This window comes from Micromonospora sp. WMMD1102 (assembly GCF_029626265.1).
GTDB lineage: Bacteria > Actinomycetota > Actinomycetes > Mycobacteriales > Micromonosporaceae > Plantactinospora.
The window spans coordinates 7,555,528-7,613,198 of sequence record NZ_JARUBN010000001.1 but is presented as its reverse complement, the minus strand read 5'-3'; the positions used below and the strand labels follow the sequence as shown (position 1 = coordinate 7,613,198).

Annotated in this window: 50 protein-coding genes, 2 tRNA genes and 3 pseudogenes (2 of these 55 only partly in view); 28 read left to right on the top strand and 27 right to left on the bottom strand. The window is 71.9% G+C overall.

What is annotated here, in order from left to right; genetic code table 11:
• Nucleotides 1-1,103, top strand: partial view of a proline--tRNA ligase gene (locus O7626_RS34560; RefSeq protein WP_278065175.1) — the 3' portion only. The gene continues 661 nt to the left of window position 1, outside the view; 1,103 of the gene's 1,764 nt are visible here — the last part of the coding sequence; its start codon lies beyond the left edge, outside the window; its stop codon occupies nt 1,101-1,103.
• Here the strand turns inward: O7626_RS34560 and rfbC are convergent.
• Nucleotides 1,100-1,714: a dTDP-4-dehydrorhamnose 3,5-epimerase gene (gene rfbC / locus O7626_RS34555; RefSeq protein ID WP_278065174.1), complete on the bottom strand. Its 615-nt coding sequence runs from the start codon at nt 1,712-1,714 to the stop codon at nt 1,100-1,102. The genes O7626_RS34560 and rfbC overlap by 4 nt on opposite strands.
• Nucleotides 1,715-1,877: 163 nt before the next feature.
• On the opposite strand from rfbC, the gene O7626_RS34550 reads away from it, so the two are divergent.
• Both O7626_RS34550 and O7626_RS34545 read left to right on the top strand, forming a co-directional pair.
• Nucleotides 1,878-2,303: a CBS domain-containing protein gene (locus tag O7626_RS34550; protein WP_278065173.1), complete on the top strand. Its 426-nt coding sequence runs from the start codon at nt 1,878-1,880 to the stop codon at nt 2,301-2,303.
• 23 nt (nt 2,304-2,326) lie between these two features.
• The gene (locus tag O7626_RS34545; RefSeq protein ID WP_278065172.1) at nt 2,327-2,758 is read left to right on the top strand and encodes a SufE family protein; all 432 of its coding nucleotides are present in this window, start codon (nt 2,327-2,329) and stop codon (nt 2,756-2,758) included.
• A gap of 131 nt (nt 2,759-2,889) precedes the next feature.
• Here O7626_RS34545 and O7626_RS34540 read toward each other — a convergent pair whose 3' ends face one another.
• On the bottom strand, nt 2,890-3,972 hold the full coding sequence (locus O7626_RS34540) for a helix-turn-helix transcriptional regulator (protein WP_278065171.1): 1,083 nt from the start codon (nt 3,970-3,972) through the stop codon (nt 2,890-2,892).
• Between the two features lie 461 nt (nt 3,973-4,433).
• Between O7626_RS34540 and O7626_RS34535 the strand changes: the two genes are divergently transcribed.
• Together O7626_RS34535 and O7626_RS34530 are read left to right on the top strand one after the other, a co-directional pair.
• Nucleotides 4,434-4,682, top strand: coding sequence for a hypothetical protein (locus tag O7626_RS34535; RefSeq protein WP_278066537.1), 249 nt, complete (start codon nt 4,434-4,436; stop codon nt 4,680-4,682).
• Nucleotides 4,679-4,909: a hypothetical protein gene (locus O7626_RS34530; RefSeq protein WP_278065170.1), complete on the top strand. Its 231-nt coding sequence runs from the start codon at nt 4,679-4,681 to the stop codon at nt 4,907-4,909. The genes O7626_RS34535 and O7626_RS34530 overlap by 4 nt, the downstream gene beginning before the upstream one ends.
• Before the next feature lie 289 nt (nt 4,910-5,198).
• On the opposite strand, the gene O7626_RS34525 is transcribed toward O7626_RS34530, so the two are convergent.
• Both O7626_RS34525 and O7626_RS34520 read right to left on the bottom strand, forming a co-directional pair.
• Nucleotides 5,199-5,393 (bottom strand): hypothetical protein, encoded by a 195-nt coding sequence (locus tag O7626_RS34525; protein ID WP_278065169.1) that lies wholly within the window; start codon nt 5,391-5,393, stop codon nt 5,199-5,201.
• 319 nt (nt 5,394-5,712) lie between these two features.
• Nucleotides 5,713-6,288, bottom strand: coding sequence for an exonuclease (locus O7626_RS34520; protein ID WP_278065168.1), 576 nt, complete (start codon nt 6,286-6,288; stop codon nt 5,713-5,715).
• Nucleotides 6,289-6,398: 110 nt separating this feature from the next.
• Between O7626_RS34520 and soxR the strand changes: the two are divergent.
• A pseudogene (gene soxR, locus O7626_RS34515) lies at nt 6,399-6,833 on the top strand (redox-sensitive transcriptional activator SoxR); the annotation flags it as partial.
• Between the two features lie 397 nt (nt 6,834-7,230).
• Entirely contained in the window at nt 7,231-11,925 is a 4,695-nt protein-coding gene (locus O7626_RS34510; RefSeq protein WP_278065167.1) for a cation-translocating P-type ATPase, read from the top strand.
• Between the two features lie 126 nt (nt 11,926-12,051).
• Here the strand turns inward: O7626_RS34510 and O7626_RS34505 are convergent, their stop codons facing one another.
• On the bottom strand, nt 12,052-12,516 hold the full coding sequence (locus tag O7626_RS34505) for a MarR family transcriptional regulator (RefSeq protein ID WP_278065166.1): 465 nt from the start codon (nt 12,514-12,516) through the stop codon (nt 12,052-12,054).
• A 74-nt stretch (nt 12,517-12,590) separates the two neighbouring features.
• Between O7626_RS34505 and O7626_RS34500 the strand changes: the two genes are divergently transcribed.
• Genes O7626_RS34500 through O7626_RS34490 form a run of 3 tightly spaced genes read left to right on the top strand, consistent with a single transcriptional unit; the run spans nt 12,591 to nt 14,682 of the window.
• Entirely contained in the window at nt 12,591-13,289 is a 699-nt protein-coding gene (locus tag O7626_RS34500; protein WP_278065165.1) for a hypothetical protein, read from the top strand.
• Nucleotides 13,286-14,032, top strand: coding sequence for an SDR family NAD(P)-dependent oxidoreductase (locus O7626_RS34495; RefSeq protein ID WP_278065164.1), 747 nt, complete (start codon nt 13,286-13,288; stop codon nt 14,030-14,032). Before O7626_RS34500 ends, O7626_RS34495 begins: the two co-directional genes overlap by 4 nt.
• Nucleotides 14,033-14,067: 35 nt before the next feature.
• Nucleotides 14,068-14,682 carry a dihydrofolate reductase gene (locus tag O7626_RS34490; protein ID WP_278065163.1) on the top strand — a complete coding sequence of 205 codons (615 nt, stop codon included), beginning with the start codon at nt 14,068-14,070 and terminating at the stop codon, nt 14,680-14,682.
• A 100-nt stretch (nt 14,683-14,782) separates the two neighbouring features.
• On the opposite strand, the gene O7626_RS34485 is transcribed toward O7626_RS34490, so the two are convergent.
• Nucleotides 14,783-14,962, bottom strand: a complete 180-nt coding sequence (locus O7626_RS34485) for a hypothetical protein (protein ID WP_278065162.1) — start codon at nt 14,960-14,962, stop codon at nt 14,783-14,785.
• Between the two features lie 19 nt (nt 14,963-14,981).
• Nucleotides 14,982-15,344 (bottom strand): hypothetical protein, encoded by a 363-nt coding sequence (locus tag O7626_RS34480; RefSeq protein ID WP_278065161.1) that lies wholly within the window; start codon nt 15,342-15,344, stop codon nt 14,982-14,984.
• 21 nt (nt 15,345-15,365) lie between these two features.
• On the opposite strand from O7626_RS34480, the pseudogene O7626_RS34475 reads away from it, so the two are divergent.
• Nucleotides 15,366-16,013: pseudogene (locus O7626_RS34475) on the top strand (cation transporting ATPase C-terminal domain-containing protein); the annotation flags it as partial.
• Between the two features lie 27 nt (nt 16,014-16,040).
• On the opposite strand, the gene O7626_RS34470 reads toward O7626_RS34475, so the two are convergent.
• Entirely contained in the window at nt 16,041-17,270 is a 1,230-nt protein-coding gene (locus O7626_RS34470) for a hypothetical protein (RefSeq protein WP_278065160.1), read from the bottom strand.
• Nucleotides 17,242-17,790, bottom strand: a complete 549-nt coding sequence (locus O7626_RS34465; protein WP_278065159.1) for a SigE family RNA polymerase sigma factor — start codon at nt 17,788-17,790, stop codon at nt 17,242-17,244. Before O7626_RS34465 ends, O7626_RS34470 begins: the two co-directional genes overlap by 29 nt.
• A gap of 230 nt (nt 17,791-18,020) precedes the next feature.
• Here O7626_RS34465 and O7626_RS34460 point away from each other — a divergent pair, with 230 nt between their 5' ends.
• From O7626_RS34460 to O7626_RS34440, 5 genes and pseudogenes are all read left to right on the top strand, one after another.
• On the top strand, nt 18,021-19,895 hold the full coding sequence (locus O7626_RS34460; RefSeq protein WP_278065158.1) for a PPC domain-containing protein: 1,875 nt from the start codon (nt 18,021-18,023) through the stop codon (nt 19,893-19,895).
• 236 nt (nt 19,896-20,131) lie between these two features.
• Nucleotides 20,132-20,821, top strand: a complete 690-nt coding sequence (locus O7626_RS34455) for an isochorismatase family protein (RefSeq protein ID WP_278065157.1) — start codon at nt 20,132-20,134, stop codon at nt 20,819-20,821.
• Nucleotides 20,739-22,499: pseudogene (locus O7626_RS41630) on the top strand (aldo/keto reductase); the annotation flags it as partial. The gene O7626_RS34455 and the pseudogene O7626_RS41630, both read left to right, overlap by 83 nt.
• A 145-nt stretch (nt 22,500-22,644) precedes the next feature.
• Nucleotides 22,645-22,869, top strand: coding sequence for an aldo/keto reductase (locus tag O7626_RS41625; RefSeq protein ID WP_347404878.1), 225 nt, complete (start codon nt 22,645-22,647; stop codon nt 22,867-22,869).
• A gap of 88 nt (nt 22,870-22,957) precedes the next feature.
• Complete coding sequence (locus tag O7626_RS34440) at nt 22,958-24,715, top strand: serine/threonine protein kinase (protein ID WP_278065156.1); 1,758 nt, start codon at nt 22,958-22,960, stop codon at nt 24,713-24,715.
• A 135-nt stretch (nt 24,716-24,850) separates the two neighbouring features.
• On the opposite strand, the gene O7626_RS34435 is transcribed toward O7626_RS34440, so the two are convergent.
• From O7626_RS34435 to gyrB, 6 genes are all read right to left on the bottom strand, one after another.
• A tRNA-Ala gene (locus O7626_RS34435) sits at nt 24,851-24,926 on the bottom strand.
• Between the two features lie 46 nt (nt 24,927-24,972).
• Nucleotides 24,973-25,101, bottom strand: a complete 129-nt coding sequence (locus tag O7626_RS34430; RefSeq protein WP_278065155.1) for a DLW-39 family protein — start codon at nt 25,099-25,101, stop codon at nt 24,973-24,975.
• A 42-nt stretch (nt 25,102-25,143) separates the two neighbouring features.
• Nucleotides 25,144-25,217, bottom strand: a tRNA-Ile gene (locus tag O7626_RS34425).
• Between the two features lie 172 nt (nt 25,218-25,389).
• Nucleotides 25,390-26,490 carry a DUF3566 domain-containing protein gene (locus tag O7626_RS34420; RefSeq protein WP_278065154.1) on the bottom strand — a complete coding sequence of 367 codons (1,101 nt, stop codon included), beginning with the start codon at nt 26,488-26,490 and terminating at the stop codon, nt 25,390-25,392.
• A 3-nt stretch (nt 26,491-26,493) separates the two neighbouring features.
• The gene (gyrA, locus tag O7626_RS34415) at nt 26,494-29,022 is read right to left on the bottom strand and encodes a DNA gyrase subunit A (RefSeq protein ID WP_278065153.1); all 2,529 of its coding nucleotides are present in this window, start codon (nt 29,020-29,022) and stop codon (nt 26,494-26,496) included.
• A gap of 170 nt (nt 29,023-29,192) precedes the next feature.
• Entirely contained in the window at nt 29,193-31,142 is a 1,950-nt protein-coding gene (gyrB, locus tag O7626_RS34410) for a DNA topoisomerase (ATP-hydrolyzing) subunit B (protein WP_278065152.1), read from the bottom strand.
• Nucleotides 31,143-31,724: 582 nt separating this feature from the next.
• Between gyrB and O7626_RS34405 the strand changes: the two genes are divergently transcribed.
• Nucleotides 31,725-32,279, top strand: coding sequence for a hypothetical protein (locus O7626_RS34405; RefSeq protein ID WP_278065151.1), 555 nt, complete (start codon nt 31,725-31,727; stop codon nt 32,277-32,279).
• Between the two features lie 150 nt (nt 32,280-32,429).
• Here O7626_RS34405 and O7626_RS34400 read toward each other — a convergent pair whose 3' ends face one another.
• The 5 genes from O7626_RS34400 to dnaA all read right to left on the bottom strand — a co-directional run bounded on the left by O7626_RS34400 (nt 32,430) and on the right by dnaA (nt 39,280).
• Entirely contained in the window at nt 32,430-32,984 is a 555-nt protein-coding gene (locus O7626_RS34400) for a DciA family protein (RefSeq protein ID WP_278066449.1), read from the bottom strand.
• Nucleotides 32,985-33,195: 211 nt separating this feature from the next.
• Nucleotides 33,196-34,368: a DNA replication/repair protein RecF gene (gene recF, locus O7626_RS34395; RefSeq protein ID WP_278065150.1), complete on the bottom strand. Its 1,173-nt coding sequence runs from the start codon at nt 34,366-34,368 to the stop codon at nt 33,196-33,198.
• A 3-nt stretch (nt 34,369-34,371) separates the two neighbouring features.
• Complete coding sequence (gene gnd, locus O7626_RS34390) at nt 34,372-35,244, bottom strand: phosphogluconate dehydrogenase (NAD(+)-dependent, decarboxylating) (protein WP_278065149.1); 873 nt, start codon at nt 35,242-35,244, stop codon at nt 34,372-34,374.
• A 28-nt stretch (nt 35,245-35,272) separates the two neighbouring features.
• Nucleotides 35,273-36,406 carry a DNA polymerase III subunit beta gene (gene dnaN, locus O7626_RS34385; protein ID WP_278065148.1) on the bottom strand — a complete coding sequence of 378 codons (1,134 nt, stop codon included), beginning with the start codon at nt 36,404-36,406 and terminating at the stop codon, nt 35,273-35,275.
• Nucleotides 36,407-37,201: 795 nt separating this feature from the next.
• Entirely contained in the window at nt 37,202-39,280 is a 2,079-nt protein-coding gene (dnaA, locus tag O7626_RS34380; protein WP_347404829.1) for a chromosomal replication initiator protein DnaA, read from the bottom strand.
• Between the two features lie 685 nt (nt 39,281-39,965).
• Here dnaA and rpmH point away from each other — a divergent pair.
• From rpmH to O7626_RS34330, 10 genes are all read left to right on the top strand, one after another.
• Nucleotides 39,966-40,103 carry a 50S ribosomal protein L34 gene (gene rpmH, locus O7626_RS34375; RefSeq protein WP_278065146.1) on the top strand — a complete coding sequence of 46 codons (138 nt, stop codon included), beginning with the start codon at nt 39,966-39,968 and terminating at the stop codon, nt 40,101-40,103.
• A gap of 35 nt (nt 40,104-40,138) precedes the next feature.
• A complete protein-coding gene (rnpA, locus tag O7626_RS34370; RefSeq protein WP_278065145.1) occupies nt 40,139-40,594 on the top strand; it encodes a ribonuclease P protein component in 456 nt (151 codons plus the stop codon).
• Nucleotides 40,591-40,884: a membrane protein insertion efficiency factor YidD gene (gene yidD / locus O7626_RS34365; RefSeq protein WP_278065144.1), complete on the top strand. Its 294-nt coding sequence runs from the start codon at nt 40,591-40,593 to the stop codon at nt 40,882-40,884. The genes rnpA and yidD overlap by 4 nt, the downstream gene beginning before the upstream one ends.
• On the top strand, nt 40,881-41,936 hold the full coding sequence (gene yidC, locus O7626_RS34360; RefSeq protein ID WP_278065143.1) for a membrane protein insertase YidC: 1,056 nt from the start codon (nt 40,881-40,883) through the stop codon (nt 41,934-41,936). The genes yidD and yidC overlap by 4 nt, the downstream gene beginning before the upstream one ends.
• A gap of 219 nt (nt 41,937-42,155) precedes the next feature.
• On the top strand, nt 42,156-42,896 hold the full coding sequence (locus O7626_RS41620) for a R3H domain-containing nucleic acid-binding protein (RefSeq protein ID WP_347404828.1): 741 nt from the start codon (nt 42,156-42,158) through the stop codon (nt 42,894-42,896).
• A 7-nt stretch (nt 42,897-42,903) separates the two neighbouring features.
• Nucleotides 42,904-43,788: a 16S rRNA (guanine(527)-N(7))-methyltransferase RsmG gene (locus O7626_RS34350; protein WP_278065142.1), complete on the top strand. Its 885-nt coding sequence runs from the start codon at nt 42,904-42,906 to the stop codon at nt 43,786-43,788.
• 241 nt (nt 43,789-44,029) lie between these two features.
• The gene (locus O7626_RS34345; RefSeq protein ID WP_278065141.1) at nt 44,030-44,671 is read left to right on the top strand and encodes an HAD family phosphatase; all 642 of its coding nucleotides are present in this window, start codon (nt 44,030-44,032) and stop codon (nt 44,669-44,671) included.
• 845 nt (nt 44,672-45,516) lie between these two features.
• Nucleotides 45,517-46,764: a ParA family protein gene (locus O7626_RS34340; RefSeq protein ID WP_347404827.1), complete on the top strand. Its 1,248-nt coding sequence runs from the start codon at nt 45,517-45,519 to the stop codon at nt 46,762-46,764.
• A gap of 27 nt (nt 46,765-46,791) precedes the next feature.
• The gene (locus O7626_RS34335) at nt 46,792-47,823 is read left to right on the top strand and encodes a ParB/RepB/Spo0J family partition protein (RefSeq protein ID WP_278065140.1); all 1,032 of its coding nucleotides are present in this window, start codon (nt 46,792-46,794) and stop codon (nt 47,821-47,823) included.
• Between the two features lie 529 nt (nt 47,824-48,352).
• The gene (locus O7626_RS34330; protein ID WP_278065139.1) at nt 48,353-49,402 is read left to right on the top strand and encodes a hypothetical protein; all 1,050 of its coding nucleotides are present in this window, start codon (nt 48,353-48,355) and stop codon (nt 49,400-49,402) included.
• 90 nt (nt 49,403-49,492) lie between these two features.
• Here O7626_RS34330 and O7626_RS34325 read toward each other — a convergent pair whose 3' ends face one another.
• Both O7626_RS34325 and O7626_RS34320 read right to left on the bottom strand, forming a co-directional pair.
• On the bottom strand, nt 49,493-50,527 hold the full coding sequence (locus O7626_RS34325) for a D-alanine--D-alanine ligase (RefSeq protein ID WP_278065138.1): 1,035 nt from the start codon (nt 50,525-50,527) through the stop codon (nt 49,493-49,495).
• Between the two features lie 8 nt (nt 50,528-50,535).
• Nucleotides 50,536-51,849: a PLP-dependent aminotransferase family protein gene (locus O7626_RS34320; RefSeq protein ID WP_278065137.1), complete on the bottom strand. Its 1,314-nt coding sequence runs from the start codon at nt 51,847-51,849 to the stop codon at nt 50,536-50,538.
• A gap of 512 nt (nt 51,850-52,361) precedes the next feature.
• Here O7626_RS34320 and O7626_RS34315 point away from each other — a divergent pair.
• A complete protein-coding gene (locus tag O7626_RS34315) occupies nt 52,362-53,021 on the top strand; it encodes a GNAT family N-acetyltransferase (protein ID WP_278065136.1) in 660 nt (219 codons plus the stop codon).
• 66 nt (nt 53,022-53,087) lie between these two features.
• Here O7626_RS34315 and O7626_RS34310 read toward each other — a convergent pair whose 3' ends face one another.
• The 5 genes from O7626_RS34310 to sigM all read right to left on the bottom strand — a co-directional run.
• Nucleotides 53,088-54,257: a peptidoglycan-binding protein gene (locus O7626_RS34310; protein ID WP_278065135.1), complete on the bottom strand. Its 1,170-nt coding sequence runs from the start codon at nt 54,255-54,257 to the stop codon at nt 53,088-53,090.
• A 460-nt stretch (nt 54,258-54,717) separates the two neighbouring features.
• Complete coding sequence (trxA, locus tag O7626_RS34305; protein WP_278065134.1) at nt 54,718-55,041, bottom strand: thioredoxin; 324 nt, start codon at nt 55,039-55,041, stop codon at nt 54,718-54,720.
• A 36-nt stretch (nt 55,042-55,077) separates the two neighbouring features.
• Nucleotides 55,078-56,034, bottom strand: coding sequence for a thioredoxin-disulfide reductase (gene trxB, locus O7626_RS34300; protein WP_278065133.1), 957 nt, complete (start codon nt 56,032-56,034; stop codon nt 55,078-55,080).
• 276 nt (nt 56,035-56,310) lie between these two features.
• The gene (locus tag O7626_RS34295) at nt 56,311-57,540 is read right to left on the bottom strand and encodes a hypothetical protein (protein WP_278065132.1); all 1,230 of its coding nucleotides are present in this window, start codon (nt 57,538-57,540) and stop codon (nt 56,311-56,313) included.
• A protein-coding gene (gene sigM, locus O7626_RS34290; protein WP_347404826.1) for an RNA polymerase sigma factor SigM crosses the window boundary here: on the bottom strand, nt 57,537-57,671 show its end. It continues 771 nt past the right edge of the window; only the last 135 of its 906 coding nucleotides appear in the window; the start codon falls outside the window, past its right edge; it ends in the stop codon at nt 57,537-57,539. Before sigM ends, O7626_RS34295 begins: the two co-directional genes overlap by 4 nt.

Here is a 57,671-nt window from a genome sequence, read left to right as displayed (position 1 = left end):
ACACCTTCGTCGGCTGTACCGCCTGCGACTACGCGGCCAACACCGAGGCGGTGGCCACCCCGCCGGCACCGGCCGGCGACCCGTACGCCCACCCCTCGGCGCAGGTGCACGACACCCCGGAGACGCCGACCATCGAGTCCCTGGTCGCGCTCGCCAACGACCGCCGGCTCGGCGGCCGGACCGACTGGACCGCCGCCGACACCCTGAAGAACGTGGTCGTCGAGCTGCGCCGGCCCGGGTCGGCCGAGCCGGAGCCGCTGGTCGTCGGCGTACCCGGGGACCGTGACGTCGACCTCAAGCGGCTCGCCGCGACGCTCAGCCCGGCCACCGTGTCGATGTTCGACGGTTTCGCCGACCGGCCCGAGCTGGTCCGCGGCTACATCGGCCCGCAGGTGCTGGCCGAGCTCGGCATCCGCTACCTGGTCGATCCCCGGGTGGCGCCCGGCACCGCCTGGCTGACCGGCGCCAACGAGCCGGGTCGGCACGCCACCGACGTGGTCTGCGGCCGGGACTTCACCCCGGACGGGACGATCGAGGCGGCCGAGGTCCGGGCCGGCGACAGGTGTCCGGCCTGCCGGCCGGGGCGGCTGACGATCCGCCGGGGCATCGAGATCGGGCACGTCTTCCAGCTCGGCCGCCGCTACACCGACGCGTTCCGGGTCGACGTGCTGGGCCGGGACGGCAAGCCGGTCCGGCTCACCATGGGCTGCTACGGCATCGGGGTGTCCCGGGCGGTGGCGGCGATCGCCGAACAGCACCACGACGAGCGGGGACTGGTCTGGCCGGCGGCGGTCGCGCCGTGCGACGTACACGTGGTGGCGGCCGGCAAGGGGCCGCAGGCGGAGGCGGCGCTGGAGCTGGCCGGGCAGTTGGCCGGGGTTGGCCTGCGGGTGCTTGTCGACGACCGGGCGCACGTCTCGGCCGGGGTCAAGTTCGCCGACGCCGAGCTGATCGGCGTCCCGCGCGCCGTCGTGGTCGGCCGCCGCTGGGCCGACGGGTACGTCGAGCTGCGTGACCGCGCCACCGGTGAGCGGGCCGAGCTGCCGGCGGCCGAGCTGCCGTCCCGGCTGGCCGTCCCGTCCGGTCCCGCCTCGGCAGGCTAGAGCTGGTCTCGGCCGGAGCGGTGTGCCTGGTAGAGCCGCTGGCACTCGTCGTACCGGGGGAGCAGGTCGGCGGCGCGCAGCTCGGCGAGGCCGGGCGCCCGGGCGTCCCGCTCGGAGAGGATCGGGTCGAGGCCGGCCGGCCAGGGCAGCGCGAGTTCGGGGTCCCGGACGTGCACGATCCGCTCCCGGGCCGGGGCGTACCGGGCGGAACAGAGATAACTGACGACGCTCTCCTCCTCCAGCGCCACGAAGGCGTGCCCGACCCCCTCGGGCAGATAGACCGCCCGGTTGTCGACGGCGTCCAGCCTGGTCACCTCGTGCCGGCCGAACGTCGGCGAGCCGACCCGCAGGTCGACCACCATGTCGAGCACGGCGCCACGCGGGCAGGAGACGTACTTGGCCTGGCCGATCGGCACGTCGGCCCAGTGCACACCCCGGACCACGCCCCGCCGGGAGACGCTCTGGTTGACCTGGGCCACCACGAGTTCGAAGCCGAGCACGTCGGCGAAGACGGCCGCGTCGTACCAGACGAGAAGCCTGCCCCGGTCGTCGGAGAACTGCTGCGGGAGGAACTCCCAGGCGCCGGAGATGGGCAGCTCGGTGGCCTTCATCGCACCTCACTCAGGTCACGCGGATCGCCGGCGACTTATCCGGACCAACCGCACGCTACCGTCCAGCAACCCAAAGTGGCCGATCGGAAACCTGACATGGTGTTAGCGTGCCGGCCAGGGGGTAGCAGGTGGTATCGGTAAACCGGGGGTTCGGAGGCACGCTGTGACCGAGGTCAGAGTCCGCGACGTCATGACGAGAAACATCGTCTATCTGCCGGTGGCCACCACTCTGGACGAGGCCGCCCGCGCAATGCGCGACGCCGACATCGGCGACGTGGTGGTGACGGACGGGTCGAGCCTGTTCGGCATGGTGACCGACCGCGACATCGTGATCCGCGCCGTCGCCGAGGGCCGGGACGCCCGGCAGACCACCCTCGGCGAGGTCACCTCGCGGGAGATCGTGATGATCGAGCAGAACTCCACCGCCGCCGAGGCCGCCTCCCTGATGCGGGATCGGGCCGTACGCCGGATCCTGGTCTGCGACAGCGACCGCCAACTGGTCGGCATCGTCTCCCTGGGCGACCTGGCGATGCGCCTGGACCCGTCGTCGGCACTGAGTGAGATCAGCGAGGCCAGTCCGGGCCGCTGAACCGGCTCGGTAGCCTGGGGTCCATGCCCCAGTCGATGCCACCGAAGCTCGCCGAGATCGTGGCGGAGTTCGCCGCCGCTCCCCGGGACGTGGTCCTCGAGATGCTGCTGGAGTTCTCCGACGCCGTGCCGCCGCTGCCGGCGGAGCTGACCGGGCACGCCGGGATGGAGCAGGTCCCGGAGTGCCAGACCGCGTTCTTCCTGCGCGCCGAGGTGGCCGCCGACCGTACCGTGACGACCTGGTTCGACTGCCCGCCGGAGGCGCCGACCACCCGGGCCTTCGCCGGGATCCTGGCCGAGGGGCTGGCCGGGGCGAGCGCCGACGAGGTGCTTGCGGTGCCGGACGACCTCTACCAGCGGATGGGGCTGGCCCAGGCGATCAGCCCACTGCGGGTGCGCGGCGGCAACGCCATCCTGGCCCGCCTCAAGCGGCAGGTGAGCGAACAGCTCGGCTGAGACCGGCGGGGCACCCAGGCCGGGCCGGGGCGACGTTTCACGTGCAACAGTATCGTCGATCTTCGATGAGATCGGAGCCCGAGGGCGGAGCGGATCGGGTCGGGAGTCGGAGTCGAGGACGGGCGGGCGGGTCAGAGCACCGCGCCGGCCGCCCGTTCCACCTCGGCCAGCATCAGCCGCAGCGAGAGGCTGTGCCGCTCCGGCGGCAGCCGGTCCAGCGCCCGCCGGGCGTAGCCGAGGCCGCCGGCCGCGTCTCCGGCGGAGGCCATCAGCAGCCCCCGGTGCAGTTCGATGTGGGTGGCGAACCGGGGCAGGCTGTCCGGGCGGGTCCGGTCCGCCTCGTCCTGGGCGGCCACCGCCCTCGGATGGCCGAGCCGGGACAGCAGCATCGACTCGAAGGTGTGGAAGCGCCACTGCGGCACCGCGAAGTCCGAGACCTGTTCCGAGCTGCCGGTGGTGTCGAAGATCCGGCGGGCGTCGTCGAGCACGGCCAGCGCGGTGGCGGCGTCGCCCCGGCAGGCGGCAACGTGCGCCTGAGCGGTCAGCGCGGTCAACCGGCCCAGGGTCGGCCGGTCGGTGAGCGCCACCGCCTGCTCGGCGAAACGGGCGGCGACCGGCAGGTGCGCCCCCTCGTACGCCAGCGCCAGGGCGGCCCGGCCGCGTACCCAGACCCGGGTGGCCAGGTCGCCGGAGCGGTCCGCCGCGATCGCGGCCATCTCGTACGACCGGATCGCTCCCCGGCCGCCGTCGTTGCCGGGCAACGTCTTGCCGTGCACCGTCATCAACCGGGCGGCGACGCCCCACAGGTGCGGACTGTCCAGCTCCTGTTGCAGCACCACCAGGTCGGCGGCGAGCCGGGCCTGCAACTGCGCGGCACCGAGCGACATGTAGTCCTGCCCGTACGCCTCGGACCGGGCGACCCACTCGTCGACGTCCCGCCGGGGCGCGATGGCGGCGGCGAAACCGTGTTGGACCAGCTCCGCCACGGCGGAGGAGACGACGACGGTCGCGGCGAGCGCCAGGGCACCTCTGCGGTTCACGCTGTCTCCCAACACGCGCTCGTAGGCCAGGACCAGGTCCGGGGTGGCCGGTCGCTTGCCGAGCTCGACGTTGCACAGATGACTCTTGCTGTAGTTGGTGCGGGCCGCCATCTGGGTCAGGGTGACCTGGGCGTCCGTACGCGCCACTCTCAGCCTTGCGCCGACGTGATCCATCCGTCTACCGCCTGTGCGCTCCGGAAAACACCTGAAAACCGCGCCTACTATCGGTAGTTCTCTGATTACGGGAATGTGGGGATGTGGATCGCTTCAGTTCGGTGACGCATCGATCAATGTTTTACCGCTTCCGGGCACAGATCGTAAGCCGGGAGTGACCTCGGGATCGATGCCCGGACAGAAGTTCCACGGCCCGCGGGTATGACACGATCCGACCTCGTCGGCCTCCAGGTCGGCTCGTGATCGGTCCGCGCGGGACCGGGCGCGTACCCGCTGTCTTCCCCCTGGGAAGCGGGCGGCGCCCCATCGGGTGCGGCGGCCGTGCCGGCGGCCGCCGCACCTCCCGGGCAGCTCAGGAGGCGACTCGTGGATGCGGGTGGGCCGAGGCGCGCCCCGGGCGGGCGCCGGAGTCGCGGCGGGCGGACGTGACCGACCCGGCCGCGCGCCGAATACGCAATCGGATGCTGCTCTCCGCCCGGCTCATCGTGATCGAACACTGGCCGCGGGACGACGGCCGTTGCCCCATCTGCAAATTGCCGCACTGCCGGGCCCTGTCGACGGCACTCGCTTATTTAGAAATGGTGAACGATCCATTCGTACCCGCAGATGCGGTTGCCGATGTGGTAGACATCGACGGCCGTACCGCCCCGGCGGAGGGAGCGGCCGGCGCGGAGCCGGTCGACGGGGGCGAGGGGGAGTTTGCCGGATGAGCCAGACGACGCTGTGCCTGCCGTGCGCGCTCGCCCTACGCCCGCCGGTGACCGACCCCCCGCACTACTGCCCCGGGCAGGTACGCCTGGTCTCCGGCACCGGCCAGGTCCGGGTCGTCCTCTGCGGCTGCCCGATCTGTTGGCCGAACCGCTCCGCGGACCGCCGGTCGGACCAGCCGGCAGACCACGCACCGGACCCCCCGGCCGAACCCCCGGCCGAGGCCTGAGCCACCGGCTCAGGCGGAGCCGGGACGCCAACCGGCCTCCCGGACGAGGCGGAGGGCGTCAACCGGCCTCCCGGGCGGGCCGAGGGTTCAGCCGGCCTCCCGGGCGAGGCCAACGGTTCAGCCGGCCTCCCGGGCGAGGCCCTCGGTCACCGGCGGCGCGAGCAGGTCGTGGCGGGTGCGGGCCGGCTCCGTCTTCAGGGTTCCCATCACGCCCGTGATCCTCGCACCGGCCGTACCGCCCGGGTCGGCCGCCCACCCACGCCCGGCGGAGGTCCGTCCGGCGACCGCGTCAGCCTCCGGCGAGAAAGGCGTTGTCCGGGACCAGGGTCCGCTCCCGGAGCCGGTCCAGTTCGGGCGCCTGGGCAGCCCGTTCCCGTCGCAGCTGGACATCCTCGATCGCGTGCCGCACGGCGAACCGGACGACGCCGTAGAGGAAGACGAAGCCGCAGACGTAGAGCAAGGCGGCCAGAGCCATGTAGATCATGTGGTCGAGGATATGCGGCAGATCCGGATGTTTTTCACGTTCCGCTCACGGTCGCCCGGTCGGGTGGCGGATGGGCGAGCTGGCCGTCCGGCGAGCACCGGCGGTCGGTCGGAGGCGGGGTACGGCGGGGCGGCGTCGGGCGGCGCATCCCGAATCGGCTGGTCGACCGGTTCGCCTCGTCACCCGTACGCCGGCCCTTTTCCGCCGCGATCGCCTCCCCCGGACGGCACGCTGTTCCCCGTTCCGGCCCGATCATGCGACGGGACACCGTCCCCGGCCCCCCGATCAGTCGGACTCACCGGTCAGTGGGATCCACCGGTCAGTCGGATTCGCCGGGCGGGCGCACCGCCGGCCGCCGCAGTACGGCGTCGAAGACCTGGGCCAGCTCCGCCGCGTCCTCGCCGGCGTGGTGGGTGTGCGGGATCCCGGTCAGGCCGAGCGTGTGCTTGATCTTGCCCTTGTGCGTACCGGCCCACTCGCCGCCGGTCCTGCCCATCCAGTAGCTGCGCAGGTCCACCCCGGAGCCGGTCGCCCCGAACGGACTCCGACCGGTGAACCGGACGAAGTACCAGTGCACGAACATCCCGTCCCAGACGGCCGGCGCGGCCAGAAAGACCGGCCGCCCCTGCCGGCGCAGCCCGTTCACCCACTTCGCCGCGGCGGCCATCGCCACCTCGGCCGGCGGTGCCTCGCGGAGCAGCCGGTCCCGGTCCAGTCCGGAGACGGCGAGCGCCTGTGGCATGAACTCGTCGGAGATCGGGCGCAGCTCGGTGTAGAAGGTCAGCTCGGGCCGCCCGGCCACCGCCATGCCCAGCGAGATCATGCTGTACGGCCCGGGTATCGGGCCGTCCGCCTCGACGTCGACGGCGACGTACAGCTCCGGAAGATCGGCCACGGACTTAGCTTCCGGTCGCCGTACGGCGCCGGTCCACCGAATTCCGCCTCCGGTGCTGCCGGCTCCGGTGCACCTGAACATTAGTTGAGGTAGCCGGCTATCCTCGACCGGTGACCGAACCCGCACACACGCTCACCGTCGGGCAGCTCGCCGAACGCAGTGGCGTGGCCGTGTCGGCCCTGCACTTCTACGAGGCGAAGGGGTTGATCAGCAGTACCCGGACCAGCGGCAACCAGCGCCGCTACGGCCGTGACACCCTGCGCCGGGTGGCCTTCATCCGGTTCGCCCAACGGGTTGGCGTGCCGCTGGCCCAGATCCGGGAGGCGCTGGCCAGCCTGCCCGAGGAGCGCACACCCACCCGGGCGGACTGGGCCCGGCTCTCGGCGAACTGGCGCAGCCAACTCGACGAGCGGATCGTCGCCCTGCAACGGCTCCGCGACGACCTCTCCGAGTGCATCGGCTGTGGCTGCCTGTCCCTGGACCGGTGCGCGCTGTCCAACCCCGGTGACGCGCTGGCCAGCACCGGCCCTGGACCGCGCCATCTGCTCGCCGGCCTCACCGCGGCGATGCGCACACCGGAGACACCGGCCACGGAGACGCCGGCCCCGGCGACAACGCCCCCGGCGCCGGCCGGCACGACCGAGACTCCAGCCTCCGCCCGTGTAGCCGGGACCCCGACGGACGGGACCCCGACAGGCGAGACCCCGGTTGCGTGCTGCGGCCCGGCGGCCTTCCGCGCTTCCGAAGGTGCCGCCGACCCCGCGATGGTCCAGGCCTGACGGCAGGGAGATTTCACGCCGTACCAGGGCATAGGGCCGCGCCGACCGGGAAGGCAGGGCCGGTCCACGGCACTGGGAGGCTGATCATGCGGTACCCGAGTGCGGCCAGCGACTGCCGCCCCGCCACCGGGCGGAGCGGGCGGCCAGCCGGCGGCTCCGGTCGATGACACCACTCGGCTTGAGGATCCCGCACGTGGACCTGCGCCGTGTGCACCTGCCCGCCCTGCCCGAAGCGCTGTCGCCGCGCAGCGTGCCACAACTCGTCGCCGGAGTCGCCCAGAACGCCGAGTCGATGGTGACCCGGGCGGCCCGGGTCGCCGGACTCAGGCGCCGGGCGGTCTGGTCCCGGCCCGGCCGGCACCACATCGAGGTGCACGGGATCGCCCAGCCCGGCGGCGACCGCCTGGCGGCGCAGATCGAGCGGGCCCTGGAGGAGCTGTCCGGGGTCGAGTGGGCCCGGGTCAACGCTCCCTCCGGGCGGGTGGTGGTGGCGGTCGGTACGCCACCGCCCCGGCTGCGGGAGCTGATCGCGGTGATCGCCGCGGTGGAGCGTACCGACGGGCGGGAGCCCGACCCCGGCTGCCCGGAACCGCATCCCCCGGAGGAGGGCCCGCGGACCCGGCGCGCGATGACCAGGATCGCGACCGACGCGTTCGGGCTCGGCCTGTCGGCGGCGGTCCGGATCATGCCGTTCACCCGGGCACCCGGCGAACTCGCCGGCCTGCTCCGCGCGGTGGACCTGCATCCGAGGCTGCGCTCGCTGGCCAACCGGGGGCTGCCCGGCGACCACCGGGCGGACTCCTGGCTCCCGTTCGCCACCGTACTGGCCCAGGGACTCACCGGCGGGTGGGCCGGAATCCTGCTGGACGGCGCCCAGCGGGTCCTCCAGTGGGGCGAGGCGCGGGCCCAGCTCGCCGCCTGGGAGCAGGTCGAGCCGCTGCTCGCCGGCAGTCCGGAGCGGGCCTCGGCGGCACCGCCACCGGACGAGCGGCCGCATCCGAAGCCGGACGGCCCGGTCGAGCGGTACCTGGCCCGGGTGCTCGAATCAGGCACCGTCGCCGGCGCCACCGCGCTGGCGATGGCCGGTCGCAAGCGGGCCGCCGCGCTGGCCCTGGCCAGCATCCCGAGCGCGGCCGTCGCCGGCCGGGAGGCGTACGGCGCCCGGCTCGGCTGGCTGCTCGCCCGGCGGGGCGTGATCGCGATGGACCGTACGGTGCTGCGGGAACTCGAACGCCTCGACGTGCTGATACTCGACGCCGCCGTGCTCCGCTCCGAACGGGGGGTCCTGACCGACCTGCTGCCGCTGCCCGGCGTCGACGCCGAGGAGGTGGCCGGACGGGCCTTCGACCTCTTCGACCCGGAGACCCCGCAGCGGGTACGCGAAGCCGACGGCTGGACCCTCGGCCCGCTCGACGCACTGCGGTTGCCGGACGGGGCGGGTACGGAACAGGTCGAGCGACTCCGCCCCGACGGCGGGGTCCTGCTCGGCCTGGTCGACGGCGACCGGCTCGCCGCGGTGGTCCGGGTGGCCGCCGAACCCGCACCCGGGGTCGACGCGCTGCCAGCGGCTGCCCGGCGCGCCGGCCTGCGCCTGCTGGTCGCCGGCGACGGCAACCGCGCCAACAGCGCCAACCCCGACGAGAGTGCCAGCCCCGACGGGACCGGCAACCCCAGCCTCGACGGCACCGGGACCGGCGACGGCAACCGCGCGGGCGACCGGACCGACGACCGTGTCGACGACGGGAAGCACGACGACCGTGTCGATGACGGGGAGCACGACGACCGTGTCGATGACGGGGAGCACGAGTTCGGGGAGGACTTCGCGGACGGGTGGCTGCCCGGCGGGACGCGGCTGGCCAGCTCGATCCGGTCCCTACAGGCCGACGGGGCGACGGTCGCCCTGGTCTCCGGCGACCCTAGTGCGCTGGCAGCCGCCGACTGCGGACTCGGGATGTGGCACGCCGACGAGCCGCCGCCCTGGGGTGCTCACCTGCTCGTCGGCTCCGACCTCGGGGTGGCCGCGCTGGTGGTCGAAGCCGTCGGGCTGGCCCGCACGGTGGCCCGGCAGAGCATCGCGCTGGCGGCCGGCGGCAGCGCGCTCGGGGCGGTGTCGGCGTTCACCGCCGCGCCGGCCCAACTTCCGGCCCGGGCGATGGCGGCGGTAAACGCCGCCGCCGGGCTGGCGATCGGAAACGGCGTCTGGCGGGCCGGCCGGCTGCCGCAGCGGCGGGCGTCGACCGCCGCACCGCCGACGCCGTGGCACCTGATGCCGGTACGGACCGTGCTGGACCGGCTCGGCAGCGGCGACGCGGGCCTGTCCACCGCGGAGGTCGAGCGGCGCGGTCCGACCGCGCCGGTCGGCCCGGCCGACGCCCCCGAGCTGCCTCGGGCCTTCGTCGAGGAGTTGGCGAACCCGCTCACCCCGGTGCTGGCCGGCGGTGCCGGGCTCTCCGCCGCGGTCGGCTCGATGGCCGACGCCGCGCTGGTCGGCGGCGTGATCGGGCTGACCGCGCTGATCGGGGCCGCCCACCGGGTCAGCACCGAACGGTCCCTGGCCGAGCTGCTGTCCCGGTCGGCGGTGACCGCCCGGGTCCGGCGGGACGGCACCGAGCAGGTGGTCGCCGCCGACCGACTTGTCCAGGGCGACGTCGTGGTGTTGGAGCCCGGTGACGCGGTACCGGCGGACTGCCGGGTGGTCGAGGCGGACGGCCTGGAGACCGACGAGTCGTCGCTGACCGGGGAGTCGCTGCCGGTGTCGAAGACCAGCCAGCCGGTGGTGGCCTCGGCGGTGGCGGAACGCCGGTCGATGCTCTACGAGGGGACGTCGGTCGCCGCCGGGCGGGGCCTGGCCGTGGTGGTGGCGACCGGGGTGGACACCGAGGTGGGCCGGAGCATGGCGTTGGCCGGCGAGGCCGCACCGACCAGCGGGGTCGAGGCCCGGCTCGGCCGGCTGACCAGGATGTCGATCCCGCTCGCCGCGAGTTCGGCGGTGGCGGTCGCCGGGGCGGGGCTGCTCCGGGGCGTACCCCTGGCGGAGTCGGCCGGCACCGCCGCGAACCTCGCGGTCGCCTCCGTACCGGAGGGGTTGCCGTTCCTGGTCAGCGCCGCGCAGTTGGCGGCGGCCCGCCGGCTGGCCGAGCACGGCGCACTGGTACGCAACCCGCGCACCATCGAGGCGCTCGGCCGGGTCGACGTGCTCTGCTTCGACAAGACCGGCACGCTGACCGAGGGCGAGCTGATGCTGGCCGGTCTCGGCGACGGTGACCGGTACGCCGAACTGGACGCGATCGACAAGCCGCTGCGGGGCGTACTCGCGGCGGCGCTGCGGGCCACCCCGGCGGCCGACCGCCCCGAGGAGGTCAGCCAGCAGACCGACCGGGCGGTGCTGACCGGCGCCCGGCGGGCCGGAGTCGGCACCGGAAGCCGGGCGCACCCCTGGCACCAGACGGACACGCTGCCGTTCGAGCCGTCCCGGGGCTACCACGCCACCGTCGGCCGGTCTCGGGGGCACCACCTGCTCAGCGTCAAGGGCGCACCGGAGACGATCCTGCCCCGGTGCAGCCGGCACGGCGACCGGAACCTGGACGAGGCCGGCCGGCAGGCACTCCAGGAGACGCTGGACCGGCACGCCGGTGCGGGGCAGCGGGTACTCGCGGTTGCCGAGCGGGAACTGCCCTGCGACACGGTCAGCGAGTCCGATGTCGAAGGGCTGACCTTCATCGGCTTCCTGGCGCTCTCCGACGGGGTACGCCAGAGCGCCGCCCCGGCGGTACACCGGATCCGCCAGGCCGGAGTGCACACCATCATGATCACGGGTGACCATCCGGCCACCGCCGAGGCGATCGCCGCGATCATCAGCACCGACGGCACCGACCAGCGGGTGGTCACCGCCGCCGAACTCGACCGGCTCGACGACGACGCGCTCGCCGAACGGCTGGCCCGGACCGACGTGGTTGCCCGCTGTACTCCGACGCACAAGGTACGAATCATCCGGGCGTTACAGATGTGCGGGCGTACGGTGGCGATGACCGGGGACGGCGCCAACGACGCGCCCGCGATCCGGCTCGCCGACGTCGGCATCGCGCTCGGCCAGCGGGGTACCCCGGCGGCCCGCGCCGCCGCCGACCTGGTGGTCACCGACGACCGGCTCGAAACGATCATCGCGACCCTGGTCGAGGGGCGCGCCATGTGGTCCTCGGTACGGCACGCGCTGAGCATCCTGGTCGGCGGCAACCTCGGCGAGATCGCGTTCAGTGTGCTCACCGCCGCGCTGACAGGCCGGTCCGCACTGAACGGCCGGCAGATGCTGCTGGTCAACCTGCTTACCGACCTGGCACCGGCGATGGCGATCGCGGTCCGGGCGCCCAGGAAGGAGAGCATGGACCGCCTGCTTACCGAAGGGCCGGAGACCTCCCTTGGCGCCACCCTCACCCGGGAGATCGCGCTCCGGGCTGGTACCACGACCCTCGGTGCGACCACTGGCTGGACCCTGGCCCGCTACACCGGCACCCGGCGCCGGGCCGGCACCGTCGCGCTCGCCTCACTGGTCGGTACGCAGCTCGGCCAGACCCTGCTGGACGGCGGGACCAGCCCCAGCGTCCTGGCCTCGACCGCAGTCTCGGTGGCGGTACTCGCCGGGGTGATCCAGACGCCGGGGCTGAGCCAGTTCTTCGGCTGCACCCCACTCGGGCCGGTTGGCTGGGGTATCGCCGCCGGCAGCGCGCTGAGCGCAACCCTCACCAACACCGCCGTCGGCCGACTCGTCACACCGCCGGCCGTCGACGGCCACCCCGACGAGACGGTTCAGTCCGATGGTGGTACCGCTGCAGTCCCAGTAAGCTGGTCGAAGCATCCGTGATGCGTATCGCCGTTACGTTAGACACCGTAACGCGTGATATACACCTTTCCTTGTCGTCGGACTCGCCGCCTTGTCTCCGGCGAATGCGCTTGCGGCGCTGATGCCCTGGTTGATGTCATGGCATGGTCAGCCCCGCCCACGTGTGTCGCGATGGATGTCGCGGCTCAGCCCGCGCGATGTGGCAATGGCCTCCAGGTAGGCCGCGAGTCGATCCAGGTCTGGCTCGTCGAGGCCCTGCGTGAAGGCTGTTTCGTGGGATCCGGCGATGGAGCGCAGCGCGGCGAGGAGTCGCTCGCCCTCGGCAGTGAGATGAACCTCGTGGCTGCGACGATCGGTCGCGCTGCGGCGGCGTTCGACATGCCCTTGGCGTTCGAGCCGGTCGAGGACCGCGACAACCCGGCTCGGCCCGACACCGAGTTGCTTGCTCGCTGCCTTCTGGCTGATGCCCGGATTGTGGCCGACCAGTCGCAGCAATCCCGCTTCCGAGGCTGTGACGCCGAGCGGGGCGAGTGCCTGCTCGAACGCGACGGAGGCGTCGGCGCCCAGCTGGGCAAGCAAGAAGGCGATGCCGCGTGGGCGGCGGTTCATCATGCGGACCATCTTAGCTCACTTGCAGAATCATTCACAGCATGTACTATCGCCCACATGAACGAAAGGAGCTCCCGATGAGCACTCACACCACCGCCCCCGCTCGCGCGGCGGGTGGCCCCAACCCCGGCATCCTCGGGCTGGTGTCCCTCGGGCTACTGATCGGCAGCCTGATCTCGATGGCCATCCTCTCCGGCGGGGGAACGATCACTTCTCCGTTCGCTGACACCGACACTGTGGCCGGGTTCTTCGCCGACCACGGATTCGCGGCCCGGTTCGCGGCAATGCTGCAGCTGGGTTCGTCGATCCCGCTCGGGATCTACGCCGCCACCGTCTACGCGCGCCAGCAGCGCCTCGGCATCCGCGTGCCCGGGCCCGGCATCGGCCTGTTTGGCGGCACCGCGGCAGCGATTCTGCTCGCCGTGTCGGCGATCGTCACCTGGACACAGAGCCAGGACGTCGTCAGCGCGAACCCGGAACTCACCCACGCGCTTGCCTACGTGGCCTTCGCCGCCGGCGGGTTCGCTCATGTCCTCGGACTCGGGCTACTGGTCGCGGGCATCGCCGTCCCGACCCTGCTCCTGCGCCTGGTGCCGAGCTGGTTTGCGTGGGTCGGGCTCGTCCTCGCCGTGCTGGCTGAGCTGAGCTTCCTGACGATGGTGTTCGAGCCCCTGCAGTTCCTCATCCCGATCGGCCGGTTCGGGTCGCTGATCTGGCTCGTCGCAGCCGGGTTCCTGCTCCCCAAGACCCGCCACACCCAAGGAGACCGAGCATGAGCGGCACGCTGACGGACCGCACCGCACTGATCATGGGCGCCAATGGCGGCATCGGTGGGGCCATCGCTCACGCCCTCGGCGCGGCAGGGGCCCGCCTGGTCCTGGCCGCGCGCGATCAGACTCGGCTCGACCAGCTCCGCGCCGACCTGGAGGACCAGGGCGTCTCCTGCCGCGTCGTGGCCGCCGACATCGCGGACGACGAGTCGGTGCGCAGTCTGATCGAGGAGGCGGCAGCAGACGGCATGAGCATCGCCATCAACAACGCCGGTGCCGTCCACCGGCCGACACGGCTTGGCGACCTCGCGATCGAGGACATCGACCGCGTACTGCGGGTGACGCTCCGTGGGACGTTCCTCGCCATGCGACACGAGCTCGGGGCCCTGCCGGACGGCGGGAGCATCGTGAACGTCGTCTCCACCGCGGGGTTGACGGGAGCCCCAGGGATGGCGGCCTATGTCGCCGCCAAGCACGCCGTGGTCGGCCTGACCCGCACTGCCGCCCTCGATTACGCCGACCGTGGCGTTCGCGTCAACGCCGTGGCTCCCGGCTCCATCGAGTCGGGAGGGATCACCGCTCAACCCATCGAGGTCAAGGAGCAGATCGGCTCCTATGCCCCCCTTGGACGGCTGGGACGCGGCGAGGAGGTCGCCGCCGCGGTCGCCTGGCTCGCCTCCCCCGCCGCCTCCTACACCACCGGAACAGTCCTCAGCGTCGACGGCGGCAAAGGCGCTCGCGGCGCCTGACCCGCCGAGAACCGATACAGACAAGGAGAAACACCATGGGCACGACCTACCTACACGCGGTGGCCTCGCTCGACGGCTACATCGCCCGCGAGAACGACGACGTAGGTCCGCTGCACGACTGGTATTTCAACGGCGATCAACCGCTCGTCCCCGACGAACACGTCGACGCGCACGGTGGCGCCCCGTTCCGGGTGTCAGCCGCCTCAGCAGAGTACGTGCGGGGCATGTGGGAACGACAGAAGGTTCTCATCGTCGGACGGCACCAGTTCGACTTGACCAACGGCTGGGAAGGCCATCCGCCGGCGAGCGACCACGTCGTGGTGGTTTCGCACCGCTCGAAACCCGAGGGCTGGCACCCCGAGGCGTCCTATCACTTCGCCGGGTCGGTCGAAGATGGCGTCGCCATCGCACAACAGCTCGCGGGCAACGGTGACATCGGCATCGGTGCCGGCGGCGTCGGCGGACAGGCGCTACAACTCGGGTTCGTCGACTATGTCGCGATCGATGTGGTGCCCGTCGTGCTCGGCCGAGGCAAGCGGTACTTCGGCGCCTGCACCGACGACCAGGTCACCCTTGACGATCCCGACATCGTCATCCAGGGCCAAGGTGTGCTCCACCTGCGTTACCCGGTCCGCAAGTCGGCGACGTGACGATGCCTGCACCCGAAATCGCGTTCGCCCAGGATCTCGGCGTGCGGAAGACCGGATCGGGGCCGGCGGTGGGCACAACTCCTCGTGCGCTCGGCACGCCTCAGCGGCCCCTTCTTGGGCTGGCCAGCGATGCGAGTCCGGCGACCGCGGCGACAGCCGCGGCGAACCAGTAGCCGGGTGAGAAGGCACCGAAGCCCGGATCGAGCAACGCGGCGGCGGCGACGCTGGAGACCGCGGACACTCCGGTGGCGGCGCCGAACTCGTGGAACGTGCTGAGCACGCCAGCCGCGACCCCCGCCTCATAGGGCTGCACGCACGCCCCAACGAGGAAGGACCCACCCGGCAAGGTGGGAACCGAGGATGGACCCGACGGCGACCGGCAGGAACGACAGTCCCGTCTCCAGCGCCGTAAAGCCGTGGAGTCCCTGTAGCACGAAGGAGCCGAGGAAGAACACCGCGATCATCAGGGCCGTCGCCACGAAGATCAGGCTCAGGCCGCGGACTACCGGCCAGCGCCGAAGCATCCCCGGGTCGACGAGCGGTGGGACGGCGGTCCGGATCCGCCACGCGAACAACACATAGCCGATCAACCCGACGAGGATCGCGACCAGAGTCCGCGGGCTGACCCAGCCGTGATCTCCTGCGGTGACCAGCCCGTACACCACGGCTCCTGTGGCGATCGTGCGATGGCGATCGCGGTCCGGGCACCCCGGCCGGAGCGGACGGACGGGCTGCTCACCGAGGGACCGGAGACCTCGCTCGGCGCCACCCTCAGCCGGGAGGTCGCGCTGCGGGCCGGCACCACGACCCTCGGTGCGACCACCGGCTGGGCGCTGGCCCGCTACACCGGCACCCGGCGCCGGGCCGGCACGGTGGCGCTCGCCTCGCTGGTCGGTACCCAGCTCGGCCAGACCCTGTTGGACGGCGGGCGGAGCCGCAGCGTGCTGGCCTCGACCGCCGCCTCGGTCGCGGTGCTGGCCGGGGTGATCCAGACACCGGGGCTGAGCCACTTCTTCGGTTGTACCCCGCTCGGGCCGGTCAGCTGGGGGATCGCCGCAGGCAGCGCGCTCGGTGCCACCCTCACCAACACCGCCGTCGGCCGGCTGGTCACCCCGCCAGCCGCCGACGACCACCCTGACGGAACCGCCGACGACCTGGACACGACCGGCCACCACGACGAAACCGGCGACGTCGACCGGACAGGCCACCAGGACCGGACAGCCGATGTCGACAGGTCAGGCCACCGCGACACGACCGGCGGTACGGCACCGGCCGGTGGTGTCGCCGCGGTCCGCGGCGACACCACCGAATTCAGCCGGCCGGGCGACTGAGCCGGCCGTCCACCTCGATGGCTCCGGTCAGGAACCCCGAGGTCGGACGAACTCCACCGCCGGATCCGCCGGCAGCTCGGTGACCCGGCCGACCGCGCCGGTGGCCGGATCCAACACCTGGAGCTCGTCACCCGCTCCGTCGGAGGTGCGCAGCCGCAGCAGCACGCCCTCCGGCAGGTACCCGAGCGGCTCGGTCCACCAGTCGCGGGCAGCCGCCGGACTCGGGCCGGGCTTCGCCGGGCCCGGCCGGTCGGAGTACGCCAGGTCGATCCGGTGTGCCGCGTTGCTGGTCAGGTCGACCCGGATCAGGTCGCCACCGTGGTCGAGCCCCGGCATGCCCTGCCGCGGGTCCGCCACCTCGACCACGCTGAACAGCAACGACCGGCCGTCCGAGGAGAGCATCGGCTGCTCGCTACCCACGCTCTCCACCTGCCGCAGCTGCCGGCGCAGGTCGAGCTGGATCCGGGTGGGTTCGGCGGCGCCCACCGGGTCGACGAGCCGGAGTTCGACACTCGTCCGTCGGATCGGCTCGGCCAGCCCGCCCAGCAGCACCACCTCGCCATCCGGCAGCACCGCGACGGGGGACCAGCGCTCCCAGTCGACGCCGGGGACCGGCCGCTGCTCCCCGCTGGTGACATCGAACCGGACCGGCGGGGCGTTCTCGTCGCGATTGCCGAACAGCAACCAGCGGCTCTCCGGTGACCAGGCGATCGGGGAGAACCCGTCCGCGAGCTGGTGCCGGGTGGTCCCGGTGAGGTCCCGGACGACGTACCGGCCGTCGCGCTGCTCACCGAGCCACCTGCCGTTCGGGGACAGGGTCGGCCGGGTGTGCGAGACCAGCACGGTCGGGGTGTACGACGGGTCCGGCGCGGAGGTCGGCTCGGCGAGCCGGTGCTGCCGACCGTCCTCGGTGAGCAGCACCGGTGCGAGTTCGTCCGGTCCGCCCTCGTAGACGAGTACGCCCCGGCCGACCGGACCGGTGGCCGGCAGCGGCTCCGGTCCCGACGCCGGCAGGTCCAACCGGGACGGCAGCCAGTCGACGGTCGGCGTCACGGCGGCCAACTGCCCGACGTCCGGGTCCGGCCGCAACCCGACGACGGCGACCGCGCCGAAGGCGACCACCGCCGCCGCCGCGGCCACCGGGGCGAACCGGACGGCCATCCGGCGCCGCCGGGCGACCTGGACGGCGCGCCCGGCCACGTCGTACACCTTCGCCTGTTCGGCGACCTCACCGAGCATGTGTCTCAACCCGCTCATCTCCCACCTCCGTCGGTTCGCGCATCAGTTCGGCGAGTTCGGGAGCCAGCTCCCGCAGCCGGCCGAGGGCGTGACTGGTCTGGCTCTTCACGGTGCCGGTCGAGCAGCCCAGCACCGTGGCGGTCTCGGCGACCGACAGGTCCTCGTAGAACCGCAGCACCAGCACCGCCCGCTGTCGCCAGGTGAGCCGGGCCAGGGCACGCTCCAGCAGGAGCCGGGAGACGACGCCGTCGGCAGCGTCCCCGGCCGGCCCGATCTCGGGTACGCCCTCGGCGGGTTGCACCACCTGCCGGCGCCACCTGCGCCAGGAGAGGATCCGCTCGTTGTACATGACCCGCCGGACGTACGCCTCGGGGTCTCCGGTCGCGGCGACCCGCCGCCACCGGGCCGCGACCTTGACCAGGGCGGCCTGCACCAGGTCCTCGGCATCGTGATGCCGCCCGGTCAGCAGATAGGCCACCCGGGACAGTCGGACCAGCCGTGCCTCGACGAACTCCCGGAAGCCAACGTCGTCCTCCACGATTCCTCCCGTACTCGCTCTGCCGGTTACACGCCGGGGCGCGTCGACCGGTTGGAACCACCGGCGGGGAGGTACATAGTGAGACAGGTAAATATCTCACTACTTCTATTAATTTCCCTTCGCGATAAGTAGCGTCACGTTAGCCATCGGTGGCGGGGGCCACCGAGTGATGGCACGACGGAGGGGGACGTATGCGTCGACCTATCGCCATTCTGGCCGCCGGAACACTGGTGGCCGCAGTTCTGACACCGGCCGGGGCACAGGCCCGGCCGGGTTTCGACGACGGCGCCGGCAGCGGCGCCACCGCTGCCCGGCCGACCGGCCTCGTGCAGGTCAAGCCGAACGCCGCGAAACAGCCGGCCGGGCCGAACCCGTTCCTGGCACTGCTGCCGGATCCGGCCAAGGCGGACTACGTCGGTTGGAAGAACTGGTTGGCCAAGCAGGGCGACCAGCGGGCGCAGCTGCGGGCGCAACAGCGGTCGGTGGCCGCCGCGCCGGTGCTGGCCGACGAGGAGGAACCGGCCGGCATCAGGGGTGGCAACGACACGCCGGCCAACGCGCAACGGATCACCGGATTCGGCACGGGCGGCAAGGACACTCCGCGGCTGCGGATCCTCGGCTCGCTGTCACCGGAGCGGGTGGAGGCCACGGCGATCGCGCCGAACACCGAGGACGACGGCGCCATCCCGCTGGCCCGGGACACCGGGGTCGGGGCCACCGAGCAGGCGGTCAGCACCAGCGGTACGGTCGGGGACGGGCCGCACGGCAGTGCCGGCAGCGGCAGCGGTGACTTCGACTTCTACCAGGTCACCGGCACCGCCGGCCGGACGCTGCGGGTCGACATCGACACCCCGACCGACGAGCTGGACTCCGTCGTACTGCTCTACGACGCCGAGGGCGAGCTGATCGACCTCAACGACGACAGCCCGGAGGGCCTGGACAGCCTGCTGATCCACCAGTTCGCCGCCGACGGCGACTACTACGTGGCGGTGGTCGGCTTCCCGTCCATCCCGGAGGACCCGTTCGACTCGGGCAGCGGTGCGGGTGCCGCCAGCGAGGGGCCGTACCAGGTCACCCTGGCAACCGCCGAGCAGGACACCGACTTCTTCGCCGTACGGCTGCGGCCGGGTGACGTACTCGGCGCCTCGGTGGCGGGCTCGGCAGCGAAGATCACCGTCTACGACTCGGACGGTCGCGAGGTGCACGGCTCCGACCAGGACGCCTCCGGCATCTACCCGCCGAACAGCCCGCTCCCGGGCGGCGGCAACGCGGTCACCGAGCACGTGGCCGACAAGGCCGGCTGGCACTACGTCGGCGTCACCCTCGGCGACGGCATGTACGACATCACGGTCGAGGCGTACCGGTCGGCGCAGAAGCCCCGGCAGACGCTCTTCCTCGACTTCGACGGCGCCCGGATCAACACCGCCATCTTCGGCGGCCCGGGTGTGCGCACCCTCAGCCCGATGCGTGCCTGGCTCGGGCGCTGGGGGCTGACCGCCGCCGACGAGGACGCCGTGATCGACGGGATCATCGCCGAGGTCGAGGAGAACCTGCGGCACGACATGGTCGAGAGCGGGCTCAACCAGCGCTTCGACATCCGGATCCTGAACAGCCGGGACCACGCCGACCCGTGGGGGCAGGCGAACGTCAGCCGGGTCATCATCGGTGGCAGCATCGAGGAGTCCGGCGTGCCCACCATCGGCATCGCCCAGTACATCGATCCGGGCAACTTCGGCACCGAGGACTCCGCACTGGTGCTGCTGGACGTGCTGAGCGAGCCGGCCGGTGACGACCCGTCGCTCAACACGTACATCACGCCGGCCAGCGACAAGATCGCCTTTGTCGGCCGGGCGGTGGGCAACGTGACCGCGCACGAGGCCGGACACTTCTTCGGTGACTGGCACGTCGACCAGTTCAACGACCAGCCGAACATCATGGACCAGGGCGGGAACTTCCCGGTCATGTTCGCGGTCGGGCCGGACGGCGTCGGCGGCACCGCCGACGACACCGACGTCGACTTCGGCGAGGACGTCCTCAACCCGGGCGAGGGCTTCACCGGTGTCGAGGACACGCTCAGCCGGATCGTCTTCGGCGTCACCCGGTGACCTCGCACCAGCACTAGCACTGTCGACCGTTCACGGCGGCCCCTTCCGGTTGCACCCGACCGGGAGGGGCCGCCGGCTGTCCGGGGTACGCCGACCGCGCCCACCCGGCCCGCCGACCCACGGGCCGGGGCTCGGGGCTCGCTGGCCGGGCCGGCCGGGCGTGGTGACCGGATCGTTCCGGAGCCGGGCATGATGGTGTCTGCCGTCGCGGCTCTCGACCGGACAGGATCGGTGGCATGACATCACGCGCGCTCGTCGTCATCGACGTACAGGAGTCGTTCCGGCAACGGGAAATCTGGTCGGTCACCTCGAACCCGGAGATCGCCGAACGGGTACGCCGGCTGACCGAAGCGTTCCGGGCGGCAGGTGACCTCGTGGTCTGGGTACTGCACACCGAGCCCGGCACCGGCAACGTCTTCGACCCGGCTCTCGGCTTCGTCCGGTTGATGGACGGGCTCGAACCCGGGCCCGGCGAGCCGGTGCTGCACAAGACCTCGCACAACGCCTTCACCACCACCAACCTCCAGCAACTGCTGACCCAGGCGGGCGTGCTGGAGGTGGCGGTCTGCGGGATCCGCACCGAGCAGTGCGTGGAGACCACCGCCCGGCTCGCGAGTGACCTCGGCTACCAGGTGACGTTCGTGACCGACGCGACGGCGACGAACCCGATCGAGCACCCGGACGCCCCGCCCGGCCGTACCCTGGCCGAGATCCTCGCCGACCCGCGCACGCTCGGCGTCGACGAAATCGTCGCCCGTACCGAGTACGCGCTGGCCGGGCGGTTCGCCACCATCCGTACCGTGGCCGAGTTGACCGCCGGGCGCGCGGAGCGGGCCGCCGAGGGTGCGGGGGCGGACGGTGGACGTACCCGGCCGGAGCCGGCGGCTCCCGAGCGGGCCGCCGTGCCGGAGCCGGCCGTCGGGTGACGAACGTCGTCTTCCTGCTCGCCGCCCGGCTGCACCTGCTCGACCTGGCCGGGCCGGCGCAGGCGTTCTCCACCGCCGCCGACTTCGGCGGCGGCTACGCCCTGCACTACGTCGGCGAGCGGGAGGAGGTCGGCACCACCCAGGGCGTACCGCTGCGGGCCCGGACCGACTGGCCCGAGCTGGGGCCCGACGACCTAATCGTGGTACCCGGCTGGCGGCCGGCCGTCCGCCCGGCCCGGCCGGTATCCCGGGTTCGGCCGGCCGGGACCGGAGCCGGAGCCGGTACGCCGGTTTCGCGGACGCGACGTTGGAGCGGCTGGCCCGGCACCACCGCCGGGGCGGCACGGTCGCCAGCGTCTGCGCCGGAGCGTTCGCGCTGGCCGGTGCCGGTCTGCTGGACGGCCGGCGGTGCACCACCCACCACGACCTCCAGGACGACCTGGCCCGCCGGTACCCGCGCGCCACAGTGGTCCGGGACGTGCTGTACGTCGTGGACGACCGCGTGGTCACCTCGGCCGGCATCGCCAGCGGCATCGACCTGGCCCTGCACCTGCTCGCCGCGCGGCACGGGCCCGGCTTCGCCGCCCGGGTGGCCCGGGAGATGGTGGTCTACGCCCGGCGCAACGGCGACGAGCGGCAGGCCAGCGCGATGTTGCGGCACCGGGGTCACGTCAGCGACGTGGTGCACCGGGTGCAGGACGTCATCGACACCCGGTTCACCGAACGGCTGTCCCTGACCGACCTGGCCGCCGCCGTCGGGGTCAGCGAGCGCACCCTCACCCGGGTCTTCGTCCGGGCCGTCGGGGTGACGCCGCTGCGTTACCAGCAGCTACTGCGGGTCGAACGCGCCGAACACCTGATCGGGCACGGTGCCACCGTGGAGGCCGCGGCCAGGGCGGTCGGGTTCGGCGACGCCCGGATGCTCCGCCGGCTCCGCAGCCGGGCCGCCCCGGCGTCACCTCCGGCTTCCTCGGCCGCCGGTACGTTGCCTGGAGCCAGTGGTCGCGGCTCGCCGGCTAAGCCGACTACGACGACCACGACGACGGACGAGGCGAGGCGAGGAGTACCGATGCGGTACGTACGACTGGGCAACTCGGGACTGGAAGTGTCGCGCATCGTCCTCGGGTGCATGAGCTTCGGCGACCCGCAGCGCGGCACCCACTCCTGGTCGGTCGGCCTGGACGAGGCGCGGCCGTTCGTCCGGCAGGCGATCGAGGCCGGCATCACCACGTTCGACACCGCCAACGTCTACTCCCTCGGCAGCAGTGAGGAGATCACCGGGAAGCTGCTCGGCGAGTTCGCCCGGCGGGACGAGGTGGTCATCGCGACCAAGGTGCACGGCCGGATGGGGCCGGGGCCGAAGGGCGGCGGGCTGTCCCGGGCGGCGATCCTGACCCAGGTCGACGAGAGCCTGCGCCGACTCGGTACCGACTACATCGACCTCTACCAGATCCACCGGTACGACCCGACTGTGCCGATCGAGGAGACGATGGAGGCGCTGCACGACCTCGTACGTGCAGGCAAGGTGCGCTATCTCGGGGCCTCCTCGATGTGGACCTGGCAGTTCGTGCAGGCGCAGTACACCGCCGACCTGGGCGGGTGGACCCGGTTCGTGTCCATGCAGGACCAGTACAACCTGATAATGCGGGAGGAGGAGCGGGAGATGCTTCCGTTCTGCCTCGACCAGGGCGTCGGAGTACTTCCCTGGAGTCCGCTGGCCCGGGGCCGGCTGACCCGGGACTGGGCGGTCGGCACCGCGCGCAGCGAGACGGACGAGTTCGGCGGCACCCTCTACAGGCAGGCCGAGGAAGCCGACCGTCGGGGTGGTCGGCGCGGTAGCCGACGTTGCCGGCGAACTCGGCGTCCCCAGGGCGCAGGTCGCGCTCGCCTGGCTGCTGCACCAACCGGCGGTGACCGCCCCGATCGTCGGTGCGACAAAGCCCGAGCATCTCGGCGATGCGGTCGCCGCGGTGGACCTGGCGCTCGGCGCGGACGAGTTGCGCCGGCTCGGCGAGCACTACGTACCGCACGTCCCGGAAGGCTTCTGACCGCTGCACGGCTGCGCAGGCCGGACCAGTGTCCGGCCGATGCAGGCCATCGACCGTCCGGCCCTGTGTCGACCGGTACGGTGATCGAATGTTGTCTCCGGGAGTCGTGCTCAACGACCGCTACCTGCTCGACGACCGGGTCGCGACCGGCGGCATGGGAGACGTCTGGTCCGCCACCGACACCCTCCTGAAGCGACGCGTCGCGGTGAAGGTGCTGCTGCCGGCGCTGGTCTCGGACCTCGAGTTCATCACCCGGTTCCGGACCGAGGCCCGGCTGATGGCCGCGCTGCGGCACCCCGGCATCGTCAGCGTCTTCGACTACGGCGAGGACGCCGAACTGGACGGTCGCCGGGTCGACTACCTGGTGATGGAACTCATCGACGGGATGTCGTTGTCGAAGCGGGTCAAGCAGCTGGGCCGGCTCGGCGTCAGCGAGACCCTCTCGGTGCTGAGCCAGGCTGCCCGCGCCCTGCACGTCGCGCACCAGGCGAACATCGTGCACCGGGACGTCAAGCCGAGCAACCTGCTGGTCCAGCCGGACGGCTCCGTCGTACTCGTCGACTTCGGGGTGGCCCGGTCGGCGAACGTGACGAGCATCACCGCCAGCAACATCATGCTCGGCTCGGTGCACTACATGGCGCCGGAACAGATCGCCGGCCGTCCCGTGTCGGCGGCCACCGACGTGTACGCACTCGGCGCGGTCGCGTACTGCTGCCTGACCGGACGCCCGCCGTTCACCGGCGGCAACCCGCTGCACATCGTGACCCAGCACCTCCAGGAGGCGCCGCCGCCGTTGCCGCCGGACGTGCCGGCCCCGGTGGCGATGCTTGTCGAACGGGCGCTGGCCAAGGAGCCGGGTCATCGCTTCCTGAGTGCGGCAGCGTTCGCCGACGCCATTCGTGCCGCCGAAGAAACCCTGGCGTCGTCCTCGACCATGCGGCTGCCCGCCAGCCGTCCGACGCCGTCGTCGTCCGGACCGCACCCGCCCGGAACGCTGCTGTCCGGGCCGGCCCCGTCCGGAGCGACCCCGGCCGGGGCGCCGCCGCCCCTCCCTGCCGGATCGGGCGCACCGTTCGCGGCTGGCTCGGGCGCACCGTTCGCCACCGGCTCGGGCGCACCCTTCTCCGCCGGATCCGGGGTGGTCGGCGGTCCGAGCGTCGGAGGGCGCCGTCGACGTACCGCCCCGCTCGCCGGGTTGGCGGCGGTCGTCGTCGCGGTCGTCGGTGTGGTCGCGCTGCTGATCGTCCGTCCCGGACCGGAGCAGGTGACCGCGGATCCGGCGGACCGGGCCGGCGCGTCGACCGGTCCGGCCCCGGAGATCGGCGTCGCTACGACGACGACCGGACCAGCGGCCCGGGCGACCGCGAACGCCGGGCCGAACCCGTCCGGGAGTACCCCGGGCAGCGCCGACTGGTCGTCGGACGGGCAGTCACCGCCGACCGGCCCGGGTGGAGCCACTGCCGGCCCGCAGCCCGGCACGAGTCGTCCGGAAGAGCCTGCCGTCAAGAACCCGTACGCGCCGGAGAAGGTCTGTGGCAGCGGCTACCAGGTCATCGACCAGGCACCGGTGGCCGGGCCCGGTGGCATTCCGCTGGCCCGGGTCTACCTGCTCTACAGCGCCGCCAACGGCACCAACTGCACGGTCGCCCTCAAGGTCAGCTCGGTCGGCACCCCGACCCGGGTCTCCGCACACCTCCAGGTGCAGGGCGCCGGCCGGCAGACCGACAGCGGCGCCTACGAGTACTACGCCGGCCCGGTACGCGCCGAAGCCGCCGGAAACTGCGTCAAGTGGGGCGGTTCGGCCGACGGGGCAAGCTACACCAGTCCGTTCGAACACTGTGACTGACCGGCACCGCGCACGGCCGTCGAACGCCGTCCGAGACGACAGGTAGACCTGGCCGGCGCCGCTCCGACCCGGAAGTGGATCGCCGCCACGACGTAGCCGAACTCGCGCGCTCGTCACGCCCGTCACGGCGTTGAATGGTGGAGCCGAGGGGACTCGAACCCCTAACCCCTGCCTTGCAAAGGCAGTGCTCTGCCAGTTGAGCTACGGCCCCGAGCGGGACGGAGCCGCCAACGGGGGGTGTGATCCGGTCAGACGTCCTAGCGCAGGTCGGGCGCGGTGGTGGCCTCGTGCCAGAGGGCGCGCTCGTCGTTGGAGTCCTTGACCTTCTTGTAGACGAGGGCCGCGACGCCGACGACGCCGACGACGAGCAGGATCTTCTTCAACATGGACGTATCCTCACGCTCGACGAGCCGTCGGACGGTATGAAGTGGGGCTAGATGGAATCGAACCATCGACCTCAGAGTTATCAGCTCTGCGCTCTAACCGACTGAGCTATAGCCCCCCGTTGCGACGAGCAAGGTTACCGTACCTCCCGCGCCGGTCCCAACTTGGGGGCGGCGGTTCCGGCGCAGCGGCGGCGTACCAGCTACGACGCAGACCGTACCGGAACGGCGGACGCCGGGGCCACCGCTTTGCGGCTGCCCCGGCGTCGGCGAAGCATGCTGTCGGGTCACTCAGTCGCGCTCGGCGAGGGTCAACTCGACACCGCCGACCAGGTCGGCGCAGACGTTGTAGATGAACGCTCCCAGGGTGGCGAGCGCGGTGAACAGCACCACGTTCACCAGCCCGATCAGGCCGGAGGTGAGGATGACGCCCTTGGCGGTGATCTGGAAGGTGCTGCCGGTCTGCCCGCCACTCGCGCTGATCATGTCGGTCAGCGTGCCGTTCACGCTGTCGAAGACGCCCATCGCGTCGAGCGCCAGGTAGAGCACGGAGGTCGCGACGATCACCACGATGAACAGCACCAGCGAGACCGCGAACGAGAACTTCATCACGGACCAGGGGTCGATCCGCTTCAGGTTCAGCCGGGCCCGGCGGGGTCCGCGCGAGGCGGCGGAGCTGACGGTACTCCGCGCGGCGCGCACCGCCTCGGTCACCCGGGCCGCACCGACCGCACCGGCACCGCCGGCCGTCCCCTGGCCGACACCGCCGACCGCCCCCGGACCGACACCGCCAGGCCCGGTACCGGTCGCCGTACGCGCGGCCGGGCTGCCGAGGCCGAACCGGCTGGTGGCAGCTGTCTGGGTAGTCGGGGTGCTCCCGCCGGACCCACCCGGACGGAAGGCGCTCTGCGACGCGGCGCCGATCCGCTGGGTCGCCTCGGCCCCGGAGGTGGTGCCCGGGGAACCCGGCCGCTCGGTCCGGCCCGGAATCCGCTCGGTACGGCTTGCCGAGCCGGGCTGCTCCAGCCGGCTCGTCACGTTCGGGTCACCACTGCCCGCCTGGTCGGACCGGTTCACCCCGGAACTGCCCCGGGAAGCCGCAACGGTGGCCGCCGGAGACGTCGCGGCAGTCGCGGCTTCCGTCGTGGCGGCCGCCGGTTTCCCGTCCTCGCCAGCACCGGCCGACGGGGTGGTCGACTCCTCGGGCAGCTGGTCGGGTGGCGGCGGCATGCCCGGCGCCCGGGTGAACTTGGGCGACGGCGTGTCGGCGCTGACCATCGCGCGGCCGACGGCCGCGCGGCCGGTCGCCGAGTTTCCGCCGGCGGCGGACTCCTCGTCGACCGGGTTGGCCGAGGTCCCCGCAGCCCCCGACTTCGCCTGTGTATCCGTCATCAACTAGTCCTGTTCGTCAGGCTCGTCGGCATTGCGAGCAATCGCCACAATAGTCACGCCGTCTGGTAGGTCCATCAGTTTGACCCCCATTGTGTTCCGGTCACGCGTTCGGCGTACAGGCTTCACCGGAGTCCGGATCACACCGCCGTTGCTGGTGATGGCAAACAGCTCGTCGTCCGGGCTGATCACGACCGCGCCGACCAGACCGCCGCGGCGCTCTGTGATCTTCGCGGTCAGCACCCCTTTACCTCCCCTACCCTGCACGGGGTATTCCTCGATCGGGGTGCGTTTCGCGTAGCCCCCGTTCGTCGCCACGAGGACATCCAGGTCCATGCCCTCGCGGACCACCTCCATCGCCAACAGCACGTCGTCGTCGGTGAACCGCATCCCGATCACGCCCGAGGTCGCCCGTCCCATCGGGCGGAGCGCCTCGTCGGTGGCGTTGAACCGGATCGCCTGCGCCTTCTTGGACACCAGGAGGAGGTCGTCCCCCGGGCCCGCGAGCGCCGCTCCGACCAGCTCGTCCTCGTCGCGGAGGTTGATCGCGATGATGCCGCCGGAGCGGTTGGAATCGAACTCCTCCAACCTCGTCTTCTTCACCAGACCGTTCCTGGTGGCCAGGACCAGGTACGGCGCGACCTGGTAGTCCGGGATCTCGATCACCTGGGCGATCTGCTCGTCCGGCTGGAAGGCGAGCAGATTGGCCACGTGCTGGCCTCTGGCCACCCTACTGGCCTCCGGCAACTCGTACGCCTTGGCCCGGTAGACCCTCCCCTTATTGGTGAAGAAGAGCATCCAGTCATGCGTGGAGCAGACGAAGAAGTTGCTGACGATATCGTCCTGGCGCAGCGTGGCACCACTGACCCCCTTGCCGCCCCGGCGCTGCGAGCGGTAGAGGTCGACCTTGGTCCGCTTGGCGTACCCGGTGCGGGTGATGGTGACCACGACGTCCTCGCGGGCGATCAGGTCCTCCATCGAAACCTCGCCCTCGAAGGGCACGATCTTGGTCCGGCGCTCGTCGCCCCACTTGGCCACGATCTCGCCGAGCTCCTCGGAGACGATCTTCCGCTGCCGCTCCGGCTTGGCCAGGATGTCCTTGAGGTCGGCGATCTCCACCTCGATCTTGGCCAGCTCGTCGATGATCTTCTGGCGCTCCAGCGCGGCGAGCCGGCGCAGCTGCATGTCCAGGATCGCGGTGGCCTGCACCTCGTCGATGTCGAGGAGCTGGATCAGGCCCTGCCGGGCCTCCTCCACCGTCGGCGACCGCCGGATCAACGCGATGACCTCGTCCAGCGCGTCCAGCGCCTTGACCAGACCGCGCAGGATGTGTGCCCGCTCCTCGGCCTTACGCAGCCGGAAGGCCGTCCGCCGCCGGATCACGTCGATCTGGTGGTCGACGTAGTAGCGGATGAACTGCGCCAGGTTGAGCGTGCGCGGCACCCCGTCGACCAGGGCCAGCATGTTGGCGCCGAAGGTCTCCTGAAGCTGAGTGTGCTTGTAGAGGTTGTTCAGCACCACCTTGGCGACCGCGTCGCGCTTGAGCACCAGCACGATCCGCATACCGGTACGCCCTGAGGACTCGTCCCGGATGTCGGCGATCCCGGCGAGCTTCCCCTCCTTGATCAGCTCGGCGATCCGCTCGGCCAGGTTGTCGGGGTTGACCTGGTACGGCAGCTCGGTGACGACCAGGCTCGTCCGGCCCTTCTTGTCCTCCTCGACCTCCACCACCGCGCGCATCCGGATCGAACCCCGCCCGGTCCGGTACGCGTCCTGGATCGGCGTCGTCCCCACGATCAGGCCGTGGGTCGGGAAGTCCGGCCCCTTGACGATCCCGATCAGGGCGTCGAGTGTCGTCGCCTCGTCGTCCTCCGGGTGCTCCAGGCACCACTGCACCGCGGCGGCGATCTCCCGCAGGTTGTGCGGCGGGATCTTGGTCGCCATGCCGACCGCGATGCCCTCGGAACCGTTCACCAGCAGGTTCGGGATCCGGGACGGTAGGATCGTCGGCTCCTTGGCCCGGCCGTCGTAGTTGTCCTGGAAGTCGACGGTGTCCTCGTCGATGTCCCTTAGCATCTCCATAGCAAGTGGGTCAAGCTTGCATTCGGTATATCTCATGGCCGCAGCCGGATCGTTACCTGGCGAGCCGAAGTTGCCGTTGCCGTCGACGAGCGGGTAGCGCAGCGACCAGGTCTGGGCCATCCGGACCAGCGCGTCGTAGATCGCCGAGTCGCCGTGCGGGTGGAACTGACCCATCACATCGCCGACCACCCGGGAGCACTTCACGTATCCCCGGTCCGGGCGGTAGCCGGAGTCGAACATGGCGTAGAGGATCTTCCGGTGTACGGGCTTCAACCCGTCCCGTACGTCCGGCAGCGCCCGCCCGACGATCACGCTCATCGCGTAGTCGAGGTAGGAGCGCTGCATCTCCACCTCGAGCCCGACCGGCTCGATCCGGTCGTGCTGGGCGACCGCGCTGGCGGCAGCCGCGTCCTGCTCCGGCTCGTTGGCGGTGGGCTCGGGAGTATCCGTCACTGTCTACCCTTATCAGACTCAAAGCCGCATTCCGCTGTGGATAACGGCTGTGGAAACCGTGGAAGCTGTGGATAACTGTGTGGAACGGCGGTCCCGGTTGACCGTTCGGCCGACTCGGTGCTGTCGTCCGGCCGACCCGTCGGTCGGTGCCGAGGACCGCCGTACCGGCCCTAGATGTCGAGGAAGCGGACGTCCTTGGCGTTGCGCTGGATGAACGAGCGACGCGCCTCCACGTCCTCGCCCATCAACACGCTGAACAGCTCGTCGGCCGTCGCGGCGTCGTCCAGGGTGACCTGGCGCAGCGTCCGGGTCGCCGGGTTCATCGTGGTCTCCCACAGCTCCGGGTAGTTCATCTCGCCCAGACCCTTGAACCGCTGGATGTCGTCCGGCTTGGCGTTCGGCTTCTTCTGCTGCCGCAGCGCGATCAGCCCGTCCCGCTCCCGGTCGGAGTAGGCGTACTGGGCGTCGTCGCCCTTGCGGTTCCACTTGATCTTGTAGAGCGGCGGTGCGGCCAGGTAGACGTGCCCCAGCTCGACGAGCGGCCGCATGAACCGGAACAGCAGGGTGAGCAGCAGCGTCTGGATGTGCTGGCCGTCGACGTCGGCGTCGGCCATCAGCACGATCTTGTGGTACCGCAGCTTCTCGATGTCGAAGTCGTCGTGGATGCCGGTGCCCAGCGCGGTGATCAGCGCCTGCACCTCGTTGTTCTTCAGCACCCGGTCGATCCGGGCCTTCTCCACGTTCAGGATCTTGCCCCGGATCGGCAGGATCGCCTGGGTACGCGGATCGCGGCCCTGCTTGGCCGAGCCACCCGCCGAGTCGCCCTCGACGATGAACACCTCGGACTCGCGCGGGTCGGTGGACTGGCAGTCGGCCAGCTTGCCCGGCATCGAGCCGGACTCCAGCAGCGACTTGCGCCGGGCCAGCTTCCGGGCCTGCTGCGCGGCGATCCGGGCCCGCGCCGCCTGGGTCGCCTTGGTGATGATCAGCTTGGCCTCGGCCGGGTTGCGGTCGAACCAGTCGACAAGCCACTCGTTGCAGACCCGCTGTACGAAGCTCTTCACCGGGGTGTTGCCGAGCTTGGTCTTGGTCTGCCCCTCGAACTGCGGGTTGGTCAGCTTGACCGAGATGATCGCCGCGAGCCCTTCCCGGATGTCCTCGCCGGAGAGCTTCTCGTCGCTCTTGAGCAGCTTCTTGTCCGTGCCGTACCGGTTGACGACGCTGGTCAGCGCGGCCCGGAAGCCCTCCTCGTGGGTGCCGCCCTCGTGCGTGTTGATGGTGTTCGCGAAGGTGTAGACCGACTCGCCGTACGACTCGTTCCACTGCATCGCGATCTCGACCGACATGCCCTCGGTCTCCTCCTCGGCCCCGAACTCGACCACGGTCTTGTGGATCGGGTTCTTGGAGGCGTTGAGGTGCCGGACGAAGTCGGAGATGCCGCCCTTGTAGCAGAAGGTCACCTCGCGCGGCTTGCCGTCCTCCTCCTGCACCCGCTCGTCGCGGAGCTGGATGGTCAGGCCACGGTTGAGGAAGGCGTACTCCTGGATGCGGCGGTAGATGGTCTCGAAGGCGAAGTCGACGGTCTCGAAGACCGACGGGTCCGGCCAGAACGAGACCGACGAACCGGTGGTGTTGGTGGTCTCGCCCTTCTCCAGCGGGGTGGGCTTGGAGTTGGCGTAGCTCTGCCGCCAGACGTACCCGTCCTTGTGGATCTCCACGAACATCCGGGTGGAGAGTGCGTTCACCACCGAGACGCCGACACCGTGCAGGCCGCCGGAGACCGCGTAGGCCTTGCCGTCGAACTTGCCGCCGGCGTGCAGCACGGTCAGCGCCACCTCGACGCCCGGCTTCTTCAGCTTCGGGTGCAGGTCGACCGGGAAGCCCCGGCCGTTGTCGGTGACCCGGACGCCGCCGTCGGCGAGCAGCACCACCTCGATGGTGTCGCAGTAGCCGGCGAGCGCCTCGTCCACCGCGTTGTCCACGACCTCCCAGACCAGGTGGTGCAGACCCCGCTCTCCAGTCGAACCGATGTACATACCGGGCCGCTTGCGAACGGCCTCCAGGCCCTCCAGAACGGTGATCGACTCGGCGCCGTACTCCTGCTTCTGCTGCGCTGCCACCTTGGCCACTTTCTCGCGCGGCCCGCGCCGGGCGGCGCGAGAGCGCGGGTTCGGTGGGCGGCCCGCGACTCGGCGCGCGGACCGGCACCACGAGGAATTCCGGGTACGGTCGGAACGCGCCAGTCGCCGCGGCTGCCCACGGATCGCGATCGGCTCGGACCCGACGCGGCGCCCGACCGGCCAGCCCGGTCCCCACGCCACACCGTGTCGTCGTCTCGCCGTCAATCCTACTGTGCCCAGATGACATCTTGGGTATGCGGCACCCCTGCGCGGCGCCCTGAGACCTCCGTAGACGGCTTCACCCCCTCGCCCGCGACTCCCCCCACACGCCTGAGATCGAATCGGGGGCGGTTTCCGGCACCGTCGTACCCTCGCCGGCCGAGACCTCCCAGGTCGGTCCTGCCCGCCCAGCCGGGGCAAGCGCGGACGCCGGATCCGCTCGGCACGGCCGGGGGTCGCGCGGAGGGTGAGCGGTGCCGTAACTTGGCGACGCCGCAAGTAAGCTCCATGGCCAGGATGCCCGGTAAGCGCACCGGGCGGTCCCACCGACCGGTTTCGCCAGGCATGGGAAGGTGACGCCCGATGGGGCTGGACAACGTCGCGGTGCGCTGGCCGCGGACCGGCCGCTTCTACGATCCGGTCGCGCCGGCCGAGTTCGTCGACTTCGGCGACCTGGCCGACGCGCCCGAGGTGGCCGCACCGACCGCGGCCCTCGCCGGATACATCGCCAAGAACGGCTCGGTCCGGGCCACCGCCTACACCGAACTGGTCGACCTGCTGCTGGGACTCGACGGTGTGCTCTACGCAACCGAGGCGGCGGCCGAGGACGAGGACCCGGTGATCGACCCGGACGGCTGCGCCTGGATCGCCGGCGGGCTGGAACGATTCGTGGACGGGCACCGCGCGTACGGCGACACGGTGACCTTCGACACGGTCGGCGCCGTACTCCGGGCCGCGCTGGCCGACGGGCGCCTGGCCGAGCAGCAGTTGCGCTGGCTGGACAGCCGGCTCGACGCGCTGCGCGACGAGTCCGGCGCGCCGCCGCAGTGGAGCTACCCCCGCTCGGAGCTGGCGGTGCTGGCCGGCTTCTACCGCCGGTGCGCCGAACGCGGCTTCGCCGTCTACGCCGACTCCTGACCCCGGGCCGGGTCGAGCCGGGTCGGTGCCGATCCCGCCGGCCGGTGTCGGACCGCGAAGGCCCGGGCCAGGTTGGGTTGGGTCGGCCAGACCGGCCCAGGCCAGGCCAAAATGGGCCGGCCAGACCGGCCCAGGCCGGGTCGGATCGGGTCAGCCGTACGTGTCCCGGGGGCCACGTCCGCGCACCCGTCGCGGGCCTCGGGACCAGGACGGCGCGGTCGGGCCGTGCACGTGCAGTCGACGGACCACGCCGTGCCCGACCTCGGCGGCGATCCGGCGCAGCAGCGAGGCGGCCAGCAGTCGCAACTGTGTCGCCCAGGCCGTCGACTCCGCCTCGACGGTCAGCTCGCCGTTCTCCAGCTTCACCGGACGGCTGTGCTCGGCCACGTCCGGCCCGACCACCCGCTCCCAGGCCCCGAAGACGGTCGCCTCGGCGGCCGGCTGCTGCCAACCCCGGGCCTTCACCAGCCGGGCCAGCACCGTACCGAACAGTTGTGGATCACGCGGGTCGGGACCGGGACCGGAGTAGCCGCGTGGGCGGCGCCGCTGCCCGCCGGCCCGTCCGACATTCGCTCCGGCACCGCCGCCGTCCGCCGACTCCGCGTCCAGCTCCGCTCCGCCGGTGGTACGCCGACGCGGCGCCGGTCCCTTCCGTTTGGCGAGCGCGGCATCGAGTACCGCCCGGGCCAGCTCCGGACCGGACAGCTCGCCGTCACCAGCTGCCGGCGCCGACCCCGTCTCCGCGCCCGCCGCACCGGAGCCGGACCGGGCCGCCCCCGACGCCTCCGCCGGGCTGGCCGCGTCGGCGGTCTTTTCCGGTCGGGGCGTGTCCTTTTCCGCGCCGGGCGGGCCGGCGGACGGGCGGCGGGACCGGGCGGCGGCAGTCGGACTGCCGGTCGGACCGGGGGACTCCGGATCAGTCGGCACGGCGTACCTGCCCGTCGGAGACCTCGAAGCGGGCCCCCCGCAGCGCCTGCGGTACGTCGTCGGCGACCGCACAGGTGACGAGGAGTTGACTGGCCCCGGCGACCAGCTCGGCGAGCCGCTCCCGGCGGCCGCTGTCCAGTTCGGCGAAGACGTCGTCGAGCACCAGCACCGGCTCGACGCCCTCGGCGCGGAGCAGGTCGTAGGCGGCCAGCCGGAGCGCGAGCGCGTACGACCAGGACTCGCCGTGGCTCGCGTACCCCCGGGCGGGCAGGGTGCCGAGGGTGAGGGTCAACTCGTCGCGGTGCGGCCCGACCAGGGTCGTCCCACGGTCGATCTCGGCCGGCCGCGATTCGGCGAGCGCGTTCGACAGGGCCGCCTCCAGAGCCGACCGGTCCGGCGTCTCCGGCAACTCCACCGACGGCCGGTACGCCATCGACGCCGCACCCCGGCCGGCGGCCACCGCGTCGTACGCCTTCGTCACGTGCGGGCCGAGCGCGGCGACGAGTTCCAGCCGGCCGGCCAGCAACTCCGCCCCGTGCCGGGCCAGGTGGGTGTCCCAGACCGCCAGCGTCGACAGGTCGCCGCCACCCTCGGCCGGCCACTCGTCGTCGGTGCGTCCGGCCCGTCCCCGCCCGCCGCCGGTCTTCCGGGCCAGATAGGAGGTACGCAGCAACGCGTTGCGCTGCTTCACCACCCGCTCGTAGTCACCGCGGACGGCGGCGTACCGGGGCATCCGGAGTACCAGCAGGTCGTCGAGGTAGCGCCGCCGCTCGGACGGGTCACCCCGGACCAGTTCCAGGTCCTCGGGGGCGAAGAGCACCAGCCGCAGCGCGCCGAGGACGTCCCGGGCCCGGCGGGCCGGGGACCGGTTCAGCCGGGCCCGGTTGGCCCGGCCCGGGGCGATCTCCAGCTCGACCAGCAGCTCCCGGCCCTCGTGCACGATCGCGCAGCGCAGCACCGCCGTGGCGGCACCGGCCCGGACCAGCGGGGCGTCGGTGGCGACCCGGTGACTGGCCAGGGTCGCCACGTAGCCGAGCGCCTCGGCGAGGTTGGTCTTGCCCACCCCGTTCGGGCCGACGAGGACGTTCCCACCCGGCTCCAGGTCCACCCCGACCCGCTCGTACGAGCGGAAGTCGACCAGTTCGAGCCGGCGGACGTACACCGGTCAGTGCTTGCGGACGGTGTGCCCGCCGAACTGCTGGCGCAGCGCGGAGACGGCCTTCAGCGCGGGCGAGTCGTCCTGCCGGGAGGAGAAGCGGGCGAAGAGCGAGGCGGTGATGACGTTCAGCGGCACGGCGAGCCGGACCGCCTCGTCGACCGTCCAGCGGCCCTCGCCGGTGTCCTCGGTGTAGTCGCTGAGCTGGGTCAGCTCCGGGTCCTCGTCGAGGGCACGGTCGAGCAGGTCGAGCAGCCAGGACCGGACGACGGTGCCGTCCCGCCAGGACTTGACCACGCCCGGCACGTTCGTCACCAGCTCGGAGGCGGAGAGCAGCTCGTAGCCCTCGGCGTAGGCGTGCATCAGGCCGTACTCGATGCCGTTGTGCACCATCTTGGCGTAGTGCCCGGCGCCGACCGGCCCGGCGTGCACGAACCCGAACTCGCCGGCCGGCTTGAGCGCCTCGAAGATCGGCATCAGCCGCCCGACGTGCTGCTCGTCGCCGCCGACCATCAGGCCGTAGCCGTTCTCCCGACCCCAGACGCCGCCGGAGACGCCGACGTCGACGTAGCCGATGCCGTGCCGGTCGAGCTTCTCCGCCCGGGGCAGGTCGTCGACGAACCGGGAGTTGCCGCCGTCGATGACGATGTCGCCGGCGGAAAGCACCTCGATCAGCCCGTCGACGGTCGGCTCGGTGTACTGCACCGGCACCATCACCCAGACCGCCCGGGGCGCGGCCAGCCGCTCGGCCAGTTCGGCCAGGCTGGCGACGTCGGAGAGAGCCGGATTCTGGTCGTAGCCGATCACCTCGTGCCCGGCGGCGCGCAGTCGCTCGCGCATGTTGCCGCCCATTCGGCCGAGCCCCACCAGGCCGAGTTGCATGAAGACTTTCCTTCCAGAACCGGTGCGATCAGCGGGTCACGCGGATCGGCATGATCAGATAACGGTAGCCGGGGATGCTCTCCCCGTCCTCGCCGGAGGGCGAGATCACCGCTGGCTTGAAGGCGTCGACGAAGGAGAAGACCGCCAGGGCCGAGCCGAGGTTCTGGAGTCCGTCGATCAGGTACTGCGGGTTGAAGCCGATGGTCAGCGGCTCGCCGGTGAAGGTGGCGTCCATCGCCTCGCTGGCCCGGGCCTCCTCGGTGCTGCCGGCCTCGACGACCAGCCCGTCCGAGCTGAAGTTCAGCAGCACCGGCGTGCTCCGGCCGCCGACCAGCGAGACCCGCTTGACGACCTCGACCAGCGCGGCGACCGAGACCCGGGCCTCGGCGTTGGAGCTGGCCGGGAAGAGCGAGCGCACCGGCGGGTAGTTGGCGCCGTCCAGCAGCCGGCTGGTGGTCCGGCGGGTGCCGCCGGCAAAGCCGATCAGGCCCTCGCCGGCGGCGCCCTGGGCCAGCGCCATCGTGACGTCGCCGCCGAGCGGGCCGAGTGCCTTGGCGGTGTCGTGCAGGGTGCGGGCCGGCACCAGCGCGTTGATGCTGACCTCCGGGTCGTCCGGCCGCCAGTCGATCTCGCGCAGCGCCAGCCGGTAGCGGTCGGTGGCGAGCATGGACAGCGTGGAGCCGTTCAGCTCGATGCGTACCCCGGTCATCATCGGCAGCGTCTCGTCCCGGCCGGCGGCGATCGCGACCTGGCCGACCGCGGCGGCGAAGGTGGCCGCGTCGATGGTGCCGGCGCTGCCCGGCATCTCCGGCAGGGTCGGATAGTCCTCGACCGGCATGGTCGGCAGGGTGAACCGGGCGCTGCCGCAGACCAGCTCCAGATGCGCCCCGGCGGCGGCGATGTCGACCGGCTTCGCCGGCAGCGCCTTGGTGATCTCGGCCAGCAGCCGGCCGGAGACCAGCGCGGCCCCCTCCGCCTCGCTCTGCACGTCAACGGTCACCTGGCTGGAGACCTCGTAGTCGAAGCCCGACACGTGCAGCCCGCCCTCACCGACCCGGAGCAGCACGCCGGCCAGCACCGGCACCGAGGGACGGTTGGGCAGACTCTTCGCGGTCCACGCCACGGCGTCGGCGAGCGCGTCACGCTCCACGCGGAACTTCATGCCATGCCTCCGGATCGACGTCAGCGACAACTGTCTCATGCCGGCGGCCGCCTTCCGGCCCCGCCAAGCGTGCGGGTCTCCATCGCACCTTAGGACCCGGGCGCATCGGCTGTGCGCCCGACCCCGGCACTTCGGCAGATCCTGGTGCCCGGGTACGACGTTTCCAAAGACTCCACAGGATGCCCAACGCCGATGATTGGTTTTTGTTCTCTTAGAAGAGATAACTCAATCGTCTTCATCGGTGCTGTGCAAACTGTGGAGAAGTCGTCTCTGCGCTGGTCAGCGGGTTGTCCACCGGTGTACGGGGTGTGGACGACCGGGGTCGAAACCGGGCTCGCCATCCACAGCCGGCTCGGCCGGCCGAGTTTTCCACCCTTGTCCACCGGTCATCCACCGGCTTACCCACCGGCTTTTCCCCAACTGTGGGGACAGCCGTAGAAAGATCGACATGGACTGTCCCCAGAACCTTCAACAGGCGGTGCACAGCCCGCCGGGATCGGTGGACAACTCCGTGACGCGGGGTAACCGTCCACACACGTTTCCACAGCCTCCGTCCACAGGTTGTGGGTTCCCGGTTCGGAGCGGGCCTCGGGTTATCCACCGACGTGGACAACCGGCTGTGGAAATCCTGGGTACGACGAGTCGCGCGTGCACGGTCTCGAACGGGTCGCAAACCATCGACGGCCGGGCGGCGCGCGACCGAGTCGGAGGATGCGCGGCCGGACGGGACGCGGAGGGCCGGGTACGGGCCGATCCGGCCCGTACCCGGCCCTCCGCCGGTCCGCATCTGTCGGGTCAGGTGTTCTGCTTGATCCGGTTCGTCAGCTCGGCGATCTGGTTGTAGAGCGAGCGGCGTTCCGCCATCTGCTGCCGGATCTTCCGGTCGGCGTGCATCACCGTCGTGTGGTCGCGGCCGCCGAACGCCTGGCCGATCCGGGGCAGCGACAGGTCGGTCAGTTCCCGGCACAGGTACATCGCCACCTGGCGGGCGTTGACCAGCACCCGGGACCGGGACTGCCCGCGCAGGTCCTCCAGGCTCACCCCGAAGTAGTCGGCCGTCGAGATCATGATCTGGTCCGCGGTGATCTCCGGCCCGGAGCCGTCCGGGATGAAGTCCCGGAGCACCTCCTCGGCCAGCGACAGCTCGACCGGCGACCGGGTCAGCGAGGCGAACGCGGTGACCCGGATCAGCGCGCCCTCCAGCTCCCGGATCGAGTTGGAGATCCGGGACGCGATGAACTCCAGTACGTCCGGCGGGGCGAAGAGCCGTTCCTGGGCCGCCTTCTTCTGCAGGATCGCGATCCGGGTCTCCAGGTCCGGCGGCTGGATGTCGGCGAGCAGCCCCCACTCGAACCGGGTACGCAGCCGGTCCTCCAGGGTGGCCAGCTGCTTCGGCGACCGGTCCGAGGTGATCACGATCTGCTTGTTGGCGTTGTGCAGGGTGTTGAAGGTGTGGAAGAACTCCTCCTGGGTCCGCTCGCGGTTCTCCAGGAACTGGATGTCGTCGATCAGCAGGATGTCGACGTCGCGGTAGCGGCGCTGGAACGCACTGGTCTTGTCGTCCCGGAGCGAGTTGATGAAGTCGTTGGTGAACTCCTCGGTCGAGACGTACCGGACCGAGCGGGCGTTGCCCAGCGTCGTCGCGTAGTGCCCGATCGCGTGCAGCAGGTGGGTCTTGCCCAGCCCCGAGCTGCCGTAGATGAACAGCGGGTTGTACGCCTTGGCCGGCGACTCGGCGACCGCGACCGACGCCGCGTGGGCGAACCGGTTGGACGAGCCGATCACGAAGGTCTCGAACATGTACTTCGGGTTCAGCCGGTTGCCGCCGACGTCCCCGGCCCCGCCGACGCCACCCGGCCGGCGGTCGTCCCGGCCACCCGGCCGGTGCGGTGCGTTGGCACCGCCCCGGCCCGGACCGCTGTCGCTGCCGGCGTCCCGGCCCGGCCCGAGCCGCCCGGCGCCGTCCCGGGGATCGTGGTAGCGGCGGTCGGCCGTCCGGGGATCGCCGAACTGGCCGAGATCGTCGGTGCCCCGCTCCTCGAAGCCCCGGCGCTCCTGTAGCGGTGCGGTCGGCCGGTACGGCTCCGGATAGGGGGCGCTGAACAGGGTCTCCTGGCCGTCCCGGCTGGCCGGGATCAGGTTGCCCCGGATGCTGTCGGGCCGTCCGGGGGCTCGCCCGCCGCCGGGGACCTGTGCCGAGCCGGTGAACGGCGGCGGCTTGCGGACGCCGGCCTGGTCTGGCGCCGGCCCGCGGTTCTCGGGTACGTCGGCTTCGGCGCCGGCCGGGAACTCCTGCTCCGGCCGCGCCGGGTACTCGTGCTCGGCCTCACCGGGAAAGCGGAGCGGCTCGGCCCGGTAGCCGCCGGCCGGGCCGGGGTCGGGGTAGTGGGCGGACTCGCGGTCGCCGGGTCCGCGGGCCGGATCCGGGCCGGGATATCCGCCGACCCCGCCGGTGTTGTCGTAGCCGCCGGCCGGCTCGGCCCCGCCCGGATAGCCGGGTGCCCCGCCCTGAGCGGGATAGCCGGGTGCCGCGCCCGATCCGGGATAGTTCGCCGGTCCGGCCGGTTCGGATCCGGCCGGATAGCCGGTACCGGCCGGGCGGGGCTGGCCGTCCTCGGGCGGCCGTACGGTGACCGCCACCTGGACCGCCCGGCCCAGTCGCCGGGAGAGGGCCTCGGTGATAGCCGGGCGCAGCCGCGACTCGATCACGTCCCGGGTGAACGCGTCCGGTACGGAGAGCAGGGCGGTGTCCTCGATGATCGTGTGCAGCCGGGTCAGCCGGAGGTAGGCGCGTTGCTGGGCCGAAATGATCTCGTCGGCCAGCTCCTCGGTCGTCGCCGCCCACACCGCGCCAAGGTCGATCGTGTCGGCCACCGTCGCGCCACCCCCATCGCCTCTGCGTCTCCGGCCGCCGTTGCCGTGCCGGTCGACCGTTCCAGGCTTGCTGACGTGCTCGAACAGGCACGACGCGACGCGCGGCGGGTGCCGGCGTCGTCCACAGGTTATCCACAGCCTGTGTATCGACCGATTGTGCTGCCCGGCCGGGCGTCCGTGTCGTCTGCCCCGGCCCGACCGGCGTTGACGCGGGTTCATCTGTCGAACGATCGACGAGCTTGTCCGGTTTTGCTCGCCAGCGGCATCCCACCCCCTGACGCTGACGTGCAATCGGGCACGCTAACAGCGTTGTCCACAACCCTTCAACCGTTGGCCCCGCCGGGACCCTCTCGACATCAGCGAAAACCCCCGCCGATCGCCGGTCCGGGGCTGTGCCCCCGTACCGGAACCCGGTGGTCGGAGCGGACGTCTCCGGCCACCGTCGGTGGAAGTCGGTTCGGTCGACGATCATGATGTTTGACGGGGGTTGTCGGGCTGCGTAGGCTCCAAGGGTTGCTCTGTCGCCCTCTGCTAGGGTGATGAGAGTCGTATGACCGCGGCCCGGCACGGGCCGTGGTTGTTGCCTGGACGGCATTGACACGTGGCCGTTCCGGCGCCCGACGCCAGACAATCATCCGACCCCGCCGCGACACGAGGCGGGGCGTACGACGACGGAGAGCCTGACGTGAGCAAGCGCACCTTCCAGCCGAACACCCGCCGGCGCGCGAAGACCCACGGCTTCCGGCTGCGCATGCGCACCCGGGCTGGCCGCGCCATCATCTCGGCCCGCCGTGGCAAGGGTCGCACCCGCCTGTCGGCCTGACGGCTGGCAGGGCCGGTCCGGGGATGTAGGCAGTCGTGCTGGCGGCCGCACAGCGACTGCGGCGCAGCAGTGACTTCGCCGCGGCGATCCGGGGTGGGCGCCGGGCCGGTCGAGGATCCGTCGTGGTCCATCTCGACCAGGCCGGCACACCTGCCTCCCCCACACCCGCTTCCCCTGCGACTGCTTCTGCCAGGACCAGAACGGCATCGGAGCCGGTTCGGAGCACCGGCGCGGGACACGAGCCCGCGCCCGCCCGGGCCGGCTTCGTCGTCTCCAAGGCGGTCGGCGGCGCGGTCGTCCGGAACAGCGTCCGGCGTCGCCTGCGGCACCTGGTCCGCGACCGGCTGCCGGCCCTGCCCCCCGGCAGCACCCTGGTGGTACGCGCACTGCCCGCCGCCGCCGAATCCTCGTACACCCGGCTCGGTGCCGACCTGGACGCCGCGCTCGCGGCGGCACTGGCCCCCCGGAAGTCCGCCCGGCGGTCCCGATGACGACGGCGCCCGACGGTACGCCCGGGATGACACCCGGCGCCCGAGTGCTGGCCGGAGCCATCGTCGCGTACCGTCGTTGGATAAGCCCGGCGCTGCCGGCCCGCTGTCGGTTCTACCCGTCGTGCAGCGCGTACGCCCTGGAGGCGGTCGCGCGGCACGGTGCGCTCCGGGGGACCGTGCTGGCGGTCCGGCGGTTGTCGCGCTGCCATCCCTTCCACCCCGGTGGATATGACCCGGTGCCGGAGCCGGGCGCACGCCGCCATGCCGATGTGACTGGAGCCCCGAATTGAGTCTCGACTGGATCTACTGGGCGATCTCGTGGATCCTGCTGCTCTGGCACTCTGCCTGGGACGCCATCGGGGTCTCGGCGGGGGCGGTCCTGGGCACCAACTGGTCCTGGATCCTGGCGATCATCTTCCTGGTGGTCACCCTGCGGGTGATCCTCTTTCCGATCTTCGTCAAGCAGATCAAGTCGCAGCGCGCGATGCAGGCGATCCAGCCGCAGCTGAAGGCGCTCCAGGAGAAGCACAAGGGTGACCGGGAGACGCTCCAGAAGGAGATGATGGAGCTCTACCGGAAGGAGAAGGCCAACCCGCTGATGGGTTGCCTTCCGATCTTCCTGCAGGCTCCGGTCTTCATCGGCCTCTTCCACGTGCTCCGCCGGCTCGACCCGGCGAACGAGGGCAAGACCCGGTATGGCTGGACCGTCGAGCAGTTCGAGAGCGCCACCCACGCCCGGCTCTTCGACGTGCCGATCGCCGGCAAGTTCGGCTCCAGCGCGGCGGAGCTGGCCCGGCTGAACGCCAGCGGCGCCTCGGTGAAGATCCTGGCCGGCGTACTGGTGGCCATCATGATCGCCACCACCTACCTGACCAGCCGGCAGATGATCCTGAAGACCGGCTGGGCCGAGGACCCGCAGCAGCGCATGATCCAGCGGCTGATGCTCTACGGCATCCCCGCCTCGCTGCTGGTCTCCGGGGCGATCTTTCCGATCGGCGTGGTCATCTACTGGGTCACCAACAACCTCTTCACCCTCGGCCAGCAGCAGTGGGTGCTCCGCAAGTACCCGCCACCGCAGCAGCAGAACGCCGGCAAGCTGCCGAAGCCGGGCGAGTCGCGGCGTACCACCACCGGAGGCACCGGCGGCGGCCGGAAGGGCACCGACTCCCGCAACCCGGTGCAGCCCGGCAAGCCGGCCAAGCCCGCCGGCCGGTTCGGCCGCTCCAAGGCCAACGGTGCGCAGCCGGAGAAGCCGGCCGTCGACACCAGGGCGCTCGCCCCGAAACCGGGCGCCAAGCCGGTCAACCCCAAGAAGGGGCGCCCGGCGAAGCGTCAGGGTTGACGCGGACCGGCCACCGCCCGCAAGTGTCGGTCGGTGGCCCGGTGGGACTTCGGGCCGTGCTGCCACCAGCGCTGGCGCCGGACCGGAATCCGCCGCGCCCCGCGACGACGGGCACCGTTGCCCGGAAAGACGTGCCCGTGGCACTCGGCGATCTCCCGCCGGGCCTCGGGAAACCAGCGGGACCGTACGGTCCGGCCGAGAGAGTACGGAGATGAGACGGTGACCGACACCAGTATTCCGCGCGCCGAGCAGCCCATCGGCGACACCGATTCGGCCGTACCGGCGGGCTCGCCCGCGGACGCCGAGACCACCGAGGCCGTCGCGGTTGCCGGGCAGAGCGCGGACACCGGTCCGGCGCGGGACGACGACGATGTCGACGGCGACGAGACCGACGACGAGACCGACGAGGACGAGGCTGACGACGCCGACGACGAGGCTGGCGACGCCGACGTGGTGGGGCGGGCCAGCAACGGCGGGAAGCCGGCCGCGGCGACAAGCGACGCCGACCTGTTCCGGCAGAGCGAGATCGCCGCCGACTACGTTGAGGGACTGCTCGACATCCTCGACTACGACGGCGACATCGACGAACTGGTCTCCGCCGGGCGACCGGTGGTGGAGGTCGTCGGCGGGCGGTTGCAGGCGCTCGTCGGACAGCGCGGCGCCACCCTGGAGGCGCTCCAGGAGCTGACCCGGCTCGCGGTGTTCCGGCAGACCGGCACGCCGAGCCGGCTGCTGCTGGACGTCGGCGGCTACCGGGCGACCCGCCGCAAGGAGCTCTCCGCGGTGGCCAAGAACGCGGTCGAGAAGGTCAAGCAGCACGGTGAGGCGGTCCGGCTGGAGCCGATGTCCGCGTTCGAGCGCAAGTGCGTGCACGACGTGGTCAACGCGATTGCCGGAGTGGAGAGCGAGTCCGAGGGCGTGGAGCCGAACCGCCGGATCGTCGTCCGCCCGGTCGACTGAGCGGTCCATGGCGTACCGACCCGTTTCCGGCCCGGGTGGCGAACCGCCGCCCGGGCCGGCGCCTGTCCGGACCGGGGGCGACGACTCGCCGGCCGTACCGCTGCCCGCCGAACTCGCCGAGCCGGCCCGTACCCTCTTCGCGGACCGGCTTCCGCTCGCTGCCGCGTACGCGGAACTGCTGGCCGGGCCCGGAGTGCTGCGTGGCCTGATCGGCCCCCGCGAGACGCCCCGGATCTGGGACCGGCACCTGCTCAACTGCGCCGCGCTTGTGGAACTGCTACCGTCCGGTGTGTCCATAGTGGACGTGGGATCCGGTGCCGGGCTGCCCGGGATCGTCCTGGCGATCGCCCGGCCGGACCTGACCGTCACGCTGGTCGAGCCGCTGGCCCGGCGGGCGGTGTTCCTGGCCGAGGCGGTCAGCACGCTCGACCTCACCGAGCGCGTCACGGTGGTCCGGGCCCGGGCCGAGGAACTGGCCGCCCGCCGGGGTGCGGGTGGCCGGCGTCGCCGGGCCGGCCGGTCCGCCGAACCGGCGGCGGCGTCGCCCGGCGAGCCGGTGGAGCTGGCGAACCTCCCGGCCGAGCTGCCGGTGCCGGCGGACGTCGTCACGGCCCGCGCCGTCGCCCCACTCGACCGGCTCGCCCGGTGGTGTCTTCCGCTCGCCCTGCCCGGTGGGCGGCTGCTGGCGCTCAAGGGAGCCAGCGCCGCCGAGGAGGTGGCCGAGCACACCTCGGCGGTACGCCGGCTGGGCGGCTCCACGCCGGTCGTCCGGCAGGCCGGCGTGGGAGTGGTCGACCCGCCGACGACCGTGGTCGAGGTGGTACGGGACGGCGCCGCCCGCCCGGCGGCTCCCGGTGCGGCGGGCGGGCGACGCGACGGTACGTCCCGCTAGCACCTTGCCGGTGCTGGCGCCGGCGCTAGCACGATGCCGATGCCGATGCCGATGCCGATGCCGATGCCGATGCCGGCCGGCTGCCGCTCGTGGCTTGCCGGCCATCGTCGGTTCGGTGGCTGCCACACTGGTGGCTCGTCGGCGCCGGCCGGTTCGCGGCTGCCGGGCGCTGGCGCGTGGCGGGTGGACGCCCGTCGGTTGGTGGTTCGGCGACGCTATTCGGCGGCTGTACCCTGGGCCGGTGACGCTGCCCCTGCCGTCCGGCGAGTTTCGGGCCTACCTCTTCGACTGCGACGGCACCGTCGCCGACTCGATGCCGCTGCACCACGTCGCCTGGCAGCGGGCGCTGGCGGAGTGGAACTGCGACCTCCCGGAGAAGCTCTTCTACGCCTGGGGTGGCCGGACGGTGCTCGACATCATCGCCACGCTCAACGAGCGACAGGGTCTGGCCATGCCGCCGGAGGTGGTGGACCGACGCCGGGAGGACCACTACCAGGAGCTGCTGCCGAGCCTGGTCGCCGTACCCGAGGTACGGCAGCACGTCGACCAGGCGCACGGGCGACTTCCGATCGCCGTGGTCTCCGGGAGCACCAGGGAGTCGGTCACCGCCTCCCTGGAAACGCTGGGTCTGCTGGAGAAGTTCGACGTACTTGTCTGCGCCGAGGACTGCACGAGAGCCAAGCCCGATCCGGAGGGGTTCCTGCTCGCCGCCCGCCTGTTGGGCGTACCGCCGGAGTTCTGCCTCGTCTTCGAGGACACCGACCTCGGCATCCAGGCGGCGACGGCGGCGGGCATGGCGTCGGTGCGGGTGCCGCAGCCGTGGCAGCGCCGGACCTCCGGAGGCCGGCCGGACCGCCTCGGTGAGGCGTCGGCGACGCGCTGACCGAGAGAGACGTCCCGGTTGGTCGCGGGGCGGGAGAAGCGGACCGGGTGGGAGTGGCGTACCTCTCGTTCGGCCGGCTCGCAGGCACAATTGTCGGCAACAGAGCGAGACGTCGAATCTGCTGATCAGAGCCGGTTCCCGGGGAGAGGCCTCCGGAGCGGCCGGTTTTCATCCTACGGACAGCCGTGGCCCAATTTGCCCAGCGGCCGTAGGCTGACCGCGCGTCGATAGTGTAGACCGGGCAGCGGGCGGCGCCTCAGGCCTCCGCTGCTTCTTTGCCGGACCGCACGCTACGCCCCAGGGCGCGGGCATGGGCGCTGACCGGACCGACACCATCCGAAGCTGGCAGGGATGAAACGGTGCATGACAACGGTAGGTATGAGGATCCAGAGATGACGGACTCCGGGGGCTACCACTCCGGCGGCGCCGATGTTTCACGTGAAACCGACTACGAAGGTTGGTCCGCCAGCGGGCGGGTCCGGCCGCCGGGCCAGGGCGACGGCCCCGGTGACCAACCGACCGGGTACGACTCCGCCGCACCACCCGGCCCGAGTCGCGGTACCGCCCGAGTCGTGCCCCCGTCCGGCGCTCCGGATCGGGCCGGACCCGAGTACTCCCCGGTGGGGTCGCCGTTCGCGTCGGGACCGCCTGGCCCCGGGGGCGCAGCGGATCTACCGCGGCAGCCGGTACGCGCTCCTGGTCCGGACGGCTCGGGCAACGGCGCGGAACATCCGAGGCCGGCCGGCAGGGCTACCGCGCCGACGTTCTCGGCGCCGTCGGACGGCGCCTTCTCCGGGCCGCCCCGGGACGGCTCGTTCCCGGTGTCGGACGCCCCGCAGCGATCGGTGGCCCCGCAGCAGCCGGTCGTCCCACAGCCACCGGTGGCCTCAGAGTCACCGGTCGCCCCACGGTCACCGGTCGCCTCGCAAGCACCGGTCGCCTCGCAGCAGCCACCGGTCGCCTCGCAGCCACCGGTCGCTCCGCCGCGACCGGTGGCGCCGCGTTCCGGTTCGCATGCTCCGGTGGCTCCGGTCGGCAACAACCCCGGGACGCTCGGCCCGGTGGAGGCGACGGATCAGGTCGACGGCACGGCTCGAACCCGTCCGGTCGCCGAGCCCGCGCCGCCGGCCGACACGCCGCCGGCCGTACCGGAGACCTTCCCCGAGGACGCCGGGTCCGACGCGTACGTTTCACGTGAAACACCGTCGCGCGAACAGGACGATCCCCCGTTGGCAATGGAGGCAATGCGCGCTGTGCAGATATTGAACCCGAGTGGCGAGGTGACGATGCCTCGTCCGGACCGGCCACGGATCATGTGTGTGGCGAACCAGAAGGGAGGCGTCGGCAAGACCACCACCACGGTCAACCTGGCGGTGGCCCTGGCGCTGCACGGAAATCGTGTCCTCGTCGTGGACCTCGATCCGCAGGGGAACGCCTCCACCGGGTTGAACGTGCCGCACCACGCCGGGGTTCCGGACGTCTACGACTGCCTGATCGACAACGTGCCGCTGGCCGAGGTCGCGCAGGCGGTCGAGGGGATCCCCGACCTGTGGTGCGTACCGGCCACCATCGACCTCGCCGGAGCCGAGATCGAGCTGGTCTCGGTGGTGGCCCGGGAGTCCCGCCTCGCCCGAGCCATCGCCGGCCACCCGACGGAGTTCGACTACGTCTTCATCGACTGCCCGCCCTCGCTCGGCCTGCTCACGGTCAACGCGCTCTGCGCCGCCCAGGAAGTGCTGATTCCGATCCAGTGCGAGTACTACGCCCTGGAGGGCCTCAACCAGCTGATCAACAACATCAACCTGGTACGGCAGCACCTGAACCCGACCCTGGAAGTCTCGACCATCCTGCTCACCATGTACGACCGGCGTACCCGGCTGGCTGACGCCGTTGAGCAGGACGTCCGGAACCACTTCGGCGACAAGGTGCTGGAGGCGGTGATCCCGCGCAACGTCCGGGTTTCGGAGGCTCCGAGCTACGGCCAGTCGGTGATGACCTACGATCCCGGTTCGCGGGGTGCCACGAGCTACTTCGAGGCGGCCCAGGAGATCGCGATGCGTGGGGTGAAAGAGTCCGTTGGTCGCAATGCATAGCTCGGTCGAGACGTCGGGAGGCGTGGCATGAAGAACCGTCCGCGGGGCGGGCTGGGTCGAGGACTGGGCGCGCTGATCCCCACCACCGCCCCCGAGCCGGCGGCCGGGGTGGCGACCGCGCAGCCGCCGGCCGCTCGACCGGACGCCGCGACCCTGCCCGGGGAACCGTCCTGGACGGCGCCGGTGCCCGAGACGCCGGTCCAGCCGACCGGGCCGGAACTGGCGCCCGTGCCCGGCGCCCGGTTCGCCGAGATCCCGCTCGACGCGATCGTGCCGAACCCGAAGCAGCCTCGGCAGATCTTCGACGAGGAGGCACTGGAGGAACTCAAGCTCTCGATCCAGGAGGTCGGGTTCCTCCAGCCGATCGTGGTACGCCAGCTTCCCGACGACCGGTACGAGCTGGTGATGGGTGAGCGCCGCTGGCGGGCGGCCCAGGCGGTCGGCCGCGAGTCGATTCCGGCGATCGTCCGGGACACCCGGGACGACGCGATGCTCCGGGACGCGTTGCTGGAGAACATCCACCGGGCCAACCTCAACCCGCTGGAAGAGGCGGCCGCCTATCAGCAGCTGCTGGAGGAGTTCGGCGCGACGCACGAGGAGCTGGCCCGGCGGATCGGCCGGAGCCGCCCGCAGATCTCGAACACCATCCGGCTGTTGAACCTCCCGGCGGAGGTGCAGAAGCGGGTGGCGGCCGGAGTGCTCTCCGCCGGACATGCTCGGGCGTTGCTCAGCCTGGAGAGTTCGTCCGCGCAGGAGGACCTCGCCCGGCGCATTGTGGCCGAAGGGCTCTCGGTACGGGCCACCGAAGAGGTGGTAAAGCTGGCCGAGGATTCGCCGAGCCGCCCGAGCCCGGCCAAGCGCCGCGCCAAGGTGCACGCCCCCGGGCTGACCGATCTGGCCGATCGACTCTCCGATCGCTTCGACACCCGAGTCAAGGTCGACATCGGTCGCAACAAGGGGAAGATCACCATCGAGTTCGCCACAGTGGATGACCTCGAACGGATCGTCGGGCTGATCGGGATGACCGGCTCGGATGGCGACCTCGACGAGTCGAGCTGATCTCGACCGGCCGACCACCGTCGCTGAAACAGGAAACAGGGAACGGGACGGTACGCGCGGCCCTTCGACAGGGCACAGAATGGCCACGGCCCGGAAGTCCGGGGGCCGTGGCCATTCGTCCAGCGGCGGCCGGTCGACCGGGCGGGCCGGTTTCACGTGAAACCTGTCCGTGCCGCCGACCCCGGTGCGCGCGCCGAGTGTGCCGGAGAGCGGACGGAAACTTCGGCGGTGCGTGGGTGTCCACCGGCCTGTCGAAGAGCGAAAAGTAATCCACAGGCGTTGTCCACAGGGTGGCCCGGTTTCACGTGAAACAGCGCGTGGAACGAGGTGTCGGCCTGTGGATGACGGTGGTGAAAATCCGTCCGGACGGTCCTCGGCGCGGACGGCCGTGTTCTGTGGAGGAGGGCGATCACGGCGCCGAACGCCGGGGACCGGGAGCGGCGGCCGCCGCCGCGCGCGGCGGCCGCGTACGGCCGGAGGGGCCTCGGGAGACGGCTCGGGCGGCGCGGGCGAGGGCGGCGCGATCGCGATGATCGACAGCCGAAACCGGGTAGGGACACCGGTCCCGAACTCGGTTAGGGTCAGCGTCGTGTCCCACACCCCTCCCGCTGTACCAGACTTCACCAGGTGGCCTTCGTTCCCTTTCGAAGGCGATTTTCGGGTCAAGCAACTTGACGAGCCCGTAGCGGTCGAGCCGCCGCGCAAGGGCGAGGGTTCCGGCGAGTGTCACTCCTGCAACGCACCTGACGAGGCGTACATCTGGGTCAGCGAACGCTGGCGGGTACGCGCCATGGATCGTCCCACCGGGCTGCCGATGGTACTGATTCTCGAATCACGTTCGCATCTCGACCTGGGCGACCTGCCCAACCTGCTCGCCGCCGAACTCGGGGTGATGACCGTACGGCTGGAGCGAGCCGTGCGGTCCCTGGACGGGGTGGCCCGGGTGCACGTCAACCGCTGGGGTGACGGGGCAGCCCACCTGCACCTGTGGTTCCTGGCGCGGCCGTACGGGCAGCTTCAGTTGCGCGGCACCTTCCTGTCGCTGTGGGACCACATCCTGCCCCCGATCCCGGAGGCACAGTGGCGGGAGAATCTGGCCCTCGTCGCCGCCTGGCTCGCCGAGTTCGGCGGACGCCCGCTGGCGGAGCCGCCCCGGATCCAGTGGCAGGCGCCGTCGAGCCTGGCCCAGCAGGTGACTGCGGCGTCCTCGGGCCTGGCGCAGCAGGTGAGTGCGGCATCGTCGGATCTGGCGCCGGCCGGCGGCCCGCCGCCGACGCCACCATCGCCCGCGTCCGCTCCGCCGCCGGACTCGGCTAGCGGGACGACTCTGACGGACGCGCCGTCGACGGGCGGGACTCGCCCGCAGGTAACGCCCACGGAAGCGGCGGCCAGGAGCGAGACCGCTGCCGAAGCGACGTCCACGGGCGGGACGGTCACCCCCGGACGGGACAGGGTGGCAGGGAGCATGCCGGAGCGAGCGGCTGAACCCGGGGCAGCGGAGGAGGCGGAGACGGCGTCGAGATCGGCGCCGGCCGTCAACCCCGAGGCCGGCGGCGAGCCGATCACCCGGACCCGATAGCTGTCCGTCTTACGGCTGGCCGGCCCTGCCTGCGCCCACACGGCAGGCCAGCCGGCCGGCGGCGCCTCGGCCCGACCGGCCGGCGACGGGTCAGCTGCCGGCCTGGGTGCGGCGCTGGGCGGCGCGGGCGACCAGGGTACGCAGCAGCTCGCCGAAGTCGAGACCGGCGGCGTTGACGGCCAGCGGCAGCAACGAGGTCTCGGTCATCCCCGGCGAGACGTTGACCTCCAGCACGTGCGGCCGGTCGTCCTCGTCGACGATCAGGTCCACCCGGGACAGGTCGCGCAGCCCGAGCGCGGAGTGGGCGGCGAGCGCGGTCTCCGCCACCCGGGCCGCCGCGACCGCCGACAGTCGGGCCGGTGCGTGCCAGGTGGTGAGCCCGGCGGTGTACCGGGCGGCGTAGTCGTAGACACCGTTGCGGGGGACGATCTCGACGGCGGGCAGCGCCTGCGGGCCGTCGCCGAGATCCACCACCGAGACCGCCACGTCCATCCCGGGTACGTAGCGCTCGACGAGCGCCGTCGAGTCGTACGCGAAACAGCCGACCATCGCCGCCGGCAGCGCGGCCGGGTCCCGGACCACGGCGGCGCCGAGCCCCGAGCCGCCCTGGGCCGGCTTGACCATCAGCGGCAGCCCGAGCCGGTCGACGATCCGGTCCAGCACCGCCACCGCGCCGAGTTCGGAGAACCGGTCGTGCGGCAGCGCCACCCAGTCCGGGGTGGGGATCCCGTCCTCCCGGAGCATCGCCTTGGCCGACGGCTTGTCCCAGGCGAGCCGGGAGGAGCGGGCGTCACAGCCGACGTAGGGCACGTCGCAGATGTCGAGTACGCCGCGCAGCGAGCCGTCCTCGCCGGTCGACCCGTGCAGGGCGATCACCACCGCGTCCGGCGGGTCGTCCCGGAGCAGCGGCAGCAGCGACACGTCCGCGTCCCGCTGCTCCGCCTCGACGCCGACCGAGCGGAGCGCGTCGAGTACCCGTCGGCCGGACTTCAGCGACACGTCCCGCTCGTAGGAGAGCCCACCGGCGAGTACCAGGACGCGCAGCTCCGCCGGCTCGTCCTGCCGGGGTACCAGGTCGGGCCAGTCGGCGGTGCGGAGCGGATTGTCGGCTGAGTGCGTACCCATGCCGGAGATCATGCCAAGTCGGGACCCGGCACGTCCGCGCCGGCCTGCCCACGACGGCGGGCGGGGGCGGACACGGTGCCGAAGACCTCGCGCATCGCGGTCTCCTGCTCCATCACCGTCGCCAGCCGGCGGACGCCCTCGCGGATCCGCTCCGGCGGCGGGAAGGAGAAGTTGAGCCGCATGTGCCCGGCGCCGGTGCCGTCGGCGAAGAAGCCGGTGCCGGGGACGTAGGCGACCCGGGCGGCGATGGCGCGCGGCATCATCGCCTTGGCGTCCAGGCCGTCCGGCAGCGTCGCCCAGACGAAGAGGCCGCCACCCGGCTCGGTCCAGGTGGTGCAGGCCGGCATGTAGTCGGCGAGGGCGTCGAGCATGGCGTCCCGGCGCTCCCGGTAGACCTCCCGGTAGATCTTGAGTTGCTGCCGCCACGGCATCGTCGACAGGTAGCTGGTGACGGCCGCCTGGGCGAATGCGCTCGGGCAGAGGATCTGCGCCTCGCTGGCGATCACCAGCTTGTCGCGTACGGCGTGCGGGGCCAGCACCCAGCCCACCCGCAGTCCCGGCGCGAAGGTCTTGGAGAAGGTGCTCAGATAGAAGACGCCGTCCCGGCGGCGGGCCCGCAACGGCGCCGGTGCCTCGCGGTCGAAACCGAGCTGGCCGTACGGGTCGTCCTCGACCACCAGCAGCCCGGCCCGCTCGCAGATGTCGAGCACCCGCTCCCGGCGCTCCTCGCTCAGCGTCACGCCGGCCGGGTTCTGGAAGGTGGGGATGGTGTAGAGGAACTTCGCCCGGCGGCCGGTGCGGGCAACCTCGGCGATGGCCAGCTCCAGCGCCTCCGGGATCAGCCCGTCGTCGTCCATCGGGACGTGCACCACCTGCGCCTGGGCGCTCTGGAAGACGCCGAGCGCGCCGACGTAGGTGGGTCCCTCGGCCAGCACCACGTCGCCGGGGTCGAGGAAGAGCCGGGCGATCAGGTCCAGTGCCTGCTGCCCGCCGACGGTCACCACCACGTCCTCCGGGGAGGCGCCGCAGCCGACGTCGATGCCGGAGAGCGTCATCACCTCGCAGATCCGTTCCCGTAGCTCGAGGGTGCCCTGCCCGATGCCGTACTGGAGCGTGCTGGTGCCCTGCTCGGCGGCGAGCTTGTTCAGCATCTCGCCGACCGCGTCCAGCGGCAACGCGGCGATGTACGGTGCGCCACCGGCGAGCGAGACGACCTCCGGACGGCTGGCGACGGCGAAGAGAGCTCGGATCTCCGAGGCTGTCATCCCGCGTACCCGTCGGGCATAGCGGTCCGTGTAGTCGTCCAGCGTCGTGCCGGTCATGCCGCCTCCTCGCTGCGTTCTCTCCTCGTCACGGCGTCCACGACCGGGGACGCCGGTGCGGTGCGCACGCCCGCTCGTCCCGCCTCCCCGCTGCCGTGCCTGTGGTCGTGGTGGCCACGGCGGTCCACCGGAGGCATTCCCGAAACAGGTCGACTGATCCCGCCCGAGTGCCCTCGCCGCACCTCGAACGTCGCGCCCGCACTCCGTCCCGGTCCGCTGGGAAGTCCGCCGGGCGGGCGGAGCGGTGGGCTGCCGGCAGCTCCGCCGGTCGACGCTCGTCGTTCGATGGTAATCCCGATCACCCGAAACGGCTCTCGACCCAGTGGCCCGTCCACATGTCGGACCGGCTGACCTGGCCGGCGGCCCACCGACCGGGCGGAACGCTGGGTAGTCGTCCCGTACTCTCCCGGGCCGGGAGGTTCCGGCGTACGATCACTCGTTGGGGGTAGGGGCCGGAGATGGCGATATTTGCGGTCTTCTGGACCCCTGGGACGATTTGTGGGGATGCGCCGATGTCGCGACGTCTGGTCAGTCTGACCCTCGACACGCTCGAAGACCTACCCGGCCCCTGCCGCCGGTGCGTCTACTGGGAGCTGGATCCGGTGGCGGCCGAACGTGCCCGCGAGGCGGGCGACCCCGGCCTGGAGAAGGAAGCCTGGGTCTCGCAGACCCTGCTCGAGTGGGGCTCCTGCGGGAAGCTCGCGTACGTCGACGGAATGCCCGCCGGATTCGTGATGTACGCACCGCCGGCCTACGTCCCCCGGTCGATGGCGTTCCCCACCTCACCGGTCTCGGCGGACGCCGCCCTGCTGACCACGGCGCACATCATCACCACCTTCGCCGGCGGCGGGCTGGGCCGGATGCTCGTCCAGGGCGTCGCCCGGGACCTGACGAAACGGGGCATCAAGGCGATCGAGGCGTTCGGCGACGCGAAGTTCGGCGACGCGGGCGAGGGGGCCGGCGGCTGCGTCGCCCCGGCCGACTACTTTCTCTCCGTCGGCTTCAAGACGGTACGCCCGCATCCGCGCTTCCCCCGGCTCCGGCTGGAACTGCGTACCGCGCTGTCCTGGAAGTCCGACGTCGAGTACGCGCTGGAGAAGCTCCTCGGCTCGATGAGCCCGGAGGGACTGCTCCGGCCGGTACGCCCCGCGACCCGCTCGGCCGTCGGCTGACCGCCCGCACCGCCGGCCGGTGAAGCCGGCAACCGGCGGGCAGCCGGCAACCCGCGACCCGGCAGTTCAGTCGTGGGCGGCGGCGCCGGCCGCCACCATCGCCCGTAGCTCGCTGACGTCGATCGAGCCGGTCGGCACGTCCTCCTCGACCGGGAAGTACATCCGCTGCACCGCGGCGACGACGGCGTCCACCACCCGGTCCCGGAACCGCGGGTCGACCAGCCGCGCCCGGTCGGTGGGGGAGGTGAGGTAGCCGACGTCGACGCGTACCGCCGGCATCCGGGTCAGCCGGAGCAGCTCCCAGGTCTTCGCGTGGGTGTGGCAGTCGCGCAGCCCGGTCCGAACCACGATCTCCCGCTGGACCAGCCCGGCCAGCCGTTCCCCGACGCTGGAGGTCACCCCGTTGGCGGTGCCGTAGTGGTAGGTGGCCACCCCGTCGGCCTCCGGGTTGGCGTGCCCGTCGATGTGCAGCGAGATGAGCAGGTCGCCGCCGAGTTCGTTGGCCAGCTCGGCCCGGCCGAGGTCGGACAGCGGTGCGGCCGGCGCCGGGCCCCGGGTCAGGTGCACCCGCATGCCGGCGGCGGCGAGTCGACCCTCCAGCCGGGCCGCGAGGTCGTAGCCGAGGTCCGCCTCGGTCCACCGCAGTGTGCCGTCCTGCACCACGATCCCCGGGTCGAACGGGTCGTGCCCGGGGTCGATCACGATGACCTTGCCGACCAGGTTCGGACCGGACTGCCGGAACGCGTCGGCCTCGCGGAGCAGGGTCGGTCGGCCGCCGACCACCTTCCGGCCGAGCCGGCGCAGCGCGTTCATGGTCTGCGGACCGCAGGCACCGTCCGGGGCCAGCCCGACCTCGCGCTGGAACTGGGCGACCGCGCGGGCCGTGCGGGCGCCGTAGACGCCGTCGGCGCGACCGACGTCGTAGCCCATCTCCAGCAGGCGCTCCTGGAGGGTACGCACGTCCTCGCCGACCAGCGGGTCGGGAATCGCCTGGTAGAGGGTACGGGCGCCGAGCCGCCAACGGGCCGCGTCAAGTGCCCGCCAGGTCTCCGGACCGACCTGACCGTCGACGCTGAGTCCACGGTCCTGCTGGAAGGCGCGTACCGCGCGTTCGGTCTCCGCCTCGAACTCGTCGGCACCGGGCGGGCCACCGGCGGGCAGCAGGCCGAGGCCGACCAGGACGGCCCGGATCTCGGTGACCGCACGTCCCCGGTCACCACGTCGGATCGGACGCACGGACGACCTCCTCTGCGTGCCTGCGGCTGGCTGCCCGGTTGGGCGGGCGGTGCCGGATCGGCCCGGGGGACCGTCCGGCGGCGGACGATTCGCGGCTCCTCCTTCGGCGGTCGGCGCGGTGGACCGCTCGACCGGGTCCGACCCGGGGGCGCCGATCCACCGCGAGGAGGAACGCTTCCGGAGCGTACCGTGGCACTTCGCCGCCCGTCCGTCGTTGACCGTACGGTATCCGGCCAACCCCCTGTCGAGCTGCGGATATACCCGCCCGACCGGTGCTCGACGCATCCGGGGGGCCGGGACCGCCAGGACCGGGAGAGTCGGCGGCGAGGCGGGAAATACCGACGCGGGGGCGGAAAGCCGACGCGCCCGCGTCCGGGATCCGGAGGCGGGCGCGTCGGCACGTGTGCCGTGGCGTTACGGCGTCGCTCGCTGAAGCGCCGTTCGTTACGGCGTCGCTCGACTAGAGCGCTGTTTCGATGAGCTTGAGCAGGTCGCTCTTGGGTCGGGCCCCGGCGATGGACTGGACCGGCTCGCCGCCCTTGAACATGGTCAGGGTCGGCACCGACAGCACCCGGTAGGCGCGGGCCGTCTCCGGGTTGTCGTCGATGTTGAGCTTGACGATCCGGACCTTGTCCCCCAGTTCGCCGGCGATCTCCTCCAGCAGGGTGTCGACCTTGCGGCACGGCCCGCACCACTCGGCCCAGAAGTCCACCAGTACCGGCGTGTCGGACTGCAGCACGTCACTGGCGAAGTTGGCGTCCGTGACGGCGCTTGTTGCTCCCACTAGTCCTCCTCGGGGGTTGCTTTCGTACCTGGTGATTCAGTTCTCTTCGAGCGTCGCGAGGAACCGCTCGGCGTCCAGGGCGGCGGCACAGCCGGTGCCGGCCGCGGTGATCGCCTGGCGGTAGGTGTGGTCGACCAGGTCACCGGCGGCGAAGACGCCGGGGATGTTGGTCCGGGTACCCGGTGCGTCGACCTTGACGTAGCCGTTGTCGTCCAGCTCCACCTGGCCCCGGAAGAGTTCGCTGCGCGGGTCGTGGCCGATCGCCACGAACACGCCACTGACCTCCAGCGTCTTGGCCTCGCCGGTGTGCGCGTTGCGCAGGCGTACGCCGGAGACCTTGCCGTCCGCGCCGAGCACCTCCTCGACCACGCTGTTCCACTCGACGTGGATCTTGTCGTTGGCGAGGGCACGGTCCGCCATGATCTTGCTGGCCCGGAACTCGTCGCGGCGGTGCACGATCGTCACCTTGCTGGCGAACTTGGTGAGGAAGGTGGCCTCCTCCATCGCCGAGTCGCCGCCGCCGACCACCACGATCTCCTGGCCCCGGAAGAAGAAGCCGTCACAGGTGGCGCAGGAGGAGACGCCGTGCCCGAGGTACTCCTGCTCGCCCGGAACGCCCAGCGGCCGCCAGGCCGAGCCGGTGCTCAGGATGACCGCCTTCGCCCGGTACGCCGTCTCGCCGACGTACGCCGTGCTCACCGCGTCCGAGGCGGGCACGCCGGTGTCGACCAGCTCCACCCGGGTCACGTCGTCGGTGACGAACTCGGCCCCGAACCGCTCGGCCTGCTTGCGCATCGAGTCCATCAGCTCCGGCCCCATGATGCCGTCGGCGAAGCCGGGGAAGTTCTCCACCTCGGTGGTGGTCATCAGGGCACCACCGGACTGCACACCCTCGATGACCAGCGGTTTGAGATTGGCGCGCGCGGCGTAGACCGCGGCGGTGTAACCGGCCGGCCCAGAGCCGATGATGATCAGGTTGCGGACCTCGTCCACTGCCGTCTCCCGATGTGTGTCTCTGCGCCCCCGGCGCCAGGCGCCGACAGCGGTCCGAGCGCCGGCCGCGTACGGCACCGGCACCTGCAAGCCAGAACGTCATCGTACGAACCGGGGATTCCCGAGCCGGTCATCCGGTGGGTCATGTCACTGAACCTTCCGCAACCTCCCCATGCGGTCGAACGGACCCGCAGGGTCGGACGCGGTGCGGGGGCGCCGCGCGGCCGAGGCTGAAGAGAGTTCACTGCGTCGACGGAACCACCGGCGAGGCGCTGTTCACCCTACCCGGCTCTGGTAGGTGACGTCGGCACCGGCGGCGGCCGAACCGCAGTCCGGTCCGGTCACCCAGGCCCACTTGGCTCCCGAGCGGTCGGTGAAGACGACCACCAGCGCGGCCCGGCCCTCGAAGGTGGCGTAGTCGACCAGGTCGACCGCGAGCGGTCCCTGGGCGTGCGCCACCGCGATCGCGTCCAGGCAGGCGGCGAGGACCGAGCGGTCGGTCAACCGCTCCAGCGAGCCGTTCGCCTTCAACGGCAGGCAGCACGGTGTGTCGGCGGTCGCCGAATCCGGGCTGGACGTCGCGGCGTACGGGTCGCCGCCCTCCTGGGCGGGACCGGAGGCCCGGGTTCGCGGCGAGGACTGGGTGGTGGCCGCCCCGGTCGGGCCACCCTGCCTGGACAGGCTGGAGACCGTGCCCGGCAACGAGTCGGGGGTGTAGTCGGTGCCGGTGGAAAGGAGCCGCTCGGCGGAGGGTTCGACCACGGTCCGGGGCGGGCCGGAACCGAGGCCCTGCGGTGCGGCGGCATCCCCGGCGGAGCTGACCGCCGTGTCGGAGGCGCCGCCGCTGTCGCCGGTGTCGACCAGGCGGCTGACCGTGAACCCGGCGAAGCCGGCGACCACGGTGGCGACCAGGACCGGTGCGGCCATCCGCCGGCTCCAGCGCCGTCGGCGGCCGGCCCGGCCGGGACGCTGGGAGCCGCCGCCGACCGGCTGCGCGGGTACGCCGGACGGTTGCCGGCGGGGGCGGCCGGCGGGATGCGCCGGGCTGCCCGGCGACCCGTTCGACGGTCCCGGTCCGGGGCGGGCCGCATCGGACCGGGCGCCGTTGGCCGGTGTCGAGTCACCGCCCGACGGCTCCGCCGGGTCGTCCGGATCCGCTTCGCTTGCCGGCTCGGCCGGGTCAGCCGGCTTTGCCGGGTCGGTCAGCTCGGCCGGGTCGAACCGGCCGGCCGGACCAGTGGAGCTGGTCGGGGCCGCACCGGCGAGCGCCGAGGTGAGCCGGTCGAGCACCGGGGCCGGCATCGGGGCAGGTTCGGCGGCCCAGCCCGCCAGGTCGAGGTGCACCGCGTCGAGTGCGGCGTTGAGGTCCGCGTACGCCGCCGCCCAGGCCGGGTCCTGGTCGACCAGCCGGGCAACCTCGATCTCGTCCGGGGTGCCGTCCAGCGCGCCACCGACATAGTCGGCCAGCAGGTCGAGATCGACCTCCCGGAACTGGCCCCCGGTCACGATTCCTCCTGGTCCTGGTCGGCCCGACCGGCACGCCGGCCCGGTGCCACCTGTCGCCGGCCCGGCGCCGTCTGCTTCTCCGCCCCGAGCCGGACCGGCTCCGATCGGACGTCGCCACCGGAGCCGAGGTT

Coding starts and splice junctions, on each gene's coding strand:
- O7626_RS34440 (WP_278065156.1), top strand. CDS start 22,958: ATGTTGTCTCCGGGAGTCGTGCTCAACGACCGCTACCTGCTCGACGAC.
- rfbC (WP_278065174.1), bottom strand. CDS start 1,714: ATGAAGGCCACCGAGCTGCCCATCTCCGGCGCCTGGGAGTTCCTCCCG.
- O7626_RS34530 (WP_278065170.1), top strand. CDS start 4,679: ATGAGCCAGACGACGCTGTGCCTGCCGTGCGCGCTCGCCCTACGCCCG.
- O7626_RS34495 (WP_278065164.1), top strand. CDS start 13,286: ATGAGCGGCACGCTGACGGACCGCACCGCACTGATCATGGGCGCCAAT.
- O7626_RS34505 (WP_278065166.1), bottom strand. CDS start 12,516: ATGATGAACCGCCGCCCACGCGGCATCGCCTTCTTGCTTGCCCAGCTG.
- O7626_RS34490 (WP_278065163.1), top strand. CDS start 14,068: ATGGGCACGACCTACCTACACGCGGTGGCCTCGCTCGACGGCTACATC.
- O7626_RS34525 (WP_278065169.1), bottom strand. CDS start 5,393: ATGATCTACATGGCTCTGGCCGCCTTGCTCTACGTCTGCGGCTTCGTC.
- O7626_RS34430 (WP_278065155.1), bottom strand. CDS start 25,101: ATGTTGAAGAAGATCCTGCTCGTCGTCGGCGTCGTCGGCGTCGCGGCC.
- O7626_RS34500 (WP_278065165.1), top strand. CDS start 12,591: ATGAGCACTCACACCACCGCCCCCGCTCGCGCGGCGGGTGGCCCCAAC.
- O7626_RS34510 (WP_278065167.1), top strand. CDS start 7,231: ATGACACCACTCGGCTTGAGGATCCCGCACGTGGACCTGCGCCGTGTG.
- O7626_RS34350 (WP_278065142.1), top strand. CDS start 42,904: ATGGCGTACCGACCCGTTTCCGGCCCGGGTGGCGAACCGCCGCCCGGG.
- gnd (WP_278065149.1), bottom strand. CDS start 35,244: ATGCAACTCGGCCTGGTGGGGCTCGGCCGAATGGGCGGCAACATGCGC.
- O7626_RS34330 (WP_278065139.1), top strand. CDS start 48,353: ATGATCGACAGCCGAAACCGGGTAGGGACACCGGTCCCGAACTCGGTT.
- yidD (WP_278065144.1), top strand. CDS start 40,591: ATGACGACGGCGCCCGACGGTACGCCCGGGATGACACCCGGCGCCCGA.
- O7626_RS34455 (WP_278065157.1), top strand. CDS start 20,132: ATGACATCACGCGCGCTCGTCGTCATCGACGTACAGGAGTCGTTCCGG.
- O7626_RS34470 (WP_278065160.1), bottom strand. CDS start 17,270: ATGAGCGGGTTGAGACACATGCTCGGTGAGGTCGCCGAACAGGCGAAG.
- O7626_RS34545 (WP_278065172.1), top strand. CDS start 2,327: ATGCCCCAGTCGATGCCACCGAAGCTCGCCGAGATCGTGGCGGAGTTC.
- O7626_RS34320 (WP_278065137.1), bottom strand. CDS start 51,849: ATGACCGGCACGACGCTGGACGACTACACGGACCGCTATGCCCGACGG.
- O7626_RS34325 (WP_278065138.1), bottom strand. CDS start 50,527: ATGGGTACGCACTCAGCCGACAATCCGCTCCGCACCGCCGACTGGCCC.
- O7626_RS34315 (WP_278065136.1), top strand. CDS start 52,362: ATGTCGCGACGTCTGGTCAGTCTGACCCTCGACACGCTCGAAGACCTA.
- O7626_RS34535 (WP_278066537.1), top strand. CDS start 4,434: ATGCTGCTCTCCGCCCGGCTCATCGTGATCGAACACTGGCCGCGGGAC.
- O7626_RS34420 (WP_278065154.1), bottom strand. CDS start 26,490: ATGACGGATACACAGGCGAAGTCGGGGGCTGCGGGGACCTCGGCCAAC.
- O7626_RS34540 (WP_278065171.1), bottom strand. CDS start 3,972: ATGGATCACGTCGGCGCAAGGCTGAGAGTGGCGCGTACGGACGCCCAG.
- dnaN (WP_278065148.1), bottom strand. CDS start 36,406: ATGAAGTTCCGCGTGGAGCGTGACGCGCTCGCCGACGCCGTGGCGTGG.
- O7626_RS34405 (WP_278065151.1), top strand. CDS start 31,725: ATGGGGCTGGACAACGTCGCGGTGCGCTGGCCGCGGACCGGCCGCTTC.
- O7626_RS34335 (WP_278065140.1), top strand. CDS start 46,792: ATGAAGAACCGTCCGCGGGGCGGGCTGGGTCGAGGACTGGGCGCGCTG.